Genomic DNA, 57,671 nt, shown 5'->3' with positions numbered 1-57,671 from the left:
CCGCGGTGATCCGGGCGGACGGCGGCTCCAGCGCCACGGTGACGGGCGCAGTCTTCGTGGTGGGGGCCGCGCTGTTCCTGGCCGGCCTCGCGGTGCGGCGCTTCGGCGCGCGGATCATCCACGCGGCGATGCCGCCCGTGGTGACCGGCGCGGTGGTGATGCTGATCGGCTTCAACCTGGCGCCGGTGACCGCCTCGACGTACTGGCCGCAGGACCAGTGGACCGCCCTGTTCGTGATGCTGTTCACCGGACTGGCCGTGGTCTGCCTGCGCGGCTTCTGGTCCCGGATCGCGATCTTCCTCGGTCTGATCTTCGGGTACGTGCTGTCCTGGGCGCTGGACCGGATCTTCGGGCAGATCCACTCGGCCGACGGGAGCGGCGAGGTCACCGACCACTGGCGCCTGGACCTGTCGGGCGTGGGCCGGGCGGACTGGATCGGCCTGCCGGACTTCCACGGGCCCTCCTTCGAGTGGTCGGCGATCCTGGTCGCCCTGCCGGTGGTCATCGCGCTGATCGCCGAGAACGCGGGCCATGTGAAGGCGGTCGGCGAGATGACCGGCGACGACCTCGACGACAAGCTCGGCACGGCCATCTCCGCCGACGGCGTCGGCTCCATGCTGTCCACCGCGGTCGGCGGCCCGCCCAACACCACCTACTCCGAGAACATCGGCGTGATGGCCGCGACCCGCGTCTACTCCACCGCCGCCTACTGGGCCGCCGCCGGCTTCGCCCTGCTGTTCGGCCTGTGCCCCAAGTTCGGCGCGGTCGTGGCCGCCGTCCCCGGCGGTGTGCTGGGCGGCATCACCGTCATCCTGTACGGCATGATCGGCCTGCTCGGCGCGCAGATCTGGACCAACGCCAAGGTCGACCTGCGCAATCCGCTGAACCTGGTGCCGGCCGCGGCGGGCATCATCATCGGCGTCGGCAACGTTTCCATGGAGTTCACCGACACCTTCTCGCTCAGCGGAATCGCCCTCGGCACCGTCGTCGTCATCACCGGCTACCACGCGCTGCGCGCCTTCGCGCCCGCCCACCTCAAGACCCAGAGGCCGCTGCTCGACGAGGGCATGTCCTCCTACGACACGGGCGACGGCTCGGAGGACGGTCAGCGCGCCAAGTCGTAGGCGTACGACGGGCTGAAGGTCCCCGGCGCGCCCTTGCAGCCGTCGGACTCGCCGGGGAGCTTCACCCACAGGTAGGCGTCGATGCGGGCCTCGCCGGTGGTGAGCGTCGGGGCCCGGCCCAGTCTGCGGCCCGCGGGGTCGCACCACTCGCCGTCGGCGGGGGCGCCGTTGCCGTTGCGGCTGGTGTCGATCACCGCGCCGAGGCCCGCCGTGCCGAGGGCGTCCAGCACGGCGCGGTCGTAGGCGATCTCGTCGGCGGTGCCGTGGAAGTTGGACACGTTGCTGAAGATCCCGTCCGACGACGCGGGCGAGGCGGCCCCCGCCCGCCGCAGCAGGTCCGCCTGTCTCGCGGGCGTGTGCCAGCCGGAGTGTCCGGCGTCGTAGTAGACGCGGGCGCGGGCGTTGGCCTCCTTGAGCACCCGTCCGGCGCGGGCCAGCGAGGCGAACCGCTCGGCCCGCTGCCCGGCGGACAGGCAGTCGGCCTGCGCGACCGAGTCGGGCTCCAGGATCACCACGACCTCCCCGCTGCCGAGCCCGGCGGCGAACCGGTCGATCCAGTCGTCGTAGGCGGCGAAGTCCGGCGCGCCGCCCTCGGAGTGCCCGCCGCAGTCCCGGCCGGGTATCGCGTACGGCACGACGACGGGCACCCGCCCCTGCGCGGCCCCGCCGGACGTCACCGCCCTCACCCGCGCGGTGACCGTGTCCGGCGACCGGTCCGCGAACCACACGGCCGCGGGCTGCTCCGCTATCCGCGACTCGATGGCCGGCCGGCGCGGGTCGCCGGGGTGCGCCCGCACCCAGTCGAGCACCCGGGAAGCGGGATGCCGGTAGAGCCGCGCGGACACAGGGACGGTCCGCTTCCTCTTCATACCGGGCTTCTGCGCACTCGGCGACGCGGAAGGCGGGGCGCTCGTCCGCCGCGGCCGGACCGACGGCGAGGCGGACACGGTGGCCGACGGGGACGTCGAGGGCACGGCGGGCAGCGGAACGAGACGCGGCGACGCGGACGTCACGGGCCGGGCCTCCGGTGCCTCCCGCCCCTCCCCGGCCGCCAGGACCACCCCGGAGACGGCGCCGGCCACGACCACGGCCGAGGCCGCCGCGACCATCGCGGCCCGCCGCGCGGCACGCCGGCGTTCCGCGCGGCGCGCGGACAGTCTCCGGGCACGCGAGTCTGCCACCTTGCGCTTCCCCCTCCCCCGCGGCGGGCGCGTTCCCCCGTTCCGGGGAAGCGCCGGGCCCGCCGCCACTGGAGCCAGCCTAAAGGTGTCACCCTGCGCTCATGGCGCACCGCGAACAAGTCCTCACCCCGGTCGACGGGGTCGTCGCCCGTATGCGCGCCCTCGGCGCGGCCCTGCCCGCGCGGGACGGGGTCGCGGTCTTCAACCGTGTCTACCTCGCCGTGACACAGGCCGTGGACCGGCGCATCGACGCCGGTCTCTTCCCCGACACCCGTGCGGTGATCACGCTGGACGTGCGGTTCGCCGAACGCTACCTGGCCGCGGTGGACGCGGCGGCGGACGGCCGGCGTCCCCCCGCCTGCTGGCGTCCGCTGTTCCAGCTCCGCCGTCACCCCGAGGTACGTCCGGTGCAGTTCGCGCTGGCGGGCATCAACGCGCACATCGGGCACGACCTCGCGCTGGCCGTCGTGGACACCTGCCGTGCGCTCGGCTGCGAACCCGCCGACCTGGAGGACGAGTTCGAGGCCGTGGGTGAACTCCTCCTGTCACTGGAGGAGCGCGTCCGCGAGGAGCTGGTCCCCGGCCCCGAGCTGCTGCGGATCGCCGATCCGCTGACCCATCTGCTCGGCGCGTGGAGCCTGGAGCGCGCCCGGGACGCGGCCTGGACGGCGGCGCGCGCCCTGTGGGCGCTGCGCCGGCTGCCCGACGTGGCGGCGGAGTTCACCGAACGGCTGGACACCGCGGTGGGGTTCGCGGGGCGCATGCTGCTCACCCCGCTGCCCGGCTGACCTCAGTCCTCCGGGAGTTCGACGGGCGCGATCTCGTCGAACAGGTCGCCGGGACCCGGGTTGGTCGGATCGGTGGCGCCCCCGAGGTGGTGCATCACGCCCCACACCGCGTTGAGCGCGGTCTGCACGGCGCCCTCGGCCCAGCCGGCCGTCCAGGAGATGTCGTCACCGGCGAGGAACAGGCCCCGCTTGTCCTCCGGCAGCCGGTCCTGCATGAAGTGGGTGAACAGCCGCCGCTGGTAGCGGTAGTGGCCCGGCAGGTTCGCCTTGAACGCGCCCATGAAGTAGGGCTCGTTCTCCCAGGAGACGGTCACCGGGTTGCCGATGATGTGCTTCCGGATGTCGACCTTCGGGTAGATCTCGCCGAGCGACTTCAGCATGACCTCCATCCGCTCGTTGGCCGACAGCGGCAGCCACTTCAGACTGTCGTCGCACCAGGTGTACGACAGACAGATGACCGCCGGCTCGTCCGGGCCGTTGTCCAGCAGATAGGTGCCCCGGGTCATCCGGTCGGTGAGCGTCATCGACATGACGTCCCGTCCGGTCGGGTTTCCCCTGTCGTCGACGGCCTTGTCTAGCCAGAACGGCCGGTCCACGGGCACGAAGAGCTTGGAGCTCTCCATGTAGTGGGTGCGCTCAATCGCGGTCCAGTGGTCGATCGGGAAGAGCGAGTCGTCGCAGTCGATCTTCGACAGCAGCATCCACGACTGCGCGGTGAAGACGGCCGCCCGGTACGTACGGATGTCGCCGCGCGCGTCGGTCACGGTGATCCGGTTGCCGGCGGTCCGTCCGAGCCGCGTGACGGCAGGACGCGGCTCCCCGTCCACGTGCAGGGACTTCAGCGAGGTGCCGTACGGCCAGTGGACGATCTTCTCCGGCTCCCGCTCCCACAGCCTGAGCGGCAGCTGCTGCGACCCGCCCACGATCCCCCGGTGGTGGTCGTCGGCCTCGGTGTAGACGACCCGCAGGATCTCCAGGATCGAATTCGGGAAGTCGGTGTCCCACCCCCCGGTGCCGAACCCGACCTGTCCGAAGATCTCCCGGTGCCGGAAGGACGAGAAGGCCTCCGACTCACAGAGGAAGCCGTAGAACGTCTGGTTGTCGAGCTTCTCCACCAGCCGCGACCAGATCTCCCGGATCCGCGGCACGTCCCGCTCGCGCAGGGCCCGGTTCATGTCGGAGAAGTGGGCCCCCTCCTCCAGACACCGCGCCCAGGCGTCGGCGACGTCCCGGTAGACCTGCGGCAGATCGTCCATCGTCTCGGCGTAGTGCGACTCGCCCTTCAGATCCACCACGGTCGAAGGGGTCGCCTCGGCCAGCGGATTGGGGAACGGCCGGGTCTGAAGACCCACGAGGTCGATGTAGTGCTGCAGCGCCGTGGACGACGGCGGGAAACGCATGGCGCCCATCTCCGCCGTGAGCGACGCGTCGCACCCCTCGAAGCCGACGGTCCGCAGCCGCCCGCCGATCCGGTCGGCCTCGTACACGACCGGCTTGAGCCCCATCTTCATCAGCTCGTACGCGGCGACGATCCCGGACAGCCCACCGCCGATCACGGCGACCTCGGTGCCGTGCTCGGTCGCCGGCACCTGCCCGATCCCGGCGGGGTGGGCCAGGAAGTCGTCGTACGCGTACGGGAAGTCCGGGCCGAACATGGTGATCGGCGGCTGCTGCTCGTCGGCGTGCTCGACGGCGTTGGGCACCGTGGACGTCATGGGGTACGGACTCCTTGCAGGGGTGGAACCGGAAGAGCGGATCAGACGAGGGACCGGTAGAGACCGGGCCGGCGGTCCCGCAGATACGGGTTGTCCTCGCGGGACGCGGCGAGAAGCACCGGGTCGGCGTCGGCGAGGAGCAGTTCCTCGCCGCGGCCGGCGCGGGCGCGGACGAGCCCGTCGGGCCCGGCCAGCGCGGACAGCCCCACGAACTCGAACGCGCCTTCCCGGCCGGCCCGGTTGACGTACGCGATGTACAGCTGGCTCTCGAAGGCCCGCACGGGCACCACGGACTCGGCGACGAACTGGTACGGGTGCAGCAGGGCCGTGGGCGCCAGCAGCAGGTCGGTGCCGGCGAGGGCGTGGGCGCGGACGTTCTCCGGGAACTCCACGTCGTAGCAGATCACCAGGCCGACGGTGAGGCCGTTCAGCTCGGCCTGCACGACCGTGTCCGCGCCCGGGGTGAAGTGGTCGTGCTCGAAGCAGCCGTAGAGGTGGGTCTTGCGGTAGTTCGCGAGACGGGTGCCGTCGGGGGCGACGAGCTGGACGGAGTTGTACACCGTGCCGCCGGCGCGCTCGGGGTAGCCGTAGGCGACGGCGAGGCCGTGACGGCCGGCGGTCTCGGCGACCGCGTCGGCCGCGTCGCCGTCGGCGGGCTCGGCGAGGCGGCCCAGGTCGTCGCCGACGGCGTATCCCGTGAGGAACAGCTCGGAGGTCACGAGCAGCGTGGCGCCCGCGGCCGCGGCGCGGGCGGCCGCGTCGTCGAGAGCCGTGAGGTTCTCGGCCACGGAGCCGGGGTGGCCGGAGCTCTGGAACAGGGCGGTGCGCATGCGGGATCCTCACCGGGAAGGCGGGGGGCTGGGGGTCACCCATGAAGGTACGGTCGCGTGGCTCCGCCGGACAAGGAGGAGCTGTTGCGCACCGGTGCGCCGGTCGTTGCGTGTGAACCGCCGTTCGCGGCGATTCGTTGCGCGGGGTGCCGGTGCGGCCGGGGTGTCCGCGCGGCCCGGCGCTCACGGGGCGGCGTCGCGCTCACCCTCCCCCGTCGCCCCCGGGGTGGCTCACGGGGCGACGGGGGAGGCACGCGTGTCCGCGGAGCGCTACGCCGCCCGCCGCCTCCGCACCGCGACCAGCCCCACCGCCAGCACCACGTACGGCACCGCCGACACCGCGAACGCCGTGCTGTGGGCGTGGCCCGAGGCGACCGTCGCGTACCCCGCGAAGACCGCCACCGTCACCAGCTCCGTCCCCAGGCCGGCGACCGACGTCAGCGTCGCCCGCCCCGTGTCCTCGATCCGGTGCTGCAGGCGCGCCTCGGCCAGCACCGTCGCCGCCTGGAACGCGCCGAACGCGGCAGCGACCAGCAGCAGCCCCGGCACGGTCCCGGCCACGGTCCCCACCGCCAGGGCGATCCCGCCCCCGCCCAGCAGCAGCGCCAGCCCGGTCGTACCGAACCGCTCCCCCTCCCCCGCCAGCAGGCTCCCCGCGGTCGCACCGCCCCAGATCACCAGCAACAGCCCAGGCACCGTCGTGTCCGCGACCCCCGTCTCCCGCACCAGCAGCGGCGTGTACTCGTCCAGCGCGCCCCACACCGCCGCCACCGCCGGCACCAGCAGCAGAGCGCCCCGCACGGACCGGTCACGCCGAGCCTCGCCCAGCCCGGCCCGCAGGGTCGCGGCCCACCCGCGCCGCACAGCCCCCGCCACCCGATGCTCGGGGAACCGCAACGCGGTGACCGAGGTCAGCAGGCACACCAGCACACTCGCCGCCCCCACAGCGGCATGCCCGCCCCACGCCAGCACCGGCCCGGCCAGCCCCATCGCCGCCATCACGGCGACCAGCCCCGCCGCCCGCGCCCGCCCCAGCACCCGGGCGAACCGGTCCGCGGCACCGGCCTGCTCCAGTTCGTCGTAGACGAGCGCCTCCAGCGCCCCGGAGCTCAGCGCCCCGCCGATCCCCCACAGCACGAACCCCGCCGCGAAGGCGGCGTACGACGGCACGAGCACCCACAGGGCGAACCCGGCACCCGTCAGCAGCGGACCGACCCACAGCAGCAGGCGCCGCGAGACCGCGTCGGCCCACGCCCCGGACGGGACCTCCAGCAGCACGGCCGTGACGGACCACAGGGCGAACAGGGACGAGATCTGCCACACGGACAGCCCGGCGTCGCTGAACAGCAGCGCGTACACCGGGTACAGCAGAACGAATTCTTCGAGGAACGAGTAGCCGTACAGCGTGGTCGTCAGCCGACGCACGCGCACGTCGCCGACACGCGTGGGCGTGAGAGTCATGAGGCCTTCCCGGAAGGGCGGTTCGGACACCGGACGCTGAGGTCGAACGGCGTCCGCGGCGGCCCTCGGGAGGCACTACGCGTGAATCAATGTCGCCAGGTCATGCTCCCGAGGGTAGTCCTCCGCCCGTCGGCGGCACCATCGCTTTCCAGGATCCGGCCCCTCGGGCTCACCGGTCGCGGAACCGGCGCCGGAGGGCCGCCGCACGGGCCCGGGTCACGCCGGTACGGCGCCCCTCATCCGGGCGAGCCGGACGAGAACCGGCGCAGCAGCGGCGACAGCACCAGCACGGACTTGGTCCGCTCGACGAACGGCTCGCCGGCGATGCGCTCCAGCACCCGTTCGAAGTGCCGCATGTCGGAGGCGAAGACCTGGGCGACGGCGTCCGCGTCCCCGGTCACGGTGGAGGCGGCGACGACCTCCTGGTACCGCTCCAGACCCCGCTGGATGGTCTCCGGGGACGTGTTGCTGCGGCAGTAGATCTCGACGAACCCCTCCGTCTCCCAGCCCAGGGCGGCGGGGTCCACCCGTACGGTGAATCCGGTGATGGCCCCGGTCGCGCGCAGCCGGTCCACGCGCCGTTTGACGGCGGGCGCGGAGAGGCCGACGAGCTGGCCGATGTCCGCGAAGGAGCGGCGGGCGTCCTCGGCGAGGGCGTGCACGATGCGTTCGTCGAGATCGTTCAGCACTGCGGGTGGTTCACTTCGCTTCTGGTGTGGCGGGGGCGGCGAGCCGGGAGCGGCGGTAGCCGTAGAGGAAGTAGAACACGAGCCCGACGGCCATCCAGACACCGAAGACGATCCAGGTGACGGTGGACAGGCTGCCCATCATCCACAGGCAGAAGCCGAAGCCGAGGGCGGGCAGCAGCGGGGACAGCGGGACCCGGAAGGAGCGCGGCATGTCGGGGCGGCTGCGGCGCAGCACCACCACGGCGACGTTGACCAGCGCGAAGGCGAAGAGGGTGCCGATGCTGGTGGCGTCGGCGAGCTGGCCGAGCGGGACGGCGGCGGCGAGCACACCGCAGAACAGGGAGACGATCAGGGTGTTGGCGCGGGGGGTGCCGGTGCGCGGGCTGACCCTGGCGAACACCTTGGGCACCAGCCCGTCGCGGGACATGGCGAACAGGATGCGGGTCTGGCCGTAGAGCACGGTGAGCACGACGCTGGCGATGGCGATGACGGCGCAGAACGCCAGCAGGGTGCCCCAGAAGCTCTGGCCGGTGACCTCGCGCATGATCTGGGCGAGGTCGGCCTCGGAGTCGGTGAACTGCCGCCACGGCTTGGCGCCCACGGCGACGGCGGCGACCAGGACGTACAGCGCGGTGATGATGGCGAGGGACAGCAGGATGGCGCGGGGCAGGTCGCGCTGGGCGTTCTTCGCCTCCTCGCCGGCGGTGGAGGCGGCGTCGAAGCCGATGTAGGAGAAGAACAGGGTGGCTCCGGCGGCGCTGACGCCGGCCATGCCGAGCGGCATGAAGTTCTCGTAGTTGCCGGAGCGGAAGCCCTGGACGCCGATGACGCAGAACAGCACCAGGGCGCCGACCTTGACGACGACCATCACGGTGTTGGCGCGGGCGGACTCGCGGGCGCCGCCCAGCAGGAACGCCATGGCCAGCAGCACGACGATCAGCGCCGGCAGGTTGAAGACGCCGCCGTCGCCGGGCGGGGCGGAGAGCGCGGCGGGCAGGGTGACGCCGATGGTGCCGTCGAGGAGTTCGTTGAGGTACTCGCCCCAGCCGACGGCGACGGCGGCCACCGAGACGCCGTACTCCAGCATCAGGCACCAGCCGCAGACCCAGGCGATCAGTTCGCCCATCGTTGCGTACGCATACGAGTAGGAGGAGCCGGAGACCGGGATGGTGCCGGCCAGCTCCGCGTAGGAGAGGGCGGAGAAGAGGGCCGTCAGACCGGCGATGACGAAGGACAGCGTGACCGCGGGCCCGGCCTTCGGCACGGCCTCGCCGAGGACGACGAAGATGCCCGTGCCGAGGGTGGCGCCGATGCTGATCATGGTCAGCTGCCACAGTCCGAGGGAGCGGCGCAGGGTGCCGCCCTCACCCTGGCCGCCCTCGGCGACCAGGCGTTCCACGGGCTTGCGGCGCATCAGACGCATGCCCGTGCCCTGGAGCTGCGGGGCGGCGGGGCCGCCGTTGTGCGGGGGTGCGCCATGGTCGAGCACGCGCTGACTCCTTGATCGCTGCCGGTCCTCCGCGGCTGGGGACCGACGGCGCCCCGCGACAGCCGGGACCCGTCGAGCGGGGTCCCCGCCGCACACGTACAGCGCGTAACACTACGAGGTTTGCCGTTGCTGCTGAAATGCAGCAACCTTGCGCACCACCGCACGATCATTGCGTTCCTCGAGGTGAGGCGGATGTTCGTTGCGCCGGCCGTGTGGCCCGTTCCACACCCGCCTCACCGGGTGGGTCAGTTCCAGCTGGCGTGCAGCGGCTTGCCCTCCGCGTAGCCGGCCGCGCTCTGGACGCCGACGACGGCCTTCTCGGCGAACTCCTCCAGCGTGGCGGCGCCGGCGTAGGTGCAGGAGGAGCGGACGCCCGCGACGATCGAGTCGATCAGGTCCTCGACGCCGGGGCGCTCCGGGTCGAGGAACATGCGGGAGGTGGAGATGCCCTCCTCGAACAGCGCCTTGCGGGCGCGGTCGTAGGCGGACTCCTCAGAGGTGCGGTTGCGCACGGCACGGGCGGACGCCATGCCGAAGGACTCCTTGTAGGGGCGGCCGTTCGCGTCGTGCTGGAGATCGCCCGGGGACTCGTGGGTACCGGCGAACCACGAGCCGATCATCACGTTCGACGCGCCGGCCGCGAGGGCCATGGCCACGTCGCGCGGATGACGGACACCGCCGTCGGCCCAGACGTGCCTGCCGTACTTCTTCGCCTCGGCGGCGCACTCCAGCACGGCGGAGAACTGCGGCCGGCCGACGCCGGTCATCATCCGGGTGGTGCACATGGCGCCGGGGCCGACACCGACCTTGACGATGTCCGCGCCGGCCTCGACGAGGTCGCGGACGCCCTCGGCGGAGACGATGTTGCCGGCGACGACCGGGACCTGCGGGTCGAGCCCGCGCACCAGCCGCACGGCGTTGATCATCGACTCCTGGTGGCCGTGCGCGGTGTCGATGACGAGGGTGTCGACGCCCGCTTCCAGGAGCTGCTTGGCCTTGCCGGCCACGTCGCCGTTGATCCCGACGGCGGCGGCGATGCGCAGCCGCCCCCGGTCGTCGGTGGCCGGCGTGTACAGGGTGGCGCGCAGGGCGCCCTTGCGGGTGAGGATGCCCGCGAGGCGGCCGTCGCGGTCCACGGCGGGCGCGTAGCGGCGGTTGGCGCCGTCGAGGGTGTGGAAGGCCTCGCGCGGGTCCCTGTCGGCGTCGAGGAGGATCAGGTCCTTGGACATGACCTCGTCGAGCTGGGTGAAGCGGTCCACGCCGGTCAGGTCGGTGTCGGTGACCACGCCGACCGGCCGGTGCTCCTCGTCGACGACCACGCCCGCGTTGTGCGCCCGCTTGGGCAGCAGGGACAGCGCGTCGGCGACGGTCTGGTGCGGGGCCAGCACGATCGGGGTGTCCAGCACCAGATGGCGGTCCTTCACCCAGGAGACGACCTCGGCGACGACCTCGATCGGGATGTCCTGCGGGATGACGACCAGTCCGCCGCGCCGGGCGACCGTCTCGGCCATGCGACGGCCGGCGATGGCGGTCATGTTGGCGACGACGAGCGGGATGGTGGTGCCGGTGCCGTCGGGCGAGCTGAGGTCGACACCCTGCCGCGAGCCGACCGCGGAGCGGCTCGGCACCATGAAGACGTCGTCGTACGTCAGGTCGTACGGGGGCTGGATGTCGTTGAGGAAACGCACGTGCTGCACATCCCAGTCGATCAGAGGCGGCCCCCGGACAGGTCAGCCAGGGGGAAGAGCACGTACTTCATTCTCCCACGGTGACCGTGACGCCGGTCCCGGTCGGATCGTCCAGCCCGGTCGGGGAGGTGCTCGGCGGATCCTCCAAGGGCGAGCGTCACGGTGAGCGACGGGACGCGTTCCACGGCCTCGGCGAACACCTCCTGGACGGTCGCCCGTTCCCGGGGGGCGTCCGCGTGGGCCCGCCAGCCGCGGACGGCGGGCAGCAGCCCGCGCTCGGCCGCGGCTCCGGGCCGGGCGGGGCGGCCGGCGAGGGAGTCCGCGAGGGCGTCCCCGTCGCGCCCGAACCGGTCGGGCGGACCGAGCGCGCGGGCGCGGCGGGCCGTCGGGCCCGCCTTGCCGGTCACTCCGTCGAGGGCGAGGGGGACGACGAGCCGGGCGGTGGGGTCGCGGGGCGTCCCCGTACCGCCGTGAACGTCGCGTGGTGGGCGTCGGTGCGGGACGTCCCGTCGTTCCCGCCGGTGGACGCCGGGCGTCCCGGTCGTCGGAGCCGGGCGCGGGCACCGTGCACTCGTGGGAGGGGCCGCGGTCGTGCCGGGGCGGCAGCCCCCCTCGAAGTCGCCGAACAGGGCGCCGTCCCGCTCGTACGGGAAGGGGCCGCCCTCGTCGGTGAGTTCCGGGATACGCCGGGTCCCGGCGGGCAGGCCGGACGCCTGCACGGTGGGCAGTTCCCCGGCCCACGCCGCCGATGCCCCGCTCTCGTCACCGGCGGTCGAGCGGCCCGCCGGCAGGGCGAGCAGCGGGCAGGCCACGAGAGGCGGGGAGGAGGGCTCTTCACGGCAGCATGCGGCCGACGCCGCCGGTCGCCTCCCGGTCCCACGCGCCGTCAGGGGCCGTCGGGGTCCGCGCGGTTGAGGGCGGAACGCGGGGCGGGTCCGGCGGTCATCAGGTAGTCGGCGGCCGAGGTGTCGGTCACCAGACTGGTGACGAGGCCGGAGCGCAGCACCGCGTCGATCGCCGGCCCCTTGCGCTGTCCGCCGGCGATGGCGACGACCTCGGGCACCCTGCGCAGCTGGTCGGTCTTGACAGTGATGCACCGCTCGCCCAGGTCGCGGCCGATCCGGCGGCCCTCGGCGTCGAAGAGGTGCGCGGACATCTCGGCGGCGACGCCGAGGGAGGCGTAGTGCGCCCGCTCCTCGTCGCTGAGCATGTCGTGCACCGTGGAGATGCCCGGCTCCCAGGAGCCGATGGACACACAGGCGACGGTGACCTTGTCGAAGTACTCGAAGGCCCGCGCGATGCCCGTCTGGTGGCGCAGCGCCTCCGCGGTGGCGGCGTCCGGCAGCAGCATCGGCGCGTAGATGGGGTGGGCGTCGCCGCCCGACACCTGCGCGGCGCGGCGCACGGCCTCGACCGAGCCGCGTTCCGCCGTGCCCGCGTCGTACACGCCGGTCAGCTGGACGACCGTGCAGGGCGGCAGCCGGTCCAGGGCCGCCGCCATGTGGATGGTGGAACGCCCCCAGGCGAGGCCCAGCACGTCCCCTTCGTTGACCAGCTCGCCGAGCAGGTCGGCGGCCACCTCTCCCAGGTTCTCGGGGTCGGGCGTCTCCTCGGCCTCGGCCGGGGACTCGACCACGACGGCGTGCCGCAGGCCGTAGCGGGCGCGGAGCGCGTCCGAGCGCTCGGCGTCCAGCTCGGCGGGTACGCGGATCTCGATGCGTACCAGATCCCGCTCGAGGGCGGTCTCCAGGACCCTGGCCACCTTGAAGCGGCTGACGCCGAACTCCTCGGCGATCTGGATCTTGGACTTCCCCTCGAGGTAGAAGCGGCGGGCCATGGCCGCCGCCTGCACCAGCTCAGCGGGTCCCATCCGCATGGCTGACCGGCCCGCCGACATACCCGACACGGCGATCTCCTCACTGCTGTTCACGCTCTGGACTCGCCGTTCATCCTTGCAGATCCGGCGCTGTCGATCAGCCCTGCTGCCCGCCGTTCACGTACATGACGCTCAGTGGTCAGACGGCCACGACGCCTTGGCCGTCGCCGCCTCCGCCTGCTTGCGCAGGGCACGGACCGCCTCGGCCGGGTCCGACGCGCCGTACACGGCGGAACCCGCGACGAAGACGTCCGCGCCGGCGTCGGCGCACTGCTCGATGGTCGAGGCCGACACACCGCCGTCGACCTGCAGCCACAGCTCCAGACCGTGCTTGCTGATCAGCTCACGGGTGCGGCGGATCTTCGGCAGCATGATGTCGAGGAACGCCTGCCCGCCGAAGCCCGGTTCAACCGTCATGATCAGCAGCATGTCCAGCTCGGGCAGCAGATCCTCGTACGGCTCGACCGGCGTCGCCGGCCGCAGCGCCATCGAGGCGCGGGCGCCCTTGGCGCGGATCTCCCGGGCGAGCCGGACGGGCGCGGTGGCCGCCTCCACGTGGAAGGTGACGGAGCCCGCCCCCGCCTCCACGTACTGCGGCGCCCAGCGGTCGGGCGCCTCGATCATCAGATGACAGTCCAGCGGCGTGTCCGTGGCACGGGCGAGCGACTCCACGACCGGCACGCCGAGCGTCAGGTTCGGCACGAAGTGGTTGTCCATCACGTCGACGTGGAGCCAGTCGGCTCCCTCCACGGCCTTCGCCTCCTCGGCGAGCCGGGCGAAGTCGGCGGACAGGATGCTGGGACTGATCTGCGGGGCCATGCCCCAAGCGTATGCGCTGCGCCGCGCGGCGGTGCGAAGCGTCCGGGGACTGGTCGACGGGGACGAGGACACGAAGATCCGCGCCGCCGCCCCGCGTTGGCCGGTCCTGCCCGGACCCGCCCGGAGCCGTCGCCCACGGCGCCGCGAGCCCGGCGGCCGTCCGTCGGCGGGGGGGGGCGGGGACACGGACGCGGAGGTCCCGTGGCGGGCGCCCCGGCACGACGGCACCCGGGACCTGCCGGTCTCCGTCCCGCTGACACCGCTCCGCGCGGGAGCCTTCCGTCGCGGGCGGGCCGAGGGCGCCTGCTGTCCCGGGGTCAGGCCGTGCGGCGGATCAAGGCGAGGTACATCGCGTCGGTGCCGTGCAGGTGGGGCCAGAGTTGGATGTCGGGGCCGTCACCGAGGTCGGGGACGTCGGGGAGGAGGGGGCGGGCGTCGATCAGCTCGGTGTCCGGGAACTGCTCGAGGAGGTCCGCCACCACGGCGCGCGTCTCCGCGAGGTGCGGTGAGCAGGTCGCGTAGCCGACGACGCCGCCGACCCGCACGGACTCCAGGGCGGTCCGCAGCAGCCCGCGCTGGAGGGGCGCGAAGCCGTTCAGATCCTCCGGGCGGCGCCGCCACCGGGCCTCGGGCCGCCGGCGCAGGGCGCCGAGACCGGTGCACGGCACGTCGACCAGCGCCCGGTCGAAGCTGCCGGGCCGCCACGGCGGACGCGTCCCGTCGGCGGCGACCACCTGGTACGGGCCGGGGTTCCCGGCCAGCGCCCTGGCGACCAGCCCCGCCCGGTGCGGCTGCTTCTCGGAGGCGAGCAGCACGGCCCCGCGCTCGGCGGCGAGCGCGCCGAGCAGCGCGGCCTTGCCGCCGGGCCCCGCGCACGCGTCCAGCCACCGCCGGTCCGGCCCCTCGACGGGCGCCGCCGCGAGCGCGAGCGCCACCAGCTGGCTGCCCTCGTCCTGGACCCCGGCCCGCCCCTCGGCGACCGCAGGGACCGCGCCGGGCTCCCCGCCCTCGGTGAGCCGCACCGCGTACGGGGACCAGCGGCCGGGGACGGCGGCCTCCTCGGCCAGCAGCTCGTCGGTGGTGGCCCGCCCGGGACGGGCGACCAGCGTCACCTCGGGCCGCTCGTTGTCGGCGCGCAGCAGTTCCTCGACGCCGGCGCGTCCGCCGCCGAGGGAGTCCCACAGCGCGGAGACCACCCAGCGCGGGTGGGAGTGCACGACGGCGAGATGGTCCTCGGGGTCCTCGTCGTACGGCGGCGCGACCCGCTCGATCCAGCCGTCCAGGTCGTCCTGGGCGATCTTGCGCAGCACGGCGTTGACGAACTTGGCGCGCCCGTCGCCGAGCACCACCCGGGCCAGTTCCACGGTGGCGGACACGGCGGCGTGCGTCGGGATCCGCGTGCCGAGGAGCTGGTGCGCGCCGAGGCTCAGCACGTCCAGCACCGGCGGGTCCACCTCGCGCAGCGGCCGGTCGACGCAGGCCGCGATGACGGCGTCGTACGTGCCCTGGCGGCGCAGGGTGCCGTACACCAGCTCGGTGGCCAGTGCCGCGTCCCGCGCGTCGAACTTCTCGGGCCCCTCGTTCTCGCGCGCCTTGCGCAGCAGCGGGGGCAGGACGAGGTTGGCGTACGCGTCGCGCTCGTCCACGGCCCGCAGCGCCTCGAAGGCGAGGATGCGGACGGGGTCCTTCTGGGGACGGCGGTAGGGCTTGGCGGGCCTGCGGGGCCGACGGGGCTGGTCGCTCACGAAAAAGGTGCTCCGGATGTGGGTGGGCGTGCGCGCTCCAGCCTACGGCGTACGCAGGGCGGGAGCCGGGGGCGTCAGTCGCCGAGGGTCTCCCCGGCCGCGATCCGCACCCCGCGCGCCCAGTCCGCGGCGCGCATCGGCTTCTTGCCCTGGGCCTGCACCCACAGCAGCTCCACGGCGTACGAACCGGTCCCGACGTACACGTTGTTCTTCCCGGCGGACAGCCGGCCGGGCGCCAGGTCGGCGCGGTCCGGTACGGGCGTGGCCTGGACGATCTTCAGCCGCTCACCGCGGAAGGTGGTCCAGGCGCCGGGCGCGGGCGTGCAGCCGCGCACCACCCGGTCGACGCGCAGCGCCGGGGCCCGCCAGTCCACGCGCGCGTCCTCGACGTTGACCTTGGGGGCCAGGCTGACGCCGTCGGCGGGCTGCGGCACGGCCTTCAGCGTGCCGTCCTCGATGCCGTCCATCGTCGCCGCGAGCAGTCCGGAGCCGGCGAAGGCCAGCCGGGTGAGCAGGTCGCCGCTGGTGTCGGTGGGGCGGATCTCCTCGGTGACGGTGCCGTAGACGGGCCCGGAGTCCAGCCCCTCCTCGATGAGGAAGGTGCTGGCGCCGGTGATCTCGTCGCCCGCCATGATGGCGTGCTGCACGGGGGCGGCGCCGCGCCAGGCGGGCAGCAGCGAGAAGTGCAGGTTGACCCAGCCGTGGGCGGGGATGTCGAGGGCGACGCGGGGCAGCAGGGCGCCGTAGGCGACGACGGGGCAGCAGTCGGGGGCGATCTGCCGGAGCCGCTCGAGGAAGTCGGGGTCCTTCGGCCTGCCCGGCTTCAGCACCTCGATGCCGGCCTCCTCCGCCCGCTCGGCGACCGGTGAGGCGACCAGCCGGCGGCCGCGTCCGGCGGGCGCGTCGGGCCGCGTGACGACGGCGGCGACCTCGTGCCGCCCGGAGGAGAGAAGAGCGTCCAGTGCGGGAACGGCGACCTCGGGGGTACCGGCGAAGACGAGCCTCATGGGGTGCGGAGGGCCTCTCGGGCGGGGACGGTTCGGGCGACGCACCAGTCTATGGGGCGGCCCTCCGCCGCGGCCGCAGGGACAGGGTGCCGCGTCCGGGACACCTGCCGTGCCGTGCAGGAACGTTCCGAACAGGCGGCCCCGCCGCCCGGGGCGGCCCCCGCAGGGGCGTACGCATATGCCGCCGCGCCCCAGCCCGTGACCCGGGGACCGGATCGGCGTTGGTCAAGAAAGAGTTGACCACGGGCCCCGACAGGGTCCATCCCTTTCAACGCCGGTTCGAGAGGCTTGTTCATGGCCGACCACGCAACCCACGACGCCCAGGCTCGGGCCAGCCTGCACTTGCTGGTGCGGGACATCGAGCGGGTCCGCCGGCAGGTGGACGCACTGCGCACGCTCACCGCCCAGCTCGGCAACGTCTACCGCCCGCGCCGCTCCGGCCCCTCCACGGGCTTCGTCGTCTACGGACGCGCCCCCGCCCCGACCGTCCGCCTCGCGCAGGAACTGCGGGACAGCGTCGAGACCCTGGTCACGGCCGCCGTGGACTTCGACCGCTCCCTGGGCTTCTCGTGGGACGCGGTGGGCTCCGCGCTCGGGGTCACCAAGCAGGCGGTGCACCGCCGGTACGGCGCCCGCCGGGCGGCCGCGCAGGCGGCGGCTTCCGCCGAGACCGAGCGGACCACGGAGTCGTCGGGCCCCCGCACGGTCAACGTCGGTTCCGGTGTCACCACGGTGCCCACCGTGCAGGCGGCCCGCGCCATGCCGACCCAGCCCACCGCGGGCAGCCCGTCCCTCCGCGACGACCCCCGCCCCACGGCGTTCCCGGCCCCGCGCAACGGCTGACGCCCTCCGCCCTCCCGGCCGCCGTCCCGGGAGGGCGCGCCCCTTTCCGGGGCACGCCCCGTCCTGACCGCCCGGGGCTCATGGCGCGCTCGCCGAGCGGAAGTCGGCAGCGCCGCTCGCGGAGCGGGCCGCGTGCCACGGCCGCCGGGCTCCCTCAGCGCGCGCCGGACACGCACCCCGTCCCGCGGGCGTCCCGCTCGAGTCACTCCCCGGCGCGCGCCGGCAGCCCTCGACGCCCGTGCCACGGCCGTCGAGCCCCTCAGCGCGCCGGGCACGCACCCGCCCTGCGTCCCTCCCGCTCGGCAACACCCCCGGCATGCGCCCGCGGCCCTCGGCGTCCCCCAGCACAGCGCCGCGCACGCGCCCCCACAGCCGTCCGCCCGCCCAAGGCGCGATCTGCCCGCGGCCACGGGCATGCCCTCGCGGCACACGGCCTGCCCCCGCCCGTGCGGCGGCCCACCCGGACCTGATCGGCCCGCCCGCCCCTCGAAAGGGGAACGGACCCCTATCCGATGTCCGGCGGATCGATCCGCACCCACACAGGCGTGCTCCCGCCCCGTGCCGTCCGCGCCGCCTGCGCGGCCTTCAACGCACCCGCGAGGGCCGCGCCGTTGCCCGGGGGCACGCGGACCAGGGCGCGGTCCCACCGCTCGCCGGGCGGGGGCGCGCCCGGGCGGCGGGGGCGGCCCGCCGGGGTGACCGGCATCGGCACCGGCCCCAGCACCTCCGCCTGAGGCGGCAGGTGGGCCGCCCGGAGGAACTCGGCCACCGCCTCCCCCGGCCCCGACACCGCCGCCATCCGCGACACCGGCGGGAAGCCCAGCTCGCCCCGCTCGGCCAGTTCCCGCACCGCGTGGCCCGCCGGGTCCCAGCGCACCAGTGCCTGCACCGGCCGCAGGGTCGGTTCGGCGACCACGACCACCGTGCCGCCCGCCGACTGCGGACGGACCAGCGACGCCGCGCCCATCCACCGCCGCAGCGCGTCCTCCCCGGCCCGCAGGTCGGGGCGGCTCAGCATGGCCCACCCGTCCAGCAGCACCGCCGCCGCGTACCCGCCCTCGGCGACCGGCTCCGCGCCCGGCGTGCTCACCACCACGGCGGGCGCGTCCGGCACCGTGTCCAGAACGTGCTCACGCCCCGACGTGCGCACCGGGACCGCGGGGAAGGCCCGCCCCAGTTCCTCGGCCGTCCGCCGCGCTCCCACCACCTGTGCCCGCAGCCGGGAACCGCCGCACTCGGGACAGTGCCAGCCGCTCTCCGTGCGCCCGCACCACCCGCAGCGCAGGTCGTCCGAGCCCTGCGCCTCCAGCGGTCCGGAGCAGTGGCGGCACCGCGCCGGCGCCCGGCAGGTCGCGCACGCCATCCGCGGGACGTAACCGCGCCGGGGCACCTGGACCAGCACCGGCCCGTGCCGCAGGCCCTCCCGGACCGTCTGCCAGGCGAGCGTGGGCAGGCGGGCGGCGCGGGCGGCCTCGTCCCGCGCGAGGTCCTGGTCGCCCACGGTCCGCACCAGCGGCGCCGCGGCCCGCACCCGCTCCCGCGCGGCCTGCAACGGCCGCGCCCAGCCGGTGTCGACGAGCTGAGCGGCCTCCACGGTGCAGCTCCACCCGCCCAGCAGGAAGCCGCACCGGTCCTGCGCGGCCCGCAGCAGCAGCACCTCCCGGGCGTGCGGCTGCGGGGCGTGCTGCTCGCTGTGGTTGTCGTCGCCGTCGTCCCACACGGCGACCAGCCCGAGGTCGCGCACCGGCGCGAACATCGCCGCCCGCGTCCCGATCACCGCCCGCACCGAACCCCGCCGCACGGCGAGCCACTGGGCGTAGCGCTTCTCCGGTCCGGCGTCGGCGGTGAGCACCGCGTGCCGGCCCTCCCCGAGCAGTCCGGTGAGGGCGGCGTCGAGCCGGGCCACGGCCCGCCCGTCCGGCAGGACGACCAGCGCGCCGCGCCCCGAGGACAGGGTCGCCGCGACCGCGCGGGCGATCTCCTCGCACCACAGCGGGCCGGGCAGGGCGCTCCACACCGCGCGCGGGCCGCCGCCCGAGGCCAGGGACTCCAGGAAGGCCGGGCCCTGCTCGTACCGCTCCCAGGACCCGGCCGCCGGAGCCGGGGGCGGGGGCAGCGGTTCCGGCGAGGCGCGCCGCTCGGCGCGGGCGTTGCGCGGCGGCACGGCGAGCTGGAGGACGTCGGCGAGGCTGCCCGCGTACCGGTCGGCGACCGCGCGGGCGAGGCCGAGCAGCTCCTCGTCCAGGACCCGCTCGGGCGAGACGACCTGGGCCAGCGCGGCCAGCGGGCCCGAGTAGTCGGATTCGGCCAGGCGCTCGATCAGGAACCCGTCGATCAGCCCCCCGCCCTCGCGACGCCCGTCCCGCACCCGGTGCCGGCCGGCTCCGAAACGCACCCGCACCCGGACCCCGGGCTGGGCGTCGGCGTCCAGCTCCTCGGGCACGGCGTAGTCGAAGCAGCGGTCGAGATGGAGCACGCCCTTGTCGACGAGGACCCGGGCGACGGGCAGCTCCTTGGCGAGGGCGGCGCCCCGCCAGGTGCGCGGCTTGGCCCGGGGGGCCTTGGCCTGCCGCACGCTCTCCCGGATGAGCGCGAGCTGCTCGGGCGGCGCGCCCTGCGCACCCCCGTGCCCCTGTCCGTCCTCGCTGCTCACGCCTGCATTCTTCCAAACCCGACTGACAACGCCCCCCCGGCCGCCCCGGACCGGGCGCACGCCGGCGCCCCTCGGGCGGCCGTGGCCCCGGCGGCCGGGCGGACCCGCCCGGAGACCCCGCGCCTCAGGCTCTCGCACCCCCGCCGTCGCGGGCGGTCGTCGTGCCTCCCCACTGCTCAAGGGCCTGGGAGACCCCCAACGGCACGGGTGGACGCGACGGCGCCCCGCACGGCTGGGCAGCCGCACGGACGAACGCGGTCGGGAGCCGGCACAGCCCCCGGACGCGCCGAGGCCCGGTGCCCCTCCTGGCGAGGGACACCGGGCCTCGGACGGCGGAACAGCGGGCGGGACTACAGCCCCGCGGCCTTCCGCAGCGCGTCCACGCGGTCCGTCCGCTCCCAGGTGAAGTCGGGCAGCTCGCGGCCGAAGTGGCCGTACGCGGCGGTCTGGGCGTAGATCGGACGCAGCAGGTCCAGGTCGCGGATGATGGCGGCCGGGCGCAGGTCGAAGACCTCGTCGATCGCCTTCTCGATCTTCTCCTGGTCGATCGTGGCGGTGCCGAAGGTCTCGACGAACAGACCCACCGGCTCGGCCTTGCCGATCGCGTACGCGACCTGCACCTCGCAGCGGGAGGCGAGGCCCGCGGCGACCACGTTCTTGGCGACCCAGCGCATCGCGTACGCCGCCGAGCGGTCCACCTTGGACGGGTCCTTGCCGGAGAAGGCGCCGCCGCCGTGGCGGGCCATGCCGCCGTAGGTGTCGATGATGATCTTCCGGCCGGTGAGGCCGGCGTCACCCATCGGGCCGCCGATCTCGAAGCGTCCGGTCGGGTTCACCAGCAGCCGGTAGTTCTCGGTGTCGAGCTTGATGCCGTCGTCGAGCAGCGCCTTCAGCTCCGGCTCCACGACGAACTCGCGGATGTCGGGGGCGAGCAGCGACTCCAGGTCGATGTCGGAGGCGTGCTGCGAGGAGACGACCACGGTGTCCAGGCGGACCGCCTTGTCGCCGTCGTACTCGATGGTGACCTGGGTCTTGCCGTCCGGGCGCAGGTAGGGGATGGTCCCGTTCTTGCGCACGTCGGACAGGCGCTTGGAGAGCCGGTGGGCGAGGAAGATCGGCAGCGGCATGTACGTCGGCGTCTCGTCCGTCGCGTAGCCGAACATCAGGCCCTGGTCGCCCGCGCCCTGCCGGTCCAGCTCGTCGTCGTCGCCCTCGACCCGGGTCTCGTACGCCGTGTCGACGCCCTGGGCGATGTCCGGGGACTGCGCGCCGATCGACACGGAGACGCCGCAGGAGGCGCCGTCGAAGCCCTTCTTCGAGGAGTCGTAGCCGATCTCCAGGACCTTGCTGCGCACCAGCGTCGCGATGTCCGCGTACGTCTTGGTGGTGACCTCGCCGGCCACGTGCACGAGACCGGTGGTGATCAGGGTCTCGACGGCGACCCGGGAGGACGGGTCCTCACGGAGCAGCGCGTCGAGAATGGTGTCGCTGATCTGGTCAGCGATCTTGTCGGGGTGACCCTCGGTCACGGACTCCGAGGTGAACAGACGACGGGACACAATGCTCCCTGGGGTTGCAGCGGCTGCTGGCTGATCATGGGCGAACGGCGGGGGCTGCACCCGACGCCGTCGGTGGAACAGTTTATCGGTCGTGCGCCGCCACCGGTCGCCCCGTCTCGCCTCGCGAGAGCGCTGTGACCTGCGGCACGGGCATTCTCCCCGTGCGGGGCGCGGTTCGCCAGAGGCGCCACGCCCCGGATGGCTGGGTTCTGGGTGGCCGGGGACCGGATGGGCCACTCATGCGAGACGTTCGGCCACCAGGTCCCAGACGGTGTCGGCGAGGGCCTCCTTCGGCCCGTGCGGGACGGGCGTCTCGCTGCCGTCGGCACCCAGCACCACGGCCTCGTTGGTCTCGGCGCCGAAGGTCTTCGCCTCGCCCACCTCGTTCACCACGAGGAGGTCGCACCCCTTGCGCTTCAGCTTGGCGCGGCCGTTGGCGAGCACGTCGTCGGTCTCCGCGGCGAAGCCCACGATCACCTGTCCGGTCCTCACCCGGTCCCCGGAGACCTCGGCGAGAATGTCCGGATTCCGTACCAGGGTGATGGGCTCCGGCTCCGTGCCGTCCTTCTTCTTGATCTTCCCGGACGCGTAGACGGCGGGGCGGAAGTCGGCCACGGCGGCGGCCATGACCACCGCGTCGGCGTCGGCGGCGGCGTCGAGGACGGCCTCGCGCAGTTCCACGGCCGTGCCGACGCGCACGACGTCCACGCCGGCCGGGTCGGGCAGCGCGGTGTTGGCGGCGATCAGGGTGACGCGGGCGCCGCGGGCGGCGGCGGTGCGGGCGAGGGCGTAGCCCTGCTTGCCGGAGGAGCGGTTGCCGAGGAAGCGGACCGGGTCGAGGGGCTCGCGGGTGCCTCCGGCGCTCACCACGACGTGCCGTCCGGCGAGGTCGGGCGCGGCGGCGCCGCGGGCCAGGACGCGGCGGCAGACCTCGAAGATCTCGGCCGGGTCGGGCAGCCGGCCCTTGCCGGTGTCGACGCCGGTGAGGCGGCCCACGGCCGGCTCGATGACGACGGCGCCGCGGGCGCGCAGCGTGGCCACGTTCTCCTGGGTGGCCGGGTGCTCCCACATCTCGGTGTGCATGGCGGGGGCGAGGACCACCGGGCAGCGCGCGGTGAGGAGGGTGTTGGTGAGGAGGTCGTCGGCGAGGCCGTGGGCGGCCTTGGCCAGCATGTCGGCCGTGGCGGGTGCGACGACGACCAGGTCGGCGTGCTGTCCGATGCGGACGTGCGGCACCTCGTGGACGTCGTCCCAGACCTCGGTGGAGACCGGGTTGCCGGACAGGGCGGACCAGGTGGCGGCGCCGACGAAGTGCAGGGCGGAGGCCGTGGGGACGACCCGTACGTCGTGTCCCGACTCCGTGAGCCGCCTCAGCAGCTCGCAGGCCTTGTAGGCGGCGATGCCGCCGCTGACCCCCAGAACGACCTTCGGCTCGTCCACCGTCTCTCCCCGGACCTCGGAAACCTGCTGCCATCACCCATGAGACACCACAGGCCCGGCAGACGTGCTGCCGGGCCTGTGGAAAAGTCAGCTGCGAGCTGATCGTACGACGTACTGACCGATCACTGGGCGGGGCCGTCGACGGCCTCGGAGGTCAGCAGTCCCGCGTTGATCTCGCGCAGGGCGATCGAGAGCGGCTTCTCGTGGACGTGGGTGTCGACGAGAGGACCGACGTACTCGAGCAGGCCTTCGCCGAGCTGCGAGTAGTACGCGTTGATCTGGCGGGCCCGCTTGGCCGCGTAGATCACGAGGCTGTACTTCGAGTCCGTGGCCTCGAGGAGCTCGTCGATCGGCGGGTTGATGATGCCCTCGGGCGCGGAGATGGAAGAGGACACGCTCTACCTTCCGATGGATGGGAAAGATGCAGTCGCTCCGACCGGCGGACAGTCGCCCACGGTCACACGACGTTCATCAAGGCTAGCAGCTCGCGGGCGACCTCCTGGACGGAGGTGTTGACCAGGGTCGTGTCGAACTCCGGCTCGGCGGCGAGCTCGGTCCTCGCGGCCTCCAGGCGGCGCTCGACGACCTCCGGCGACTCGGTGCCGCGGCCGGTGAGCCGGCGCACCAGTTCCTCCCAGGAGGGAGGGGCCAGGAACACCAGCTGGGCCTCGGCCATGGACGCGCGGACCTGCCGCGCGCCCTGGAGGTCGATCTCCAGGAGCACGGGCACACCCGCCTCCAGGTGCTCCAGCACCGCCGCGCGGGGCGTGCCGTAGCGGTTCCCCGCGAACTCGGCCCACTCCAGCAGCTCGCCGTTGGCGATCAGCTTGTCCATCTCCTCGTCGGTGACGAAGAAGTAGTGGACGCCGTGCTGCTCACCGGGGCGGGGCTTGCGGGTCGTCGCCGACACCGAGAGCCAGACCTCGGGGTGTTCCTTGCGCATATGAGCGACGACCGTGCTCTTGCCGACCCCGGAGGGGCCGGAGAGCACGGTCAGCCGCGGACGTTCGTCCGGGGGTACGGGGGTCGCCCCCCGGGGTGTTGCAGCCATGCGGCGATTATTCCAGCAATCGCGGGGTGTCCGGGACGCCGGTCCCGGACCGCCCGTGACTCAGGAGCCGGTGCTGCCGAACTCGCGCTCCAGGGAGGCGATCTGGTTCGAACCGAGACCCCGCACGCGGCGGCTCTCGGAGATCCCCAGACGCTCCATGATCTGCTTGGCGCGGACCTTGCCCACGCCCGGCAGGGACTCGAGCAGGGCGGAGACCTTCATCTTGCCGATGACGTCGTTCTCCTGGCCCTGCTTGATGACCTCGTGCAGGGAGGCGCCGGAGTGCTTGAGTCGATTCTTTACCTCGGCCCGCTCCCGGCGAGCCGCGGCGGCCTTTTCGAGCGCGGCTGCGCGCTGTTCAGGGGTAAGGGGCGGAAGAGCCACGCCTACGTCACCTCGGATGTCGAACTGTCGGATACGGACCGGTGAGGAACCTAGTCGCCCCACACCTGGGGAGCCACGAGCAACACGTGCCCCTTCTCCCCCACTGCCTGGAAGGCGTGGGAGGCAGCCCCACTCGTCGGAGACTAGCGGCCAGAGCGCTCTGAGTCAGCGAGAACAGCGGAAAAGTCCTGGTCAGCCTCCGCCAGGACGGACATTCTGGACATAATTCCTCGGATTTGAGGGTGCATCCACAGTGCGACGACCACGGAGTCCCCTCGTGGGCCGTCTCAGGCGGACGTCACCGCGGCCCGGATCTCGTCCGCGAACCGCTCCGCGGCGTCACGCAGAGCGACCGCGTCGGGACCGTGGCGCAACACCCCGCGGCTGACGTTCGGCACCACGTTGCGCACCGCGCGCCCGAACACCGCCGGGAGGTCCGCCGCCGTCGCCCCCTGCGCCCCGATGCCCGGCGCGAGGATCGGCCCGCCCATGCCGAGGTCGTAGGAGGACAGGTCGCCGAGGGTGGCGCCGACGACCGCGCCGAAGGAGCCGAGCGGCTCCTCCCCCGCGTTCTCCAGCGCCAGGTGGCCGAGAATCGTCGCCCCGACCGTGCGCCCGTCGGCCCGCACCGCGTGCTGCACCTCGCCGCCCTCCGGGTTGGAGGTCAGCGCCAGCACGAACAGCCCGGCGCCGGACTCCCGGGCCAGCGCGACGGCCGGGCCCAGCGAGCCGTAGCCGAGGTACGGCGACACGGTGAGCGCGTCGGAGAACAGCGGCGCGTCCCGGTGCAGGAACGCCTCCGCGTAGGCGGCCATGGTCGAGCCGATGTCGCCGCGCTTGGCGTCCATGACGACCAGCGCCCCGGCCGCCCGTGCCTCCCGCACCGTCTTCTCCAGGACGGCGACGCCGCGTGAGCCGAACCGCTCGAAGAAGGCGCTCTGCGGCTTGAGCACGGCGACCCGGTCGGCCACCGCCTCGACGACGGTGCGGCTGAACCGCTCCAGACCGTTCACGTCGTCGTCGAGGCCCCACTCGGCGAGCAGGGAGGCGTGCGGGTCGATGCCCACGCACAGGGGCCCCCGCTCGTCCATCGCGCGGCGCAGCCGTGCGCCGAAGGGTTCGAGACCGGTCATGCGGACGTCCTCACGTCGGCGCCCACCGCGTCGGCGAGCGTGGCGTAGGGACTGGTGCGCAGCCGCGCGGCGAGCCCCTTGTGGATGGCGCGGGCCCAGAAGGGGCCCTGGTAGACGAAGGCGCTGTACCCCTGGACCAGGGTGGCGCCGGCCAGGATGCGCTGCCAGGCGTCCTCGGCGTTCTCGATGCCGCCGACGCCGACCAGGGTGATGCGGTCGCCCACGCGCGCGTAGAGGCGGCGCAGCACCTCGAGCGAGCGGGCCTTGAGGGGTGCGCCGGACAGTCCGCCGGTCTCCCGGACGAGGGCCGGGTCCGCGGTCAGGCCGAGTCCCTCGCGGGCGATGGTGGTGTTGGTGGCGATGATGCCGTCCAGGCCCAGCTCCACGGCGAGGTCGGCGACGGCGTCGATGTCCTCGTCGGCCAGGTCGGGGGCGATCTTCACCAGCAGCGGCACCCGGCGGGCCGGGACCGCGCGATCGGCGGCCTCGCGCACGGCGGTGAGGAGCGGGCGGAGCTGGTCCACCGCCTGGAGGCTGCGCAGTCCGGGGGTGTTCGGGGAGGAGACGTTGACCACCAGGTAGTCGGCGTGGGGCGCGAGCCGCTCGGCGGACTTCACGTAGTCGGCGGCGGCCTCGGGCTCCGGGACGGCCTTGGTCTTGCCGATGTTGACGCCCACGACCGTCTTGAACACCGGCTCGCGGGAGGCGAGGCGGGCGGCGACGGCGAGCGAGCCGTCGTTGTTGAAGCCCATGCGGTTGATCAGCGCCCGGTCGGGGACCAGCCGGAACAGCCGCTTCTTGGGGTTGCCGGGCTGCGGCTCGCCGGTGACGGTGCCGATCTCGACGTGGTCGAAGCCGAGCATGGCCAGGCCGTCGATGCCGACGGCGTTCTTGTCGAAGCCGGCGGCCAGCCCGAAGGGGCTGTGCAGACGCAGTCCGAGGGCCTCGGTGCGCAGTTCCTCGTGCCGCGGGGCGAGCACCGCGGCGACGAAGGTGCGCAGCACCGGGACGCGGGCGACGCGGCGGATCCAGCGGAAGGCCAGGTGGTGGGCCTGCTCCGGGTCCATTCGTGAGAAGAGCAGGGTGAAGAGAATCCTGTACATGGTGTCCTCATGGAGAGGGGGACACCGTTTCCGGTGTCCCCCTGGGGGCTGCTAGTCCTCGCGGGCCGCGGTCAGGTGTTCCGCGTGTTCCTGGAGCGAGCGGACGCTCACGTCGCCCCGGTTGAGCGCGTCGATGCCCTGGACCGCGGCGGCGAGCGCCTGGACCGTGGTCAGACAGGGCACGGACCGGGCCACCGCCGCCGTGCGGATGTCGTAGCCGTCGAGGCGGCCGCCGGTGCCGTACGGGGTGTTGACGATGAGGTCGACCTCGCCGTCGTGGATGAGCTGGACGATGGTCTTCTCGCCGTTCGGGCCGGCGCCCTCGAAGTGCTTGCGCACCACGGTGGCGTTGATGCCGTTGCGCTTGAGGACCTCGGCGGTGCCGGAGGTGGCGAGCAGCTCGAAGCCGTGGGCCGCCAGCTCGCGCGCCGGGAAGATCATCGAGCGCTTGTCCCGGTTGGCGACCGAGATGAAGGCGCGGCCCTTGGTGGGCAGCGGGCCGTAGGCGCCGGCCTGCGACTTGGCGTACGCCGTGCCGAAGACGCTGTCGATGCCCATGACCTCGCCGGTGGAGCGCATCTCCGGGCCGAGGACCGTGTCGACGCCCCGGCCGTGGATGTCCCGGAAGCGGGTCCACGGCAGCACGGCCTCCTTGACGGAGATCGGCGCGTCCAGCGGCAGCTCGCCGCCGTCACCGGTGGCCGGGAGCAGGCCCTCGGCGCGCAGCTCGGCGATGGTGGTGCCCAGCGAGATCCGCGCGGCGGCCTTGGCCAGCGGCACCGCGGTCGCCTTCGAGGTGAAGGGCACGGTGCGGGAGGCGCGCGGGTTGGCCTCGAGGACGTAGAGGATGTCGCCGGACAGCGCGAACTGGATGTTGATCAGCCCGCGTACCCCGACACCGCGCGCGATGGCCTCCGTGGAGGCGCGCAGCCGCTTGATGTCGAAGCCGCCGAGGGTGATGGGCGGCAGGGCGCACGCCGAGTCGCCGGAGTGGATGCCGGCCTCCTCGATGTGCTCCATGACGCCGCCGAGGTAGAGCTCCTCGCCGTCGTAGAGGGCGTCGACGTCGATCTCGACGGCGTCGTCGAGGAAGCGGTCGACGAGGACCGGCCGGGAGGGGCTGATCTCGGTCGACTCGGCGATGTACGCCTCCAGCCGGTTCTCGTCGTAGACGATCTCCATGCCGCGGCCGCCGAGCACGTAGGACGGGCGGACGAGGACCGGGTAGCCGATCTCGTCGGCGATGGCCTTGGCCTCGGCGAAGGTGGTGGCGGTGCCGTGCTTGGGGGCGGGCAGGCCGGCCTCCTTGAGGACCCGGCCGAAGGCGCCGCGGTCCTCGGCGGCGTGGATGGCTTCCGGCGGGGTGCCGACGATGGGCACGCCGTTGTCCTTGAGCGCCTGGGCCAGGCCCAGCGGGGTCTGCCCGCCGAGCTGGACGACGACGCCCGCGACCGGGCCGGCCTGCTGCTCGGCGTGGACGACCTCCAGGACGTCCTCCAGGGTGAGCGGCTCGAAGTAGAGCCGGTCGGAGGTGTCGTAGTCGGTGGAGACGGTCTCCGGGTTGCAGTTGACCATCACGGTCTCGTAGCCGGCGTCGCTCAGGGCGAAGGAGGCGTGGACGCAGGAGTAGTCGAACTCGATGCCCTGGCCGATGCGGTTCGGGCCGGAGCCCAGGATGATGACGGCCGGCTTCTCGCGGGGCGCGACCTCGGTCTCCTCGTCGTAGGAGGAGTAGAAGTACGGCGTCTTCGCGGCGAACTCCGCGGCGCAGGTGTCGACCGTCTTGTAGACCGGCCGGATGCCGAGCACCTGGCGGACCTCGCGGACGACGTCCTCGCGCAGGCCGCGGATCTCGCCGATCTGCTGGTCGGAGAAGCCGTGCCGCTTGGCCCCGGCGAGCAGGTCGCGGGTCAGCTCGGGGGCGGCGGCCAGCTCGTCGGCGGTCTCCTTGATGAGGAAGAGCTGGTCGACGAACCACGGGTCGATCTTCGTGGCCTCGAAGACCTCCTCGGGGGTGGCGCCCGCGCGGATGGCCTGCATGACGGCGTTGATGCGGCCGTCGGTCGGGCGGACGGCCTCGCGCAGCCGTTCGGCCTTGTCGCCGGGGTCGCCGGTGAAGGTGAACTGGCTGCCCTTCTTCTCCAGCGAGCGCAGCGCCTTCTGGAACGCCTCGGTGAAGTTGCGGCCGATCGCCATGGCCTCGCCGACCGACTTCATGGTGGTCGTGAGGGTGGAGTCGGCGCTCGGGAACTTCTCGAAGGCGAACCGCGGGGCCTTCACGACCACGTAGTCGAGGGTCGGCTCGAAGGAGGCCGGGGTCTCCTGCGTGATGTCGTTCGGGATCTCGTCGAGGGTGTAGCCGACGGCGAGCTTGGCCGCGATCTTGGCGATGGGGAAGCCGGTCGCCTTGGAGGCGAGCGCGGAGGACCGGGAGACGCGCGGGTTCATCTCGATGACGATGACCCGGCCGTCCTCGGGGTTCACCGCGAACTGGATGTTGCAGCCGCCGGTGTCGACGCCGACCTCGCGGATCACGGCGATGCCGACGTCACGGAGGATCTGGTACTCGCGGTCGGTGAGCGTCATCGCCGGGGCGACGGTGATGGAGTCGCCGGTGTGCACGCCCATGGGGTCGAAGTTCTCGATGGAGCAGACGACCACGACGTTGTCGTTCTTGTCGCGCATCAGCTCCAGCTCGTACTCCTTCCAGCCGAGGATGGACTCCTCCAGGAGCACCTCGGTGGTCGGCGAGAGGGTGAGGCCCTGGCCGGCGATGCGGCGCAGCTCCTCCTCGTCGTGCGCGAAGCCGGAGCCGGCGCCGCCCATGGTGAAGGACGGGCGGACGACGACCGGGTAGCCGCCGAGCTCCTCGACGCCCTTGAGGACGTCGTCCATGGAGTGGCAGATGTACGAGCGGGCGGACTCGCCGTGGCCGATCTTGCGGCGGACGGCCTCCACCACCTCCTTGAACCGGTCGCGGTCCTCGCCCTTGTGGATCGCTTCGACGTTGGCGCCGATCAGCTCGACGCCGTACTTGTCGAGGACGCCGTTCTCGTGCAGGGAGATCGCCGTGTTGAGGGCCGTCTGGCCGCCCAGGGTGGGCAGCAGGGCGTCCGGCTGCTCCTTGGCGATGATCTTCTCGACGAACTCGGGCGTGATCGGCTCGACGTAGGTCGCGTCGGCGATCTCCGGGTCGGTCATGATCGTCGCCGGGTTGGAGTTGACCAGGATGACGCGCAGGCCCTCGGCCTTGAGCACGCGGCACGCCTGGGTGCCGGAGTAGTCGAACTCGGCGGCCTGGCCGATGACGATCGGGCCGGAGCCGATGACCAGGACGGACTGGATATCGGTGCGCTTAGGCACGCTGGCCCTCCATCAGGGAGACGAAGCGGTCGAACAGGTAGGCGGCGTCGTGCGGGCCCGCGGCCGCTTCGGGGTGGTACTGGACGCTGAAGGCCGGCCGGTCGAGCAGCCGGAGGCCCTCCACCACGTTGTCGTTCAGGCACACGTGGGACACCTCGGCACGGCCGAACGGGGTGTCGGAGACCTGGTCGAGCGGGGCGTCGACGGCGAAGCCGTGGTTGTGCGCGGTGACCTCGACCTTGCCGGTCGTGCGGTCCTGCACCGGCTGGTTGATGCCGCGGTGGCCGTACTTCAGCTTGAAGGTGCCGAAGCCGAGGGCGCGGCCGAGGATCTGGTTGCCGAAGCAGATGCCGAACAGCGGGGTGCCGCGCTCCAGCACGCCCCGCATCACGGAGACGGCGTGGTCGGCGGTGGCGGGGTCGCCGGGGCCGTTGGAGAAGAACACGCCGTCCGGGTTCACCGCGTACACGTCGTCGACGGTCGCGGTCGCGGGCAGCACGTGCACCTCGATGCCGCGCTCGGCCATGCGCTGCGGGGTCATGCCCTTGATGCCGAGGTCGACCGCGGCGACGGTGAACTTCTTCTCGCCGATCGCGGGGACGACGTAGGGCTCGGTGGTGGCGACCTCGGCGGACAGGTCGGCGCCCTTCATCTGGGGCGCCTCCTGGACGCGGGCGAGCAGCGCGGCGTCCTCCTGGATCGCGTCGCCGCTGAAGATGCCGACGCGCATGGCGCCGCGCTCGCGCAGGTGCCGGGTGAGGGCGCGGGTGTCGACGCCGCTGATGCCGACGACGCCCTGGGCGGCCAGCTCCTCGTCGAGGGTGCGGCGGGAGCGCCAGCTGGACGGCACGCGCGCGGGGTCGCGCACGACGTAGCCGGAGACCCAGATCCGCTTGGACTCGGCGTCCTCGTCGTTGACGCCGGTGTTGCCGACGTGCGGGGCGGTCATCACCACGACCTGGCGGTGGTACGACGGGTCGGTGAGGGTCTCCTGGTAGCCGGTCATGCCGGTGGAGAACACCGCTTCGCCGAAGGTCTCCCCCACCGCCCCGTAGGCACGGCCGCGGAAGATCCGGCCGTCCTCCAGGACGAGTACGGCGGGAACCTTGGCGGCTCCCTGGGCGGAGGTTGTCATCGTGCGCCTTCCGTCTTGTTGATCATGTTCGTGAGGGCTTCGACCCACTCGGTGTGCTCGGCCGCGTGGTCGGAGCGGAACCCCGAGTCGATGAGCCGGTCGCCGTGCTGCCAGGTGATCACCAGCAGGCCGCCCTCGGTGAGGACCTTGCCGGCGATGCCCTTGTCGAGCCGGGCGTCGCGCAGCGCGTCGGCCGGGACGAAGAAGTCGTCCGCGCCGGGGCGTACGACGTCCAGTCCGGCGTCGCTCAGGGTGAGCTCGGCACGGCTGCGGGTGCCCAGGCCGCGCGCCACGATGCGGTCCAGCCACTGACCGGCGGTGGTCGAGCCGTGGTAGCGGCCGCTCATGGTCAGGGTCGCCGGGCCGGGGTCGTCCGGCGCGCTGTGCAACTCCGGCAGGTCGCTCTGGAGCGTGCCGCGCCACTTCCAGCCCTCGCGCATCAGCCAGTAGACGAGCACGACGAACAGGGCGAGACCGACGACCCAGCCGATCCGGGCGGCCCAGTCGGTCACTTCCGCCGATTCCTTCTCGGCGGCCAGCAGGATGAGAGATGTCACGTGAGCTTCCCGTCGACGAGCGTGGCCTTGCCCCGGAGCCAGGTGTGCGTGACACGGCCCGGCAGCTCACGGCCCTCGTAGGGCGTGTTGCGGCTGCGTGAGGCGAAGCCCGCGGGGTCCACCGGTCCACGGTATGCCGTGTCGACGAGGGTGAGGTTGGCGGGCTCACCTGCCGAGACGGGGCGGCCGTGGCCCTCGGCGCGTCCGATGCGCGCCGGGGTGAAGGACATGCGGTCGGCGATGCCGGCCCAGTCCAGCAGACCGGTGTCGACCATCGTCTCCTGGACCACCGACAGCGCGGTCTCCAGGCCGACCATGCCCATGGCGGCCGCGGCCCACTCGCAGTCCTTGTCCTCGTGCGGGTGCGGGGCGTGGTCGGTGGCGACGATGTCGATGGTGCCGTCGGCGAGCGCCTCGCGCAGGGCCAAGACGTCGCGCTCGGTGCGCAGCGGCGGGTTGACCTTGTAGACCGGGTTGTACGAGCGCACCAGCTCGTCGGTGAGGAGCAGGTGGTGCGGGGTGACCTCGGCGGTGACGCGGATGCCGCGGGACTTGGCCCAGCGGACGATCTCCACGGATCCGGCAGTCGACAGGTGGCAGATGTGGACGCGGGAGCCGACGTGGTCGGCGAGCAGCACGTCCCGGGCGATGACCGACTCCTCGGCGACGGCCGGCCAGCCGCCGAGGCCGAGCTCGGCGGAGACGACGCCCTCGTTCATCTGGGCGCCCTCGGTGAGCCGGGGCTCCTGGGCGTGCTGGGCGACGACGCCGTCGAAGGCCTTCACGTACTCCAGGGCGCGGCGCATGATCACGGCGTCGTGGACGCACTTGCCGTCGTCGGAGAAGACGGTGACGCCGGCCGCGGACTCGTGCATGGCGCCCAGCTCGGCGAGCTTCCGCCCCTCCAGGCCGACGGTGACGGCGCCGACCGGGCGTACGTCGCAGTAGCCGTGCTCCTTGCCGAGCCGCCAGACCTGCTCGACCACGCCGGCGGTGTCGGCGACCGGGAAGGTGTTGGCCATGGCGAACACGGCCGTGTAGCCGCCGCTCGCGGCGGCGCGGGTGCCGGTCAGCACGGTCTCGGAGTCCTCGCGGCCGGGCTCGCGCAGGTGGGTGTGCAGGTCGACCAGGCCCGGCAGCAGCACCTTGCCGCCGGCCTCGACGACCTCGGCGCCCTCGGCGGACAGCCCGGCGCCGACCTGAGTGATCGTTTCACCGTCGATCAGGACGTCCTGCGGCTCGCCGCCGAGCACCTTCGCACCACGGATCAGGGTCTTGCTCATCGGTCTCACTTCTCCTCGGCGGTACGGGCGGGGGCGGGCGTGCCGGCGGTCTGGAACTCGGCTCCGCCGAGCAGCAGGTACAGGACGGCCATCCGGATGGAGACGCCGTTGGCGACCTGTTCGATGACGGTGCAGCGGCCGGAGTCGGCGACCTCGGCGGTGATCTCCATGCCGCGGACCATCGGGCCGGGGTGCATCACGATGGCGTGCTCCGGCATCCGCGCCATGCGGTCGCCGTCGAGGCCGTAGCGGCGCGAGTACTCGCGCTCGGTGGGGAAGAACGCGGCGTTCATCCGCTCGCGCTGGACGCGCAGCATCATCACCGCGTCGGACTTGGGCAGCGTGGAGTCCAGGTCGTACGACACCTCGCAGGGCCAGGTCTCGACGCCGACCGGGAGCAGGGTGGGCGGGGCGACGAGGGTGACCTCGGCGCCGAGGGTGTGCAGCAGGTCGACGTTGGAGCGGGCGACCCGGCTGTGCAGGACGTCGCCGACGAGGGTGACGCGGCGGCCGTTCAGGTCCTGGCCGAGCCCGGCGTCCCGGCCGACGAGCCGGCGGCGCATGGTGAAGGCGTCGAGCAACGCCTGGGTGGGGTGCTGGTGGGTGCCGTCGCCCGCGTTGATGACGTGGGCGTCGATCCAGCCGGAGGTGGCGAGCCGGTAGGGGGCCCCGGAGGCGCCGTGCCGGATGACGACCGCGTCGACGCCCATGGCCTCCAGGGTCTGGGCGGTGTCCTTCAGGGACTCGCCCTTGGAGACGCTGGAGCCCTTGGCGGAGAAGTTGATGACGTCCGCGGACAGCCGCTTCTCGGCGGCCTCGAAGGAGATCCGGGTGCGGGTGGAGTCCTCGAAGAAGAGGTTGACGACGGTACGGCCGCGCAGGGTGGGGAGTTTCTTGATCGGCCGGTCGGCCACCCGGGCCATCTCCTCGGCGGTGTCGAGGATGAGGACGGCGTCGTCGCGGGTGAGGTCGGCGGCCGAGATGAGATGACGCTGCATCTGTCAGGCTCCGTAAAGGCAGTTCAATGAGGCGAAATCGGGCAGACGGGTACGCGCGTGGGCGTGCCGCGCCGGCGCACACGCGTCCGGTGTGCGCTTCGCGGTGCTACTGGGGGGTCTGCTTGGCGCCGAGCAGCACGGTGTCGCGGCCGTCCTCCTCGACGAGCAGGACCTTGACCGTCTCCCGCAGCGACGTGGGGAGGTTCTTGCCGACGTAGTCGGCGCGGATGGGCAGTTCGCGGTGGCCGCGGTCGACGAGGACGGCCAGCTGCACCGCGCGGGGGCGGCCGATGTCGTTCAGCGCGTCGAGGGCGGCGCGGATGGTGCGGCCGGAGAAGAGCACGTCGTCGACGAGGACGACGAGCCTGCCGTCGATGCCGTCACCGGGGATCTCGGTGCGGGCCAGCGCCCGCGGCGGCTGCATGCGCAGGTCGTCGCGGTACATGGTGATGTCGAGCGAGCCGACCGGGACCTTGCGCTCGGTGATCTGCTCGAGCTTGTCGGCGAGCCGCCGGGCGAGGAAGACGCCTCGGGTCGGGATGCCGAGGAGCACCACGTCGTCGGCGCCCTTGGCGCGTTCGACGATCTCGTGGGCGATACGGGTCATGACCCGCGCGATGTCGGGGGCCTCGAGAACGGGCCGTGCGTCCGGCCGCGACGTGGGCGGCGGTTGCGGATCCTGCGTGTCCATACGAAACGGACCTCCTTCTCCGCCTCACGGGACGGACCTTAAAGGACGTCGGGTTGCGCTCCACAGGCTAGCAGGTCGTCCACGGGCCGCAGCGACACCCCCAATCACCCGGATGGAGCAGCCGATCTTCGCTACCACGGAAGAGTCGGTGTGGACCATTCGGCTTGACGCACGAGAGTAACGCTGCGTAACCTCACAGTGAGTTACCAGCCGCGCGGCATGGAATCCAGCCATCCGCGTCGACACAGTGCCGGGGAGCTATATGTCCAGCGAATACGCCAAACAGCTCGGGGCCAAGCTCCGGGCCATCCGCACCCAGCAGGGCCTTTCCCTCCACGGTGTCGAGGAGAAGTCCCAGGGCCGCTGGAAGGCGGTCGTGGTCGGTTCGTACGAGCGCGGCGACCGCGCCGTGACCGTGCAGCGCCTCGCGGAGCTGGCGGACTTCTACGGCGTCCCGGTGCAGGAGCTGCTGCCGGGCACGACCCCGGGCGGCGCCGCCGAGCCCCCGCCGAAGCTGGTCCTGGACCTGGAGCGGCTGGCCACGGTGCCGGCCGAGAAGGCGGGCCCGCTGCAGCGCTACGCGGCGACGATCCAGTCGCAGCGCGGTGACTACAACGGCAAGGTGCTGTCGATCCGCCAGGACGACCTGCGCACGCTCGCCGTGATCTACGACCAGTCGCCCTCGGTCCTCACCGAGCAGCTCATCAGCTGGGGTGTGCTGGACGCGGACGCGCGCCGTGCGGTGGCGTCCCACGAGGACGCGTAGCCGCTCCGCGGGGGCGCAGAAACGTGCCGCCGGGGTGCCGGAACCTTGTGGTTCCGGCACCCCGGCGGTTTTTCGTCCGCCGGCTGCGGTCGTTCACCGGCCGCGGGCCGTGGCGGGTCGGGCACGCGGTTCCGCGCGCCCCTGGCGGGGCGCTCTACTCGCCGCGGCGCAGGGACGGCTTGAGTTCCTTGAGACGGCCGAGGAGGCCGTTGACGAACGAGGGGGACTCGTCCGTGGAGAACTCCTTCGCCAGCTGCACCATCTCGTCCAGCACGACCGCGTCCGGGGTCTCGTCGACCCAGATCAGCTCGTACGCGCCGAGCCGCAGGATGCTGCGGTCCACGACCGGCATCCGGTCGAGCGTCCAGCCGACCGAGTACTGGGAGATCAGCTCGTCGATCCGCTTCGCGTGCTCCGCGTAGCCCTCGACGAGCTGCATCGTGTACTCGCTCACCGGCGGCTGCCGGGAGTCGGTCCGGGAGTGCCGGATCCAGTCGGCGAGGACCGTCAGGACCTCGGTGCCGCGCTGGTCGCCCTCGAAGATGATCTGGAAGGCGCGCTTGCGGGCCGTGTTGCGGGCAGCCACGGTTAGCTGTTCACCCGGCCGAGGTAGTCGCTCGTACGGGTGTCGACCTTGATCTTCTCACCGGTGGTGATGAAGAGCGGGACCTGGATCTGGTGGCCGGTCTCCAGCGTGGCGGGCTTGGTGCCGCCGGTGGAGCGGTCGCCCTGGACGCCGGGCTCGGTCTCGGCGACGGTCAGCTCGACGGCGGCCGGGAGCTCGACGAAGAGCACCTCGCCCTCGTGCTGGGCGACGGTGGCCTCGAAGCCCTCGACGAGGAAGTGGGCGGCGTCGCCGACGACCTTGCGGTCGATGTGCAGCTGGTCGTAGGTCTCCATGTCCATGAAGACGAAGTAGTCGCCGTCCATGTAGGAGAACTGCATGTCGCGCTTGTCGACGGTGGCCGTTTCGACCTTGACGCCGGCGTTGAAGGTCTTGTCGACGGTCTTGCCGGACAGCACGTTCTTCAGCTTGGTGCGCACGAAGGCCGGGCCCTTGCCGGGCTTGACGTGCTGGAACTCGACGACGGACCAGAGCTGGCCGCCTTCGAGCTTGAGCACCATGCCGTTCTTGAGGTCGTTCGTGGAAGCCACGGTTGCGGAATCTCCTGGACTGGACTGACGTGGACGACGGCCGGGGCGAAGGCAGGCGCACTGCGCGAGGCTAGAGCGCCAGCAGCTCCTTGGTCGTGATGGTGAGTAGCTCGGGTCCGCCGTCCGCCTCGGGGCGCACGACGAGCGTGTCATCGATCCGGACCCCGCCCCGGCCGGGGAGATGGACCCCCGGCTCGACGGTCACCGGCACGCAAGCGTCCAGTTTACCCATGGCCGCCGGGGTCAATTGAGGGTCCTCGTCGATTTCCAGTCCGACTCCGTGACCGGTGAGGACCGGAAGCGCCTCCCCGTACCCGGCGGAGTCCAGCACCTGGCGCGCCGCACGGTCCACGTCACGGCATGCGGCGCCGGGCGCCAGGGACTCGCGTCCCGCGCGCTGGGCGGAGAACACCAGGTCGTACAGCTCGATCTGCCAGTCGGCGGGGGCCGTGCCGATGACGAAGGTGCGGCCGATCTCGCAGCGGTAGCCGCGGTAGGTGGCGCCGAGGCAGACGGAGAGGAAGTCGCCCTCCTCCACCCGCCGGTCGGTGGGGCGGTGGCCGGGGCGGCCGGCGTGGGGGCCGGTGGCGACGGAGGTGGGGAAGGCCGGACCGTCGGCGCCGTGGTCGACCAGACGGCGCTCCAGTTCCAGGGCTAGGTGGCGTTCGGTGCGGCCGACCAGGATGGACTCCAGGAGCTCGCCCAGGGCCTGGTCGGCGATCTCCGCGCCGATGCGGAGACAGGAGATCTCCTCCTCGTCCTTGACCACGCGGAGCTGTTCGACGGCGCCGCCGACACCGGTGAGGCCCAGCCGGGGGGCGGCCTCGCGGATCGCGCGGTACCGGGTGACGGTGAGGTGGTGCTCCTCCACGGCGAGGGCGTCGACGCCCTGGGCGACGGCGAGGGCGGCGGCCTCCACGGCGGGGTCGCCGCCGACGCCGGTCATGACGTGCAGGCGCAGGGCCTCGTCGGGGCGGTGGTGCGGGACGCGGTCGTCGGGGGGCTCCGCGCACACCAGCACGTCCTCGGTCCTGCCGAGCAGCAGCACGGCGTTCCCGGGGGCGGTGCCGGACAGGTAACGGACGTTGGCGGGCCGGGACACCAGCGCGGCCGTGCTGCCGCTCGCGTTGCAGCGTTCCCGGAGGCGCGTCCGGCGGACCGCGTAGACCTCAGACATGGTTCGAGCCTAGGAGCGGCGGCGGGATGTCGCCGGTCGAGCGGGGCCGACCGGGGACCCGGCCGCTCCCCCACCGGGGCTCGTGCCCTCAGGGAGAGGGGATCACCACTTCGGCGGGCTGGCTATCGCCCGGGTGAGGACGTCGTCGAGGATGCGGGCCGTCTCCGGTATGTCCAGCTGGGAGTTGTCGATGATCGGCAGGCCCGAGCCGTACCAGCCGGCCATGCGGCCGTGGATGCGGGCCACCTCCTCGTCGCTGAGACGGCGGTTGCCGGTGCGCTCCGCGTTGCGCTCCAGGACGACGTCCAAGCCGGGCAGGAGGACGACGGGCAGCAGGCCGGGGCCGACGTGCCGCTTCCAGCCGCCGAGGCCGACGACCGGACGGTCGGGGAAGACCGCGTCGTCGAGGACGCACGAGATGCCGTTGGCCAGGAAGTTGCGGGCGGCGAAGCCGCAGGTGCGGCGGGCCAGCCGGTACTGGGCCTCCGAGTTGTCGTTCCAGCCGGTCTGCGGGTCGGCGAAGCCGGAACGGACCCACTCGCGGACGTCGTCGAGGCTGATGTGCGCGGTGGGCACCCGGCGGTGGTCCGCCCAGTACTTGGCCACGCTCGTCTTGCCGGCGCCCGCGGGACCGATGAGCAGGACGGCGAGGGTCGCCGCGGTCGGGCCAGGGCCCACGGGGGCCTGCGGCGGGCTCGGCATGGCGACCGGCCCGCCGGGCGGCAGCGAGACATGGCCGGTGGTGTCCGGCGGCGGAGGCATCGAGGCGTGCTGCGGGCCCGCCGGGGGCGGGGGCGCCGGGTAGCCGGGGGGCTGGGCGGGCGGCGGGGCCGCGGGGCCCCGCTGGTGCTGACCTGGGTGGTGCGCGGCCGGTGACCAGCCGGCGGCCGGTCCGTGCCCCGGCTGGTGGGGCGGCGGCAGCGGAGAACCCACTGCGTGCTGCATCCGGTGCCACTCCGTCTCGTACAGGCAATGGGTCACTGACAGCGGGGGCCGTCCCCGCGTCACCGAACGGTACCGCCCCCTGCCGTCGTTGTGTGAACGGCCGGGGGCGGTGATGAGTGCCCGTCAGGCGGCTACTCGCCCACCTCGCCGTAGGCGGCGAGCAGGACGGCCGGGTCGGGGCCCTCCAGCAGGGTGGGCTTGGCGAGCCCGTCGAGGACGACGAAGCGCAGCAGGTTGCCGCGGGACTTCTTGTCGACCTTCATGTTCTCCAGCAGCTTGGGCCACTGGTCGTAGCGGTAGTGCAGCGGGAGCCCGACGGCCTCGAGGACCGTGCGGTGGCGGTCGGCGGTGGCGTCGTCGAGGCGGCCGGCGAGACGGCCCAGTTCGGCGGCGAAGTGCATGCCGACGGCGACGGCGGCGCCGTGGCGCCACTTGTAGCGCTCGTTCTTCTCGATGGCGTGGCCGAGGGTGTGGCCGTAGTTGAGGATCTCGCGGAGGCCGGACTCCTTGAGGTCGCTGGAGACCACGTCGGCCTTCACCCGGATCGAGCGTTCGATCAGCTCGGCGGTGTGCGGTCCCGCCGGGGTGCGCGCGGCCTCGGGGTCGGACTCGATCAGGTCGAGGATCACCGGGTCGGCGATGAAACCGGCCTTGATGACCTCGGCGAGCCCGGAGACGTAGTCGTGGACCGGGAGGGAGTCGAGGGCGGCGAGGTCGCAGAGGACGCCGACGGGCGGGTGGAAGGCGCCGACGAGGTTCTTGCCCTCGGCGGTGTTGATGCCGGTCTTGCCGCCCACGGCCGCGTCGACCATGGCCAGCACGGTGGTGGGGACGGCGATCCAGCGCACGCCGCGCAGCCAGGTCGCGGCGACGAATCCGGCCAGGTCGGTGGTGGCGCCGCCGCCGACGCCCACGATGACGTCGGTGCGGGTGAAGCCGGACTGGCCGAGCGCCTTCCAGCAGTAGGCGGCGACCTCGGCGGTCTTGGCCTCCTCCGCGTTCGGCACCTGGATGGCGACGGCCTCGTAGCCCTGCCCGGCGAGGTCGGCGCGCAGCGCGTCACCGGTCTCGGCGAGGGCCTCGGGGTGGACGATCGCGACCCGCTGCGCCTTGTCGCCGATCAGCCCGGCCAGTTCGCCGAGCAGCTGCCGGCCGACCAGGACGTCGTAGGGATCGGTGCCCGCCGTGCCCGCGACGTGGATGCGGGTCACTGCCTCGTTGCTCATGCTTCCTTCAGCTCCAGTGCGTCCAGGACCGCGTCGGCGACCTCTTCGGGCGTGCGGCCGTCGGTCGGCACGACGGCCGTGGCGGTCTCCTCGTACAGGTGGCGGCGGGCCTCCATCAGCTCGCGCCACTGCTTGCGCGGGTTGACCGCGAGGAGCGGGCGGGCGGCGCCCAGGCCGGTGCGCCGGGCGGCCTCCTCGACGTCCATCGACAGGTAGACGACCCGCTCCGCGGCGAGCAGCGCGCGGGTGTCCGGGGCGAGGATCGCGCCGCCGCCCAGGGTGAGGACGCCGTCGTGGGAGGCGAGGGCCTGCCGCACGGCCTCCTTCTCCAGGGCGCGGAAGGCGGGCTCGCCGTCCTCGACGAAGATGTCGGCGATGGTGCGGCCCTCGGCGGCGACGATGTCGTCGTCGGTGTCCCGGTAGGCGACGCCGAGCCGCTCGGCCAGCAGCCGGCCCACGGTGGACTTGCCCACGCCCATCGGGCCGGTCAGGACGAGTCGCGGGCTCATCGGATCGCCAGGTTGTCGAGGTACGAGGTGACGTTGCGGCGCGTCTCGGTGACGCTGTCGCCGCCGAACTTCTCCGCCACCGCGTCCGCCAGCACCAGCGCGACCATCGCCTCGGCGACGATGCCGGCGGCCGGCACGGCGGAGACGTCGGAGCGCTGGTGGTGGGCCTGCGCGGCCTCGCCGGTGGTCACGTCCACCGTCTTCAGGGCGCGCGGCACGGTGGCGATGGGCTTCATCGCGGCGCGGACGCGCAGCGGTTCACCGGTGGACAGGCCGCCCTCGGTGCCGCCGGCCCGGCCGGAGACCCGCTTGATGCCCTCGGGCGTGTTGACGATCTCGTCGTGCGCCTTGGAGCCGGGCACGCGGGCCAGCTCGAAACCGTCGCCGATCTCGACGCCCTTGATGGCCTGGATGCCCATGAGGGCGCCGGCCAGCCGCGCGTCGAGCTTGCGGTCCCAGTGGACGTGGGAGCCGAGGCCCACGGGCACGCCGTAGGCGAGGACCTCGACCACGCCGCCGAGGGTGTCGCCGTCCTTGTGCGCCTGGTCGACCTCGGCGACCATCGCCTTCGACGTGTCGGCGTCCAGGCAGCGCAGCGGGTCGGCGTCGAGCCGCTCGACGTCGGCGGGAGTGGGGTACACGCCCTGCGGCGCCTTGACGGAGCACAGTTCGACCACGTGGGAGACGATCTCGACGCCGGCCGTCTCCTTCAGGTACGAGCGGGCCACCGCGCCGAGCGCCACCCGGGCGGCGGTCTCCCGGGCGGAGGCGCGCTCCAGGACCGGCCGGGCCTCGTCGAAGCCGTACTTCTGCATGCCGGCCAGGTCGGCGTGGCCGGGACGCGGGCGGGTGAGCGGGGCGTTGCGGGCCAGTCCCCGGAGGATGCCGGGGTCGACCGGGTCGGCCGCCATGACCTGCTCCCACTTGGGCCACTCGGTGTTGCCCACCATGATCGCGACCGGGGAGCCCAGGGTCAGTCCGTGCCGGACGCCGCCCAGGAACGTGACCTCGTCCCGCTCGAACTTCATCCGGGCACCGCGACCGTAGCCGAGCCGCCGCCTCGCCAGGTGGTCCGCCACCATGTCCGTGGTGATCGGCACGCCGGCGGGAAGACCCTCCAGCGTCGCCACGAGTGCGGGACCGTGGGACTCCCCCGCGGTCAGCCAGCGCAACCTGCTCAACGGTGCTCCTCCGTGTTCGCGCCTGGTACTGCTCCGTGTACACGTGACCTCGTGTACGGCTGCGGCGTGACGGGGTGCGGCCCCGGCCCGCCCACGTCCGATCCTCCCACGGCCCGGCGATACAGCTGGGCCCCGGTCCACCAGACGGACGGGCCAGGACGGTGAGCAAGGCTCAGGCCCACTGGCTTTCCGTGTCAGCCGCAGTTCCCGTAAGGGCTGGTGTGGTACCAGTCGCGAATGCTGGACGCACCGATTTCCTCGTAGTGAGCCCAGAAACGAACACACTTGCCAGGAGCGTAGAGGTATACAGGCCCCGCGTAGTACTTGTAATCGTCGTCGTCCTTCTTCAATGAGCCACCTTCGGCCTGGATTCCCGCCCCGAGCCCCGTGGCTGTCCCGAAGTAGCTACCGGAATTCTCGTGCTTGACCGTGACAACGCAGTTGTTCTTCGTCGAGGAGCTGTAGAGCAGGTAGACGGTGACGTTCTGCCCCAGCCCCATCGTGTGGCTGCGCTGCACGTAGTAACTGGAACCACAAGCTGCCACAGCTCGCTCGGCGGGTGTCGCAGCATGGGCCACTCCGGATCCCGCCACCAGCATCCCGAAAGCCGCCGCTGTCAATGCAAGGACGCGACTGATCGACTTACGCACAGTTCTCCCCTCCACCGATGCCACACGGCACCGTCCGGCGAGAACATAACTGTGAATGATCTTCTTTTGTCGAGGTCACAACAATCAGGCCATATTACGGCCTGATTATGCTCCTGCTTGCTGAAGTACCTGTTCGCCCGCGCGCCGCATGGCCTCCAGCGGGGCGGGCGAGCGTCCGGTCATCTGTTCCACCTGGAGCACCGCCTGGTGCACCAGCAGGTCGAGTCCGCTGACCACGGCCCCGCCGTACGCGGACCAGCGGGCCGCGAGGACGGTCGGCCACGGGTCGTACAGCACGTCGAAGAGGGCCGCCGGGCGCTCCGGCACGGCGCGGGCGAGGGAGTCGGTGACGCCGGCCGGGGTGGTGCTGACGACCAGCGGCGCGTGCAGGGCCTCCTCGGCGTCGTCCCAGGCGGCGATCCGCACGGTGACGTCCAGGCGTTCCGCCCACTGCCGCATCTCGGCGGCCCGGGTCTCGCTGCGCACATGGACGACGACCTCGCCGGAGCAGATGCGGGACAGTGCGGCGAGCGCGGAGGAGGCGGTGGCGCCCGCGCCGAGGATCGCGGCGGTGTCCACCTTCTCGATGCCGTGCTCGCGCAGGGCCGCGACCATGCCGGGGATGTCGGTGTTGTCGCCGGTGCGGCGGCCGTCCTCGGTGAGGACGACCGTGTTGACCGCGTCGACCGAGGCAGCCGTCTCACTGATGCCGTCGAGCAGCGGGATCACGGCCCGCTTCAACGGCATGGTCAGCGACAGTCCCGCCCACTCGGGGCCGAGGGTCTCGAAGAAGCCGGGCAGCGCCTCCTCGTCGATCTCGAACCGGTCGTACGTCCAGCCCTCCAGGCCCAGCTCGGCGTAGGCCGCGCGGTGCAGCACCGGGGAGAGCGAGTGGGCGATCGGGGAGCCGAGGACCGCGGCACGGCGGGTTGCTGTCATCAGTTCTTCCTCGACTCGTTCCACTTCTGGACCAGCTTCGCGTGCTCGGCGTTGGTCTTGGTGAACTCGCTGGTCCTACCGTTCAACGAGATGAAGTAGTACCAGCCGTCGTCCGTCGGGTCGAGCGCGCCCTTGACGGCGTCCTCACCGGGATTGCTGATCGGCCCGGGCGGCAGACCCTTGTAGAAGTACGTGTTGTACGGGTTGTCGTAGTTCCTGAGCTCGCTGAGGGTCAGGTCCAGTTCGCTCTGGTTCTTGATGTAGTTGTAGGTGGAGTCGAACTCGAGCATGCCGTTGGTCTCGGTGTTGCCCGGCTTGAGCCGGTTGTAGATGACCTCGGACATCTTGCGGAAGTCAGCGTGGCTGGTGCCCTCAGCCTGGACGAGGCTCGCCACGGTGATCAACTGCCACGGATTCTCAAGACCGAGGCTCTCGGCCTTCTTCTCGACTCCGAGCTTCTCGTAGGTGGCGGTGGCGCGCTCGACCATGCTCTTCAGCACATCCTCGGGTGTCTGTCCCTCGGCCACGCCATAGCTGGAGGGGAACAGGAACCCCTCCAGGGGATCCTTGACGTCCTCGTGGTTCATCGCCCAATCGGGCAGGCCGAGCTTCTCCCAGTTGTTCTTGGCGACCTTAGCGGTGGTCCCGTCCTCGACCTTGAGACGTGCGTCGATGAGCTTGTAGATGTCGGCGTTGCGCTTGCCCTCGGCGATGATCAGGTTGTTGCGGCTCTTCGGGCTGAGCATCAGTTCGACCGCGCTCGCGGCCGACATCTCCTTCTGCAGCGTGTAGACGCCGTCCTGGATGTTCTTGCCCTCCGGGTTGGCCGCCTGGGCCGAGACGAAGGCGTCGACGCTCTTGACCACCCCCATCTTCTTGAGCACCTGGCCGATGGCGTAGCCGCCGGAGCCCTTGGGGATGGTGACGGTGACCTGCTCGCCGTTCCCGGACCCCGCGAAGTCCGGGGCGCTGCCGAAACGATCCTGGTAGAACTGGTAGCCGAAGTAGCTCACACCGGCCAGTCCGCCGCCGAAGACCGCGACGACCACGAGACAGGCCACTCCGCTGCGCCGCTTCTTCTCCTTGCCGCCGCCCCTGCGGTCCCCGCCGCTCCGGCGTTCGCCGCGTCCGCGCCGGTCGTCCGGCTCGTCGGCGCGGCCGTCCTCGTCGTCACCGCCCGCGAAGAACGCGTGCTCGCCCTGGTCGGGGCCGGGGTCCCAGTCGGTCTGCGGCTCGGGCTCGCGCTCCGGCTCGGGCCGCCGGCGGCCGGGGGGCTCGGGCGGCGGGTAGGCCTCGGGGGCGCCGTAGTAGTCGGACTGCTCCCCGCCGTAGGGCGCGGGCTGCTGCGCGTACGGGTCCTGCGGACCGCCCGCGTACGGGTCCTGGGGGTACGAGCCGGTGGGCCAGCCGTTCTCGTCGTACTGCGGCTGCTGGTGCTGCTGCTGCGTCTGGTGCTGCTGGGGCGTGTGCTGCTGACCGTACTGGTCGTACTGCGGGTACGACGGGTCGCCGTACCCGTGCTGGTCACCCGTGCCCCAGTCGCCGTACTGCTGCTGCTGCGGCTGCGGCTGCTGCTGCGGGTAATGCTGCTGGCCGCCGTAGGACTGCTGGGACTGCTGAGCCTGCTGTCCTCCCCATCCGCCGTCCCCGTACAACGGGTCGTCCGGATGCCACGGTGCGGAGCCTTGGCCCCGGCCATACTCAGTCATCGATCCCCTAGAGCCGCGAGGCAGTGGCAGCCCGGCCACCTGAAGACCACGGCTTCCGTTCCGCCTCTCTTTGTGCGGGGGCTGTTCGAACGCCGCCCGCATCGCGCGGAACGTTACCGTATCGCGATCAGATGACCGCTTCGACGCCCTCACCGGGTGGCCTGCCTGACACCCGTTCGGATTCCAGCGCCTGCTGGAGGATGATCACAGCGGCGGCCTGGTCGATGACCGAGCGCCCCTTCTTGGACTTCACGCCCGAGGCGCGCAGACCCTGACTGGCCGTCACCGTGGTCATGCGCTCGTCCACGAGTCTCACCGGAACCGGCGCGATCATGCGTGCCAGTTCCTGGGCGAAACCGCGGACCTTGGCGGCGGCGGGACCCTCGCCCCCCTTGAGGGAGCGAGGGAGACCGACGACGACCTCGATGGGCTCGTACTCCTCGACGAGCTGCCCCAGCCTGCGGTGCGCGGCCGGGACGTCCCGGCCGGGGACGGTCTCGACCGGGGTGGCGAGGATCCCGTCGGGGTCGCAGGAGGCGACCCCGATGCGGGCGTCCCCGACATCGATCGCGAGGCGGCGGCCGCGGCGCATCACCGGGCCGCCCGCCTGCTCGTTCTCCGTGCCGCTCACTTGGCGGTGTCCGCCACGAGCCGCTCCACGGCGTCGACGGCCTCGCCGACCGCGGCCGGGTTCTGCCCGCCGCCCTGGGCGACGTCCGGCTTGCCGCCACCGCCGCCGCCGAGGGTCTTGGCGGCGGTGCGCACCAGGTCGCCGGCCTTGAGGCCGCGCTCGCGGGCGGCCTCGTTGGTGGCGATGACGGTGAGCGGCTTGCCGTTGACCGTGCTGAACAGGGCCACGACGGCGGCCCGTCCGCCCTGGATGCGGCCGCGCACGTCGAGCACCAGCTTGCGCAGGTCGTCGGCGGTGGTGCCGTCCGGGACCCGGCCGGTGACCACGGCGACGCCCTTGATGTCCTTGGCGGACTCGGCGAGGCCGGCGGCGGCCTGGAGCACCTTCTCGGCGCGGAACTTCTCGATCTCCTTCTCGGCGTCCTTCAGCCGGCCGAGCATGGCGGAGACCTTCTCGGGCAGTTCCTCGGCGCGGCCCTTGAGGAGTTCGGTGAGCTGGTTGACGACCGTGTGCTCGCGGGCGAGGAAGGTGTAGGCGTCCACGCCGACCAGGGCCTCGATGCGGCGCACGCCGGAACCGATGGAGGACTCGCCCAGCAGCTTCACCAGGCCGAGCTGGGCGGTGTTGTGCACGTGGGTGCCGCCGCACAGCTCCTTGGAGAAGTCCCCGATGGTGACCACGCGCACCCGGTCGCCGTACTTCTCGCCGAACTCGGCGATGGCGCCCTGCTTCTTGGCCTCGTCGATGCCCATGATGTCGGCGCGCACGTCGAGGTCGCGGGCGAGCACCTCGTTGATCTTCTGCTCGACGTCCAGCATGACCGTCTGCGGCACGGCGGACGGCGAGCCGAAGTCGAAGCGGAACCGGCCGGGCTGGTTCTCCGAACCGGCCTGGGCGGCCGTCGGTCCGAGGGCGTCGCGCAGGGCCTGGTGGGTGAGGTGCGTGGCCGAGTGGGCGCGGGCGATGGCCTTGCGCCGGCGGTCGTCGATGGCGGCGTGGGCGCGGGAGCCGACGGTGACCTCGCCGACCTGGACGACGCCCTTGTGGACGTAGACGCCCGGGACCGGCTTCTGGCAGTCGCGCACCTCGATGACGGCACCGGAGTCGGTGCGGATCCGGCCGGTGTCGCCGATCTGGCCGCCGCCCTCGGCGTAGAAGGGAGTGCGGTCCAGGACGATCTCGACCTCGTCGCCCTCGGTGGCGGCGGGCGAGGAGACGCCGTCGACGAGGATGCCGACGACGGTGGACTCGCCCTCGGTGTCCGTGTAGCCGATGAAGTCGGTGGCGCCGGCCCGGTCGGCGATCTCGCGGTAGGCGCCGAGGTCGGCGTGGCCGGTCTTCTTGGCCTGGGCGTCGGCCTTGGCGCGCTCCCGCTGCTCCTTCATCAGGCGGCGGAAGCCGTCCTCGTCCACGGAGAGGCCCTGCTCGGCGGCCATCTCCAGGGTGAGGTCGATGGGGAAGCCCCAGGTGTCGTGGAGCAGGAAGGCCTTGTCGCCGGGCAGGACGCTGGAACCGGCGGCCTTGGTCTCGGACACGGCGGTGTCGAGGATGTTGGTGCCGGCCTTCAGCGTCTTGAGGAAGGCGTTCTCCTCGGCGAGAGCGACCTTCTCGATCCGCTCCCGGTCGGTGATCAGCTCCGGGTACTGCTGCCCCATCATGCCGATGACGACGTCGATGAGGTCCTTGACGACCGGGCCGGTGGCGCCGAGCAGGCGCATGTTGCGGATGGCGCGGCGCATGATGCGGCGCAGCACGTAGCCGCGGCCCTCGTTGCCCGGGGTGACGCCGTCGCCGATGAGCATGACCGAGGTGCGCATGTGGTCGGTGACCACGCGCAGGGACACGTCGGAGTTCTGGGCGTCGCCGTAGCGCACGCCGGTCAGCTCGGTGGCCTTCTCGATGACGGCCATGGAGGTGTCGATCTCGTACATGTTCCGCACGTCCTGCAGAATCATGGCGAGCCGCTCGAGGCCGAGGCCGGTGTCGATGTTCTTGCTGGGCAGGTCGCCGAGGATCGGGTAGTCCTTGCCCGGGCCCTCGCCCCGCTCGTACTGCATGAAGACGAGGTTCCAGATCTCCACGTACCGCTCGTCGTTGACGGCGGGGCCGCCCTCGGGGCCGAACTCCGGGCCGCGGTCGTAGTTGATCTCGGAGCAGGGGCCGCAGGGACCGGGGACGCCCATGTCCCAGAAGTTGTCCTTCTTGCCCAGGCGCTGGATGCGCTCGGCGGGCACGCCGACGACGTCGCGCCAGATCTGCTCGGCCTCGTCGTCGTCCTGGTAGACGGTGATCCAGAGCTTCTCCGGCTCGAGGCCGTAACCACCCTTGTCCTGGGGGCTGGTGAGCAGCTCCCAGGCGAGCTTGATGGCGCCTTCCTTGAAGTAGTCGCCGAAGGAGAAGTTGCCGCACATCTGGAAGAACGTGCCGTGGCGGGTGGTCTTGCCGACCTCTTCGATGTCGGGGGTGCGCACGCACTTCTGCACGCTGGTGGCGCGGTCGAAGGGCGGCTTGACCTCGCCCAGGAAGTAGGGCTTGAAGGGCACCATGCCGGCCGGGACGAGCAGCAGAGTCGGATCGTCCGCGATGAGCGACGCCGACGGGACGACGGTGTGCCCGCGCTCCTCGAAGAAGCTCAGCCAGCGGCGGCGGATCTCGGCCGACTCCATCAGTGGTCCTCATTCCGGTTGTGCGGGTACGTCGGGTACGTCGACTTCTTCGGGCCCTCGGCGTACGTCGGGCTGTTGCGGTTCTCGATCACGGCGTAGCCGCGGGGCGCGGGCAGTTCGCGGTCGACGGGGGCGTTGAGCCCGAGCGCGTCGCCGAGTTCGGCCTCGCGCTGCGCCATGTTCTCGCGGACCTCGAGGGCGAAGTCCACCGCGCGGTCCTTGAGCCGGCCGCCGGCCTCGATCGCCTTGTTGGCCGCGGCGACGGCGAGGTGCTCGGGGGTGAGCTGCTTGATCTTGCGGTTGACCTTGGTGGTGGCCCACACGCCGGCGGCGACGCCGGTGGTGAACCAGAACGTTCGGCGGAACATCGTCCGGTCAGTCCTTCTTTCCCCGGGTCCGCTTGTCGCGCCGCGCTCCCGGGACGGTGCGGCCCACGATCACGTTGCGCCGCGTCCTGTCCGGCGCGTCCTCCTTGCGGCCGCTGACGGCCCGGCGCACGCCGTAGCCGAAGGCGGCGACCTTGACCAGGGGGCCGCCGAAGGTGGAGGCGACCGTGGTGGACAGCGCGGAGGCGTTGGAGGTGACCTCCTGGACGTCGGAGGCGATCGCGTCGACCCGTTCGATCTGGGTCTGCGCGGACCGCACCGCCGCGGAGGCGTCCGCCAGCAGCGGGACGGCCTGGTCGGTCACGTCCGCCACCAGCTTGGTGGTCGCCCGGAGCGTCTGGGCCAGCCTCGCCAGCGCGACAGCGAGGAAGGAGACCAGGATCGCCCAGAAGACGGCCACCAGGATTCCGGCCACCTCACCACCGGACACTGTGTGCACCCGCTCCCTTGAAACGCGCCTGAACATCGAGAAAGTCGTGTCACCGAGCCTATCGCGCCGGTGACGGGTCTCCGTACCGGATTACCGTCCGCGGCGGCATCGGTCTCGCCGGAAGGCTCCCGGGCGAGGACGAGCCCGCCGCCTCGCCCGCCCCGAGGGGCGGGAAGACGACGGGCTCGGGATACCGCGTGCCTGCTGGATCAGCGGGCGTAGTACTCGACGACGAGCTGCTCGTCGCAGATCACCGGGATCTCCTTGCGGTTCGGCTCGCGGTCCAGGCGGAACGCCAGGGCCTTGAGGTTCACCTGGAGGTAGCGCGGGATCTCACCGTCGGGGGCGAAGCCACCCTCACGGGCGATCGTGAAGAGGGTCTTCTCCTTGCTGCGCTCGCGCACCTCCACGACGTCGTCCGGGCGGACACGGAAGGAGGGCTTGTCGACCTTCTTGCCGTTCACCTGGATGTGGCCGTGGGTGACCATCTGGCGGGCCTGGTAGATCGTGCGGGCGATGCCCGAACGCAGGACCAGCGCGTCGAGACGGCGCTCGAGCTCGATGACCAGAGCCTCGCCGGTCTTCATCGAGGTCTTGGAGGCGCGCTCGTAGGCACGGACGAGCTGACGCTCGGAGAGGTCGTACTGCGCGCGCAGACGCTGCTTCTCCAGCAGACGGACCTTGTAGTCCGAGTTCTGCTTGCGGCCGCGGCCGTGCTCACCCGGCGGGTAGGGGCGGGCCTCGAAGTACTTGACGGCCTTCGGGGTCAGCGCGATACCGAGGGCACGCGACTTCTTGACCTTGGGGCGGGACTGGTTCGCCACTTCTTTTCCTTGTCTCCTGTCGGCTGCCTCAGGGTTACGGGAGGTCGCATCCGCAGCAGGGGAATTCCCCTCGGGCCCGCGAGGGACCTGATGGGCAGCCGCTCCCCTGAACTGGGCACATACGTGCAGCACACGAACGGCCCACCGACCGGTCCCGGGACTCACGGGTGGTGGTGGGCTGCCCGCGACACCTACGACGGTGCGCGACGCTCCTGGATCGAAAGATCCGGCTGGTCGTCCCGCCTGAGGCGCCGACCGGAGCCGGACACGGGACACAGCACTTCGACGGATTCTACAGGGTGCTCAAGGCCGCCTGCGACCGAGGTGCTTCCTGGTCCACTGCACGGCGTCCGCGTACCGCGCCTCGGCGCCGTGCCGGGTGGGTTCGTAGTACTCGCGGTCCTTCAAGGCGTCCGGGGCGTACTGCTGCTCGGCGATGCCCTCGGGCAGGTCGTGCGGGTAGACGTAGCCCTTGCCGTGGCCGAGCGCGCCGGCCCCCTTGTAGTGGCTGTCGCGCAGATGGGAGGGGACGGGACCGGCCAGTCCCTTGCGGACGTCCTCCAGGGCGGCGCCGATCGCGGTGGTGGCGGCGTTGGACTTGGGGGCGAGCGCCAGGGCGATGGTGGCGTGGCTGAGGGTGAGGGCGGCCTCGGGGAAGCCGATCATGGCGACGGCCTGGGCGGCGGCGACCGCGGTCTGCAGCGCGCTCGGGTCGGCGAGGCCGATGTCCTCACTGGCGGAGATCATCAGGCGGCGGGCGATGAAGCGGGGGTCCTCGCCGGCCTCGATCATCCGGGCCAGGTAGTGCAGGGCGGCGTCCACGTCGGAGCCGCGGATCGACTTGATCAGGGCGCTGGCGACGTCGTAGTGCTGGTCACCGTCGCGGTCGTACTTCACGGCGGCCCGGTCGACCGTCTCCTCCAGGGTCGTCAGGCTCACCTCGGACTCGCCCTTGTCCAGCGCGGCGCCGGCGGCGGCCTCCAGGGCGGTGAGCGCGCGGCGGGCGTCCCCGCCGGCGATGCGCAGCAGGTGCTCGGCGGTGTCGTCGGGGAGGGTGAGGGAGCCCTTGAGACCCCGCTCGTCGGTGAGGGCGCGCCGCAGCAGACCGCGGATGTCGTCGTCCGTGAGCGGCTCGAGGGTGAGCAGCAGGGAGCGGGAGAGCAGCGGGGAGATGACCGAGAAGTAGGGGTTCTCGGTGGTCGCGGCGATGAGCGTGACCCAGCGGTTCTCCACGGCGGGGAGCAGGGAGTCCTGCTGGGCCTTGCTGAAGCGGTGGATCTCGTCGAGGAAGAGGACCGTCTCCTGGCCGTACCCCCCGGAGGCGCGGCGGGCGCCGTCGATGACCGCGCGGACCTCCTTGACGCCCGCGGTGATCGCGGACAGTTCCACGAAGCGCTTGTTGGTGGCCTTGGAGACGACGTAGGCGAGGGTCGTCTTGCCGGTGCCGGGCGGGCCCCAGAGGATCACCGAGGAGGGTCCCGCGGGGCCCGAGGAGCCCTCGCCGACCAGTCTGCGCAGGGGGGAGCCCGGCTTCAGCAGGTGCTGCTGGCCCACCACCTCGTCGAGGGTGCGCGGGCGCATCCGGACCGCCAGGGGGCTGCCGGCCGGGTCCTTCTCCTGGCGTTCTTCTGCTGCGGCGGTGAACAGGTCTGGCTCCACGCTGAAACCCTAAAGCACCGCGCCGACAGCCCCGGAGCGGGCGGTCAGCTGGTCCAGAAGTCCCACCAGCGGGTCAGGATCAGCATGCCGATGATGCCGATGTGCAGCACCGGCAGGACCCAGGTGAACTCGCCGAAGAAGCCCTTGAGCCAGGAGGGCGCGGGCAGGAAGCCCTTGCGGATGTTGAAGGACGTCACGTACCAGAACATGATGATCGTGGCGACCCAGGCGAGGCAGCACCACAGGCACAGGGCGTTGATCCGGTACAGGGACTGGAACATCAGCCAGGCGCAGAAGCCGGCGCCGAAGAGGGTGCCCGCGTTGAAGGTGAGCCAGTACCAGCGCGGGTAGCGGGCCCGGGCGAGCAGGCTCATGCCGACGCAGACCACGATGCCGTAGGTGACCAGGCCGAGCATCGGGTTGGGGAAGCCGAAGACGGAGGCCTGGTCGCTCTCCATGACGCTGCCGCAGGAGACGACGGGGTTGAGGCTGCAGCCGGGGACGAACGTCTCGCCCTTGACCTTGGCCTCGAGCAGCTTGAACTTGTCGAGCGTGATCACCCACGCGGCGAGCACGCCGGCGGCGCCGGTGATCACCAGGAGCCACGCGAACGCCCTGCTGCCGCCCTCCGTGCGGGGCGGGGTGTCACTCCCGTCGGGGGGAGGGGATTGGGGCTCCATGTCGACGTCCCTGACTGTCGTCTTGCTCATCACGCCGATTCCGTCACTCACGAGTGTGGACCTGCTTCGGGCAGGGGCCATTGTGCCGTACGGCGGGGCGCGTGCGCCGTTGACCGGAGATAAGGACGTACAGGCGTTCGCGCCGGGGCGCAGGATTTCGGCCGGTCTCCGTACGGCGTCCGCACGTGTGCGCGAGTCCGCTCCCCGCCGGGGTGGCGGCGGGATCCCTGCCGTTGACGACGCGGGCGCCGGGCCCTCCCGACGGGGGACCCGGCGCCCGGGAGGGACGCGTCTCAGCCGAGGCGGGACTCGAGCTCCGCCACGACCTCGTTCACGCCGACCGCGGTCTGCTCGCCGGACTCCAGGTCCTTGAGCTGGATCACGCCCTCCTCGATGTCGCGCTCGCCGAGGATGAGCGCGTACCGGGCGCCCGAGCGGTTGGCCGCCTTCATCGCGGCCTTGAGGCCCTTGCCGCCGTAGGCGAAGTCCGCGGCCACGCCGTTCTTGCGCAGTTCGGTGACCTTCGCGAACAGCACCCGGCGGGCCTCGTCCCCGAGCGGCACGGCGAACACGCTGGTGGCGGCGGGCAGTTCCAGTTCGACGCCCTCCGCCTCCAGGGCCAGCACCGTGCGGTCGACGCCGAGCGCCCAGCCGACGGACGGCAGCGCGGGGCCGCCGATCATCTCCGACAGGCCGTCGTAACGGCCGCCGCCGCCCACCGCGGACTGGGAGCCGAGGCCGTCGTGGACGAACTCGAAGGTGGTGCGGGTGTAGTAGTCCAGGCCGCGCACCAGCCTGGGGTCGTCCTCGAAGACCACGCCCGCCGCCGTGACCAGCTCGCGCACCTCCTCGTGGTACGCCTTGCAGGCGTCGCAGAGGTGGTCGCGCAGCAGGGGCGCGCCGGTGAGCTGCTTCTGCACCGACTCGCGCTTGTCGTCCAGGACGCGCAGCGGGTTGATCTCCGCCCGGCGCAGGGTGTCCTCGTCCAGGTCCAGGCCGCGCAGGAAGTCCTGGAGGGCGGCCCGGTAGACGGGACGGCACTCCTTGTCGCCCAGGCTGTTGAGCAGGATGCGGAAGTTCCGCAGGTCCAGGGAGCGGTACGCCTGGTCGGCCAGGATGATCAGCTCGGCGTCGAGCGCCGGGTCCTCCGCGCCGATCGCCTCGGCGCCGACCTGGGAGAAGTGCCGGTAGCGGCCCTTCTGCGGGCGCTCGTAGCGGTAGTACGAGCCGGAGTACCAGAGCTTGACCGGGAGGTTGCCCGCCTTGTGCAGGTTGGCCTCCAGGGCGGCGCGCAGCACGGAGGCGGTGCCCTCGGGACGCAGGGCGAGCCGGTCGCCGCCCTTGGTCTCGAAGGCGTACATCTCCTTGGTGACGATGTCGGTGGACTCGCCGACGCCGCGCGCGAACAGCTCGACGCTCTCGAAGCCGGGCGTCTCGATGTAGCCGTAGCCGGAGCCGCGCAGCGGGGCGGCGATCGCCTCGCGGACCGCGAGGTACCTGGCGGAGTCGGGCGGCAGCAGGTCGTAGGTGCCCTTGGGGGCCTTGAAGGTGCTCACGGAAGTACTCGTCACATTCCTCGTCGGGGAGCCTCGTTCTGGGCTCCCGGGCCGGCGGCCACCTGCCGCAGATACGGGTTGGTGGCGCGCTCCCGGCCGATGGTGGTCTGGGGGCCGTGGCCGGACAGCACCACGGTCGAGTCGTCGAGCGGCAGGCACACGCGGGCCAGCGAGTCGAGCATCTCGGCCATGTCACCGCCGGGCAGGTCGGTGCGTCCGATGGAGCCGGCGAACAGCAGGTCGCCCGAGAACATGACCGGCGGGACGTCGGCCGACTCGGGCAGGTTGTAGGTCACCGACCCCTTGGTATGGCCCGGGGCGTGCGCGACGCCGAACTCCAGGCCCGCCAGCTTCAGCGTCGCGCCGTCGGTGAGCTCCTTGACGTCGTCCGGCTCCCCCACCGTCAGCTCCCCCATGAGCGGCATGCCGATGGCCCGGCCCAGGCCCTTCTCGGGGTCGCTCATCATGTACCGGTCCTCGGGGTGGATCCAGGCGGGCACGTCGTGCGCCCCGCAGACCGGGACCACCGAGGCGACGTGGTCGATGTGGCCGTGGGTGAGGACGACGGCGACGGGCTTGAGCCGGTGCTTGCGGACCGCCTCCGCCACGCCGTCGGCGGCCTGGTGGCCGGGGTCGATGATCACGCACTCCTCACCGGCGGCGGGGGCGACGAGATAACAGTTCGTCCCCCATGCTCCGGCGGGGAACCCGGCAATGAGCACGATCGTCCTTCGTTTGTGTCGGTACGGGAGGCTTGCGACGGGCTGCGCCCGTGGTCAGAGCCTACCGGCGCTGCCGATTCCTCAGCGAACCCATATACGGTACGGGGCACACGCAGGCGGTCGGCTCACCGCACGCACGCACGCGTACCGGCCGGCACACGAGACGCATGGGGAGAGAATCCGGTGGTCAGCCAGGAGCAGCGGCGGCGTCAGCTCGCCCGGGAGAAGTTCTTGCGGCAGCAACAGCGGCGTACCGAGGCGCGGCGCAAGGCGAAGGTCCGCAACGCGGTCATCGCCTCGGTGCTCGGTGTGACCCTGATCGGCAGCCTCGCGCTGTACACGACGGGGGTGCTCAAGCAGGACGACGACAAGGCCAACGCGGCCGCGGAGGTCACGCCGGACGCCGAGCCGACGGGCAAGGCCCCGGACCCCTGCGAGAAGCCGGCCGGGGGCAAGGTCAAGACGCAGACGTGGAAGAAGGAGCCGGCGATGTCGATCGACACGTCGGCGGCGTACACGATGAAGCTGGAGACGACCTGCGGGACGATAGACGTGGCGCTGAAGGCGTCGGCGGCCCCGCACACGGTCAACTCGTTCAACTTCCTCGCCGGCAAGGGCTACTTCGACCACACCAAGTGCCACCGGCTCACCACCAACGGCATCTACGTCCTGCAGTGCGGCGACCCGACGGGCACCGGCACCGGCGGTCCCGGCTACACGATCCCGGACGAGAACCTGAAGGACGCGAGCCTGAAGGGCAACACCTACCCGGCGGGCACGGTCGCGATGGCCAACACCGGGCAGAAGGACAGTGGCGGCAGCCAGTTCTTCCTGGTCTACGAGGACAGTCAGCTCCCGCCCAGCTACACCCCGTTCGGCACCGTCTCGGACGCGGGCCTGAAGGTCCTGAAGAAGATCGCCGACGCCGGGGAGAGCACCGGGGGCGGCGACGGGGCGCCCAACGCGACGGTCGTGATCGACAAGGCGACCGTGACCGCATCCTGAGCCCCAACTGCGTAATTTCGGTCGCGCGGGATGCGGACAGGCATCCTGTCGGTCGCCTATGTTGGCCGTGACGAAACTGTGGACGATGCCCGGGGGAGCGCACAGGCCCCTCGACGGCATCATGTGGAGGAGGCGCTGTGAGCAGCGACCCGTGGGGCCGCGTCGACGAGACGGGGACCGTGTACGTGCGTACGGCCGACGGCGAGAAGGTCGTCGGTTCCTGGCAGGCCGGCTCCCCTGACGAGGCGCTGGCCTACTTCGAGCGCAAGTACGAGGGCCTGGTTGTCGAGATCGGCCTCCTCGAGAAGCGGGTGAGGACCACCGACCTGTCGTCCAAGGACGCCATGGCCGCGATCGACCACCTGCGCGAGCAGGTCGACGCCCATCACGCGGTCGGTGACCTCGACGCCCTGAGGGCCCGGCTGGACAAGCTCGTGGAGCTGGTCGAGGCGCGCCGCGAGGAGCGCAAGGCGCAGCGGACCCGGCAGTCCGAGGAGGCCCGGCGGGCCAAGGAGGCGCTGGTCACCGAGGCCGAGGAGCTGGCGCAGTCCGACCAGTGGCGGGCGGCCGGGGAGCGGCTGCGGGCCCTGGTGGACACCTGGAAGGGTCTGCCGCGGCTGGACCGCAAGTCCGACGACGAGCTGTGGCACCGCTTCTCGCACGCGCGGTCGGCGTTCTCCAAGCGGCGCAAGCAGCACTTCGCGCAGCTGGACGCGCAGCGCGAGGAGGCCCGCCGGCTCAAGGAGCAGCTGGTCGCCGAGGCCGAGGCGCTGTCGGGCTCGACGGACTGGGGTCCGACCGCGGCCCGGTACCGCGACCTGATGGCGCAGTGGAAGGCCGCGGGCCGCGCCCAGCGCGAGCACGAGGAAGAGCTGTGGAACCGCTTCCGCGGCGCCCAGGACGTCTTCTTCGCGGCCCGCTCCTCGGTGTTCGCGGAGCGTGACGCGGAGCAGGCGGAGAACCTCAAGCTCAAGGAGGAGCTGGCCGGCGAGGCGGAGAAGCTCCTGCCGATCACGGACCTGAAGACCGCCCGGGCCGCGTTCCGCGCGATCAACGAGCGCTGGGAGGCCATCGGCCACGTGCCGCGGGACGCCCGCCCGCGGGTCGAGGGCCGGATGCACGCCGTGGAGCGCGCCCTCCAGGAGGCCGAGGAGGCCGAGTGGCGCCGGACCAACCCGGAGGCCCGTGCGCGGGCCGAGGGTCTGACCGGTCAGCTGCAGGCCGCCGTGGACAAGCTGAAGGGCCAGATCGAGCAGGCCCGCGCGCAGGGCAACACCGCGAAGGCGCAGAAGCTGGAGCGCGAGCTGGAGGGCCGCCAGGCCCTGCTGGACCAGGCCCTGAAGGGTCTCCAGGAGTTCGGCGGCTGAGCCCGCCGCACGCGCGACGAAGGGGCCGCCGTACCTCGGCGGCCCCTTTCGTGTGCCCTGCGCGCGCCTACCCGCGGTTGCGGGCCGAGGTGACGCGGTAGACGTCGTAGACGCCCTCCACGCCGCGTACGGCCTTCAGGACGTGGCCCAGGTGCTTGGGGTCGCCCATCTCGAAGGTGAAGCGGGAGGTGGCGACCCGGTCGCGGGAGGTCTGCACGGCCGCGGACAGGATGTTGACGTGCTGGTCGGACAGCACGCGCGTGACGTCCGACAGCAGCCGGGAGCGGTCCAGTGCCTCGACCTGGATGGCGACCAGGAACACCGACGACTGGGTGGGCGCCCACTCGACCTCGAGGATCCGCTCGGGCTCGCGGGACAGCGAGTCGACGTTCACGCAGTCGTTGCGGTGCACGGAGACGCCGCTGCCGCGGGTGACGAAGCCGATGATGGGGTCGCCCGGCACCGGGGTGCAGCAGCGGGCGAGCTTGACCCACACGTCCTCGACGCCCTTGACGATGACGCCGGGGTCGGCGCTGGAGCGGCGCTTGCGGCGGCTGCGGGTGGGCGGGACCGACTCGTCGATCTCCTCGGTGGCCGCCTCCTCCCCGCCGAGGGCCTGCACCAGCTTCTGCACGATGTTCTGCGCGGAGACGTGTCCCTCGCCGATCGCCGCGTACAGCGCGGAGATGTCGGAGTAGCGCATCTCGTGCGCCAGCGTGACCAGCGAGTCGCCGGTGAGGATGCGCTGGATGGGCAGGTTCTGCTTGCGCATGGCGCGGACGATGGAGTCCTTGCCCTGCTCGATCGCCTCGTCGCGGCGCTCCTTGGAGAACCAGGCGCGGATCTTGTTGCGGGCGCGGGGCGACTTCACGAAGCCGAGCCA

Annotated in this window: 52 protein-coding genes (2 of these 52 running past the window's edge); 6 read left to right on the top strand and 46 right to left on the bottom strand. The window is 72.2% G+C overall.

All coding sequences use genetic code 11. The features are described from left to right. On the top strand, positions 1-1,124 hold the 3' portion of the coding sequence (locus ACIQ8B_RS11595) for a uracil-xanthine permease family protein (RefSeq protein WP_403546541.1). It extends 283 nt beyond the left edge of the window; the window shows 1,124 of its 1,407 coding nt (coding positions 284-1,407); its start codon lies beyond the left edge, outside the window; its stop codon occupies positions 1,122-1,124. Here the strand turns inward: ACIQ8B_RS11595 and ACIQ8B_RS11590 are convergent. Further along, positions 1,106-2,233 carry a glycoside hydrolase family 6 protein gene (locus ACIQ8B_RS11590; RefSeq protein WP_403546577.1) on the bottom strand — a complete coding sequence of 376 codons (1,128 nt, stop codon included), beginning with the start codon at positions 2,231-2,233 and terminating at the stop codon, positions 1,106-1,108. The two genes, ACIQ8B_RS11595 and ACIQ8B_RS11590, sit on opposite strands and share 19 nt — an antisense overlap. A gap of 173 nt (positions 2,234-2,406) precedes the next feature. Between ACIQ8B_RS11590 and ACIQ8B_RS11585 the strand changes: the two genes are divergently transcribed. Further along, positions 2,407-3,093 (top strand): DUF5995 family protein, encoded by a 687-nt coding sequence (locus ACIQ8B_RS11585; RefSeq protein WP_290004327.1) that lies wholly within the window; start codon positions 2,407-2,409, stop codon positions 3,091-3,093. A gap of 2 nt (positions 3,094-3,095) precedes the next feature. On the opposite strand, the gene ACIQ8B_RS11580 is transcribed toward ACIQ8B_RS11585, so the two are convergent. The 11 genes from ACIQ8B_RS11580 to fmt form a co-directional block, all read right to left on the bottom strand. Next, positions 3,096-4,808: an NAD(P)/FAD-dependent oxidoreductase gene (locus ACIQ8B_RS11580; RefSeq protein ID WP_106415157.1), complete on the bottom strand. Its 1,713-nt coding sequence runs from the start codon at positions 4,806-4,808 to the stop codon at positions 3,096-3,098. 41 nt (positions 4,809-4,849) lie between these two features. Continuing rightward, complete coding sequence (locus ACIQ8B_RS11575; protein ID WP_403546540.1) at positions 4,850-5,638, bottom strand: carbon-nitrogen hydrolase family protein; 789 nt, start codon at positions 5,636-5,638, stop codon at positions 4,850-4,852. A gap of 270 nt (positions 5,639-5,908) precedes the next feature. Continuing rightward, a complete protein-coding gene (locus ACIQ8B_RS11570) occupies positions 5,909-7,099 on the bottom strand; it encodes an MFS transporter (protein ID WP_403546539.1) in 1,191 nt (396 codons plus the stop codon). Between the two features lie 236 nt (positions 7,100-7,335). Continuing rightward, positions 7,336-7,788, bottom strand: a complete 453-nt coding sequence (locus tag ACIQ8B_RS11565; RefSeq protein ID WP_106415154.1) for an Lrp/AsnC family transcriptional regulator — start codon at positions 7,786-7,788, stop codon at positions 7,336-7,338. A gap of 10 nt (positions 7,789-7,798) precedes the next feature. Next, a complete protein-coding gene (locus ACIQ8B_RS11560; RefSeq protein ID WP_403546538.1) occupies positions 7,799-9,277 on the bottom strand; it encodes an amino acid permease in 1,479 nt (492 codons plus the stop codon). A 245-nt stretch (positions 9,278-9,522) separates the two neighbouring features. Further along, positions 9,523-10,965, bottom strand: a complete 1,443-nt coding sequence (locus tag ACIQ8B_RS11555; protein WP_290004474.1) for a GuaB1 family IMP dehydrogenase-related protein — start codon at positions 10,963-10,965, stop codon at positions 9,523-9,525. A gap of 20 nt (positions 10,966-10,985) precedes the next feature. Then, positions 10,986-11,777 carry a barstar family protein gene (locus ACIQ8B_RS11550; RefSeq protein ID WP_403546537.1) on the bottom strand — a complete coding sequence of 264 codons (792 nt, stop codon included), beginning with the start codon at positions 11,775-11,777 and terminating at the stop codon, positions 10,986-10,988. A gap of 74 nt (positions 11,778-11,851) precedes the next feature. Continuing rightward, complete coding sequence (locus ACIQ8B_RS11545; RefSeq protein WP_106415151.1) at positions 11,852-12,895, bottom strand: sugar-binding transcriptional regulator; 1,044 nt, start codon at positions 12,893-12,895, stop codon at positions 11,852-11,854. 78 nt (positions 12,896-12,973) lie between these two features. Beyond that, on the bottom strand, positions 12,974-13,660 hold the full coding sequence (rpe, locus tag ACIQ8B_RS11540) for a ribulose-phosphate 3-epimerase (RefSeq protein WP_290004338.1): 687 nt from the start codon (positions 13,658-13,660) through the stop codon (positions 12,974-12,976). A 317-nt stretch (positions 13,661-13,977) separates the two neighbouring features. Beyond that, entirely contained in the window at positions 13,978-15,405 is a 1,428-nt protein-coding gene (locus ACIQ8B_RS11535; RefSeq protein ID WP_290004340.1) for an RsmB/NOP family class I SAM-dependent RNA methyltransferase, read from the bottom strand. A 74-nt stretch (positions 15,406-15,479) separates the two neighbouring features. Beyond that, positions 15,480-16,412, bottom strand: coding sequence for a methionyl-tRNA formyltransferase (gene fmt / locus ACIQ8B_RS11530; protein WP_403546536.1), 933 nt, complete (start codon positions 16,410-16,412; stop codon positions 15,480-15,482). Positions 16,413-16,706: 294 nt separating this feature from the next. On the opposite strand from fmt, the gene ACIQ8B_RS11525 reads away from it, so the two are divergent. Next, the gene (locus tag ACIQ8B_RS11525) at positions 16,707-17,255 is read left to right on the top strand and encodes a hypothetical protein (RefSeq protein WP_106415147.1); all 549 of its coding nucleotides are present in this window, start codon (positions 16,707-16,709) and stop codon (positions 17,253-17,255) included. A gap of 505 nt (positions 17,256-17,760) precedes the next feature. Here the strand turns inward: ACIQ8B_RS11525 and ACIQ8B_RS11520 are convergent. The 14 genes from ACIQ8B_RS11520 to pyrR all read right to left on the bottom strand — a co-directional run bounded on the left by ACIQ8B_RS11520 (position 17,761) and on the right by pyrR (position 34,605). Continuing rightward, the gene (locus ACIQ8B_RS11520; protein WP_290004342.1) at positions 17,761-19,908 is read right to left on the bottom strand and encodes a primosomal protein N'; all 2,148 of its coding nucleotides are present in this window, start codon (positions 19,906-19,908) and stop codon (positions 17,761-17,763) included. A 350-nt stretch (positions 19,909-20,258) separates the two neighbouring features. Then, entirely contained in the window at positions 20,259-21,467 is a 1,209-nt protein-coding gene (gene metK, locus ACIQ8B_RS11515) for a methionine adenosyltransferase (RefSeq protein WP_290004343.1), read from the bottom strand. Positions 21,468-21,704: 237 nt separating this feature from the next. Then, positions 21,705-22,907, bottom strand: a complete 1,203-nt coding sequence (coaBC, locus tag ACIQ8B_RS11510; RefSeq protein WP_403546535.1) for a bifunctional phosphopantothenoylcysteine decarboxylase/phosphopantothenate--cysteine ligase CoaBC — start codon at positions 22,905-22,907, stop codon at positions 21,705-21,707. 122 nt (positions 22,908-23,029) lie between these two features. After that, on the bottom strand, positions 23,030-23,302 hold the full coding sequence (gene rpoZ, locus ACIQ8B_RS11505) for a DNA-directed RNA polymerase subunit omega (RefSeq protein ID WP_106415143.1): 273 nt from the start codon (positions 23,300-23,302) through the stop codon (positions 23,030-23,032). A 62-nt stretch (positions 23,303-23,364) separates the two neighbouring features. Beyond that, positions 23,365-23,958, bottom strand: a complete 594-nt coding sequence (gene gmk, locus ACIQ8B_RS11500) for a guanylate kinase (RefSeq protein ID WP_106415142.1) — start codon at positions 23,956-23,958, stop codon at positions 23,365-23,367. 60 nt (positions 23,959-24,018) lie between these two features. After that, a complete protein-coding gene (locus ACIQ8B_RS11495; RefSeq protein ID WP_003977346.1) occupies positions 24,019-24,342 on the bottom strand; it encodes an integration host factor in 324 nt (107 codons plus the stop codon). A 287-nt stretch (positions 24,343-24,629) separates the two neighbouring features. Beyond that, positions 24,630-25,475, bottom strand: a complete 846-nt coding sequence (pyrF, locus tag ACIQ8B_RS11490; RefSeq protein WP_403546534.1) for an orotidine-5'-phosphate decarboxylase — start codon at positions 25,473-25,475, stop codon at positions 24,630-24,632. Beyond that, positions 25,472-26,578 (bottom strand): quinone-dependent dihydroorotate dehydrogenase, encoded by a 1,107-nt coding sequence (locus ACIQ8B_RS11485; RefSeq protein ID WP_403546533.1) that lies wholly within the window; start codon positions 26,576-26,578, stop codon positions 25,472-25,474. The genes pyrF and ACIQ8B_RS11485 overlap by 4 nt, the downstream gene beginning before the upstream one ends. Positions 26,579-26,629: 51 nt before the next feature. Further along, the gene (carB, locus tag ACIQ8B_RS11480) at positions 26,630-29,941 is read right to left on the bottom strand and encodes a carbamoyl-phosphate synthase large subunit (protein WP_403546532.1); all 3,312 of its coding nucleotides are present in this window, start codon (positions 29,939-29,941) and stop codon (positions 26,630-26,632) included. After that, complete coding sequence (gene carA, locus ACIQ8B_RS11475) at positions 29,934-31,076, bottom strand: glutamine-hydrolyzing carbamoyl-phosphate synthase small subunit (RefSeq protein WP_403546531.1); 1,143 nt, start codon at positions 31,074-31,076, stop codon at positions 29,934-29,936. Before carA ends, carB begins: the two co-directional genes overlap by 8 nt. Further along, entirely contained in the window at positions 31,073-31,633 is a 561-nt protein-coding gene (locus ACIQ8B_RS11470; RefSeq protein WP_403546530.1) for a hypothetical protein, read from the bottom strand. The genes carA and ACIQ8B_RS11470 overlap by 4 nt, the downstream gene beginning before the upstream one ends. Beyond that, on the bottom strand, positions 31,630-32,916 hold the full coding sequence (locus ACIQ8B_RS11465; RefSeq protein WP_290004351.1) for a dihydroorotase: 1,287 nt from the start codon (positions 32,914-32,916) through the stop codon (positions 31,630-31,632). The genes ACIQ8B_RS11470 and ACIQ8B_RS11465 overlap by 4 nt, the downstream gene beginning before the upstream one ends. Before the next feature lie 5 nt (positions 32,917-32,921). After that, entirely contained in the window at positions 32,922-33,914 is a 993-nt protein-coding gene (locus tag ACIQ8B_RS11460) for an aspartate carbamoyltransferase catalytic subunit (RefSeq protein WP_106415135.1), read from the bottom strand. Between the two features lie 106 nt (positions 33,915-34,020). Further along, positions 34,021-34,605, bottom strand: a complete 585-nt coding sequence (gene pyrR, locus ACIQ8B_RS11455; RefSeq protein WP_290004352.1) for a bifunctional pyr operon transcriptional regulator/uracil phosphoribosyltransferase PyrR — start codon at positions 34,603-34,605, stop codon at positions 34,021-34,023. Positions 34,606-34,867: 262 nt separating this feature from the next. Here pyrR and bldD point away from each other — a divergent pair, with 262 nt between their 5' ends. Then, positions 34,868-35,371, top strand: a complete 504-nt coding sequence (bldD, locus tag ACIQ8B_RS11450; protein ID WP_006131213.1) for a transcriptional regulator BldD — start codon at positions 34,868-34,870, stop codon at positions 35,369-35,371. A gap of 154 nt (positions 35,372-35,525) precedes the next feature. On the opposite strand, the gene nusB is transcribed toward bldD, so the two are convergent. From nusB to ACIQ8B_RS11355, 19 genes are all read right to left on the bottom strand, one after another. Next, on the bottom strand, positions 35,526-35,957 hold the full coding sequence (gene nusB / locus ACIQ8B_RS11445; RefSeq protein ID WP_365420347.1) for a transcription antitermination factor NusB: 432 nt from the start codon (positions 35,955-35,957) through the stop codon (positions 35,526-35,528). A gap of 2 nt (positions 35,958-35,959) precedes the next feature. After that, complete coding sequence (efp, locus tag ACIQ8B_RS11440; protein ID WP_106415132.1) at positions 35,960-36,526, bottom strand: elongation factor P; 567 nt, start codon at positions 36,524-36,526, stop codon at positions 35,960-35,962. A 70-nt stretch (positions 36,527-36,596) separates the two neighbouring features. After that, positions 36,597-37,703, bottom strand: a complete 1,107-nt coding sequence (locus ACIQ8B_RS11435; RefSeq protein WP_403546529.1) for an aminopeptidase P family protein — start codon at positions 37,701-37,703, stop codon at positions 36,597-36,599. 102 nt (positions 37,704-37,805) lie between these two features. Further along, on the bottom strand, positions 37,806-38,648 hold the full coding sequence (locus ACIQ8B_RS11430; RefSeq protein ID WP_403546528.1) for a Pro-rich N-terminal domain-containing protein: 843 nt from the start codon (positions 38,646-38,648) through the stop codon (positions 37,806-37,808). A 131-nt stretch (positions 38,649-38,779) separates the two neighbouring features. After that, a complete protein-coding gene (gene aroB, locus ACIQ8B_RS11425) occupies positions 38,780-39,874 on the bottom strand; it encodes a 3-dehydroquinate synthase (protein WP_290004355.1) in 1,095 nt (364 codons plus the stop codon). Further along, positions 39,871-40,383 carry a shikimate kinase gene (locus tag ACIQ8B_RS11420; protein ID WP_403546527.1) on the bottom strand — a complete coding sequence of 171 codons (513 nt, stop codon included), beginning with the start codon at positions 40,381-40,383 and terminating at the stop codon, positions 39,871-39,873. Before ACIQ8B_RS11420 ends, aroB begins: the two co-directional genes overlap by 4 nt. Then, complete coding sequence (gene aroC, locus ACIQ8B_RS11415) at positions 40,380-41,564, bottom strand: chorismate synthase (protein WP_403546526.1); 1,185 nt, start codon at positions 41,562-41,564, stop codon at positions 40,380-40,382. Before aroC ends, ACIQ8B_RS11420 begins: the two co-directional genes overlap by 4 nt. Positions 41,565-41,758: 194 nt before the next feature. Then, positions 41,759-42,214, bottom strand: coding sequence for a serine/threonine protein kinase (locus ACIQ8B_RS11410; protein ID WP_290004358.1), 456 nt, complete (start codon positions 42,212-42,214; stop codon positions 41,759-41,761). 105 nt (positions 42,215-42,319) lie between these two features. After that, positions 42,320-43,153: a shikimate dehydrogenase gene (locus ACIQ8B_RS11405; protein WP_290004359.1), complete on the bottom strand. Its 834-nt coding sequence runs from the start codon at positions 43,151-43,153 to the stop codon at positions 42,320-42,322. Then, entirely contained in the window at positions 43,153-44,862 is a 1,710-nt protein-coding gene (gene mltG / locus ACIQ8B_RS11400; RefSeq protein ID WP_403546525.1) for an endolytic transglycosylase MltG, read from the bottom strand. The genes ACIQ8B_RS11405 and mltG overlap by 1 nt, the downstream gene beginning before the upstream one ends. 127 nt (positions 44,863-44,989) lie before the next feature. Beyond that, the gene (gene ruvX, locus ACIQ8B_RS11395; protein WP_198602750.1) at positions 44,990-45,454 is read right to left on the bottom strand and encodes a Holliday junction resolvase RuvX; all 465 of its coding nucleotides are present in this window, start codon (positions 45,452-45,454) and stop codon (positions 44,990-44,992) included. Positions 45,455-45,489: 35 nt separating this feature from the next. Beyond that, positions 45,490-48,159: an alanine--tRNA ligase gene (alaS, locus tag ACIQ8B_RS11390; protein ID WP_290004361.1), complete on the bottom strand. Its 2,670-nt coding sequence runs from the start codon at positions 48,157-48,159 to the stop codon at positions 45,490-45,492. Further along, on the bottom strand, positions 48,159-48,527 hold the full coding sequence (locus tag ACIQ8B_RS11385) for a hypothetical protein (RefSeq protein WP_290004362.1): 369 nt from the start codon (positions 48,525-48,527) through the stop codon (positions 48,159-48,161). Before ACIQ8B_RS11385 ends, alaS begins: the two co-directional genes overlap by 1 nt. A 7-nt stretch (positions 48,528-48,534) precedes the next feature. Beyond that, a complete protein-coding gene (locus ACIQ8B_RS11380; RefSeq protein WP_106415121.1) occupies positions 48,535-48,984 on the bottom strand; it encodes a DUF948 domain-containing protein in 450 nt (149 codons plus the stop codon). A 200-nt stretch (positions 48,985-49,184) separates the two neighbouring features. After that, complete coding sequence (rpsD, locus tag ACIQ8B_RS11375) at positions 49,185-49,799, bottom strand: 30S ribosomal protein S4 (protein ID WP_019523761.1); 615 nt, start codon at positions 49,797-49,799, stop codon at positions 49,185-49,187. Between the two features lie 303 nt (positions 49,800-50,102). After that, positions 50,103-51,458: a replication-associated recombination protein A gene (locus ACIQ8B_RS11370; protein ID WP_106415120.1), complete on the bottom strand. Its 1,356-nt coding sequence runs from the start codon at positions 51,456-51,458 to the stop codon at positions 50,103-50,105. 44 nt (positions 51,459-51,502) lie between these two features. Further along, positions 51,503-52,168, bottom strand: a complete 666-nt coding sequence (locus tag ACIQ8B_RS11365; RefSeq protein ID WP_403546524.1) for a vitamin K epoxide reductase family protein — start codon at positions 52,166-52,168, stop codon at positions 51,503-51,505. 263 nt (positions 52,169-52,431) lie between these two features. Beyond that, a complete protein-coding gene (gene hisS, locus ACIQ8B_RS11360; protein ID WP_403546523.1) occupies positions 52,432-53,694 on the bottom strand; it encodes a histidine--tRNA ligase in 1,263 nt (420 codons plus the stop codon). An 11-nt stretch (positions 53,695-53,705) separates the two neighbouring features. Continuing rightward, positions 53,706-54,416, bottom strand: a complete 711-nt coding sequence (locus tag ACIQ8B_RS11355; RefSeq protein WP_290004365.1) for an MBL fold metallo-hydrolase — start codon at positions 54,414-54,416, stop codon at positions 53,706-53,708. A 183-nt stretch (positions 54,417-54,599) separates the two neighbouring features. On the opposite strand from ACIQ8B_RS11355, the gene ACIQ8B_RS11350 reads away from it, so the two are divergent. Together ACIQ8B_RS11350 and ACIQ8B_RS11345 are read left to right on the top strand one after the other, a co-directional pair. Beyond that, entirely contained in the window at positions 54,600-55,421 is an 822-nt protein-coding gene (locus tag ACIQ8B_RS11350; protein ID WP_403546522.1) for a peptidylprolyl isomerase, read from the top strand. Between the two features lie 137 nt (positions 55,422-55,558). Beyond that, positions 55,559-56,788: a DUF349 domain-containing protein gene (locus tag ACIQ8B_RS11345; protein ID WP_290004367.1), complete on the top strand. Its 1,230-nt coding sequence runs from the start codon at positions 55,559-55,561 to the stop codon at positions 56,786-56,788. A 67-nt stretch (positions 56,789-56,855) separates the two neighbouring features. On the opposite strand, the gene relA is transcribed toward ACIQ8B_RS11345, so the two are convergent. Next, a protein-coding gene (gene relA, locus ACIQ8B_RS11340) for a GTP pyrophosphokinase (protein WP_403546521.1) crosses the window boundary here: on the bottom strand, positions 56,856-57,671 show its final stretch. The gene runs 1,710 nt beyond the window's last position; the window shows 816 of its 2,526 coding nt (coding positions 1,711-2,526); its start codon lies off the right edge, out of view; its stop codon occupies positions 56,856-56,858.

The sequence above is a fragment of the Streptomyces sp. NPDC096105 genome (assembly GCF_044763335.1).
Classification (GTDB): Bacteria; Actinomycetota; Actinomycetes; order Streptomycetales; family Streptomycetaceae; genus Streptomyces.
This window is presented reverse-complemented; position numbering and strand designations above follow the sequence as displayed.

What these genes read in the sequence shown, in the direction of transcription:
- ACIQ8B_RS11575 (WP_403546540.1), bottom strand. Translation starts at nt 5,638, where the DNA reads ATGCGCACCGCCCTGTTCCAGAGCTCCGGCCACCCCGGCTCCGTGGCC.
- ruvX (WP_198602750.1), bottom strand. Translation starts at nt 45,454, where the DNA reads ATGCGCCGCGGCCGCCGCCTCGCGATCGATGTCGGGGACGCCCGCATC.
- ACIQ8B_RS11590 (WP_403546577.1), bottom strand. Translation starts at nt 2,233, where the DNA reads ATGGTCGCGGCGGCCTCGGCCGTGGTCGTGGCCGGCGCCGTCTCCGGG.
- gmk (WP_106415142.1), bottom strand. Translation starts at nt 23,958, where the DNA reads ATGGCTGCAACACCCCGGGGGGCGACCCCCGTACCCCCGGACGAACGT.
- alaS (WP_290004361.1), bottom strand. Translation starts at nt 48,159, where the DNA reads ATGGAGTCGGCCGAGATCCGCCGCCGCTGGCTGAGCTTCTTCGAGGAG.
- ACIQ8B_RS11385 (WP_290004362.1), bottom strand. Translation starts at nt 48,527, where the DNA reads ATGTTCCGCCGAACGTTCTGGTTCACCACCGGCGTCGCCGCCGGCGTG.
- ACIQ8B_RS11405 (WP_290004359.1), bottom strand. Translation starts at nt 43,153, where the DNA reads ATGACAGCAACCCGCCGTGCCGCGGTCCTCGGCTCCCCGATCGCCCAC.
- bldD (WP_006131213.1), top strand. Translation starts at nt 34,868, where the DNA reads ATGTCCAGCGAATACGCCAAACAGCTCGGGGCCAAGCTCCGGGCCATC.
- ACIQ8B_RS11365 (WP_403546524.1), bottom strand. Translation starts at nt 52,168, where the DNA reads ATGAGCAAGACGACAGTCAGGGACGTCGACATGGAGCCCCAATCCCCT.
- ACIQ8B_RS11435 (WP_403546529.1), bottom strand. Translation starts at nt 37,703, where the DNA reads ATGTCTGAGGTCTACGCGGTCCGCCGGACGCGCCTCCGGGAACGCTGC.
- ACIQ8B_RS11465 (WP_290004351.1), bottom strand. Translation starts at nt 32,916, where the DNA reads ATGAGCAAGACCCTGATCCGTGGTGCGAAGGTGCTCGGCGGCGAGCCG.
- ACIQ8B_RS11570 (WP_403546539.1), bottom strand. Translation starts at nt 7,099, where the DNA reads ATGACTCTCACGCCCACGCGTGTCGGCGACGTGCGCGTGCGTCGGCTG.
- rpe (WP_290004338.1), bottom strand. Translation starts at nt 13,660, where the DNA reads ATGGCCCCGCAGATCAGTCCCAGCATCCTGTCCGCCGACTTCGCCCGG.
- pyrR (WP_290004352.1), bottom strand. Translation starts at nt 34,605, where the DNA reads ATGGACACGCAGGATCCGCAACCGCCGCCCACGTCGCGGCCGGACGCA.
- ACIQ8B_RS11525 (WP_106415147.1), top strand. Translation starts at nt 16,707, where the DNA reads ATGGCCGACCACGCAACCCACGACGCCCAGGCTCGGGCCAGCCTGCAC.
- ACIQ8B_RS11460 (WP_106415135.1), bottom strand. Translation starts at nt 33,914, where the DNA reads ATGCAGCGTCATCTCATCTCGGCCGCCGACCTCACCCGCGACGACGCC.
- ACIQ8B_RS11580 (WP_106415157.1), bottom strand. Translation starts at nt 4,808, where the DNA reads ATGACGTCCACGGTGCCCAACGCCGTCGAGCACGCCGACGAGCAGCAG.
- pyrF (WP_403546534.1), bottom strand. Translation starts at nt 25,475, where the DNA reads ATGACCGGTCTCGAACCCTTCGGCGCACGGCTGCGCCGCGCGATGGAC.
- ACIQ8B_RS11430 (WP_403546528.1), bottom strand. Translation starts at nt 38,648, where the DNA reads ATGCAGCACGCAGTGGGTTCTCCGCTGCCGCCGCCCCACCAGCCGGGG.
- ACIQ8B_RS11420 (WP_403546527.1), bottom strand. Translation starts at nt 40,383, where the DNA reads ATGAGCCCGCGACTCGTCCTGACCGGCCCGATGGGCGTGGGCAAGTCC.
- ACIQ8B_RS11485 (WP_403546533.1), bottom strand. Translation starts at nt 26,578, where the DNA reads ATGTACAGGATTCTCTTCACCCTGCTCTTCTCACGAATGGACCCGGAG.
- carA (WP_403546531.1), bottom strand. Translation starts at nt 31,076, where the DNA reads ATGACAACCTCCGCCCAGGGAGCCGCCAAGGTTCCCGCCGTACTCGTC.
- fmt (WP_403546536.1), bottom strand. Translation starts at nt 16,412, where the DNA reads ATGAGGCTCGTCTTCGCCGGTACCCCCGAGGTCGCCGTTCCCGCACTG.
- mltG (WP_403546525.1), bottom strand. Translation starts at nt 44,862, where the DNA reads ATGACTGAGTATGGCCGGGGCCAAGGCTCCGCACCGTGGCATCCGGAC.
- aroB (WP_290004355.1), bottom strand. Translation starts at nt 39,874, where the DNA reads ATGAGCAACGAGGCAGTGACCCGCATCCACGTCGCGGGCACGGCGGGC.
- ACIQ8B_RS11585 (WP_290004327.1), top strand. Translation starts at nt 2,407, where the DNA reads ATGGCGCACCGCGAACAAGTCCTCACCCCGGTCGACGGGGTCGTCGCC.